This is a genomic window from Ramlibacter sp. Leaf400 (assembly GCF_001424545.1).
GTDB lineage: Bacteria > Pseudomonadota > Gammaproteobacteria > Burkholderiales > Burkholderiaceae_C > Ramlibacter.
In genome coordinates, this window is the sequence record NZ_LMQL01000009.1 from 56,218 (window position 1) to 111,291 (window position 55,074).

The 55,074-nt window shown below is 70.2% G+C and carries 55 protein-coding genes and 2 tRNA genes (1 of these 57 only partly in view); 27 read left to right on the plus strand and 30 right to left on the minus strand.

Going from position 1 to position 55,074, the window contains the following annotated elements:
- Positions 1-368 precede the first annotated feature (368 nt).
- The 7 genes from ASG30_RS08450 to ASG30_RS08480 all read left to right on the plus strand — a co-directional run bounded on the left by ASG30_RS08450 (position 369) and on the right by ASG30_RS08480 (position 6,161).
- Positions 369-2,039 carry a CTP synthase gene (locus ASG30_RS08450; RefSeq protein ID WP_055894924.1) on the plus strand — a complete coding sequence of 557 codons (1,671 nt, stop codon included), beginning with the start codon at positions 369-371 and terminating at the stop codon, positions 2,037-2,039.
- 1 nt (position 2,040) lies between these two features.
- Positions 2,041-2,898, plus strand: a complete 858-nt coding sequence (gene kdsA, locus ASG30_RS08455; protein WP_055894927.1) for a 3-deoxy-8-phosphooctulonate synthase — start codon at positions 2,041-2,043, stop codon at positions 2,896-2,898.
- Positions 2,899-2,912: 14 nt separating this feature from the next.
- The gene (locus ASG30_RS08460; RefSeq protein WP_055894929.1) at positions 2,913-3,203 is read left to right on the plus strand and encodes a DUF1330 domain-containing protein; all 291 of its coding nucleotides are present in this window, start codon (positions 2,913-2,915) and stop codon (positions 3,201-3,203) included.
- Positions 3,204-3,239: 36 nt separating this feature from the next.
- The gene (eno, locus tag ASG30_RS08465; protein WP_055894932.1) at positions 3,240-4,526 is read left to right on the plus strand and encodes a phosphopyruvate hydratase; all 1,287 of its coding nucleotides are present in this window, start codon (positions 3,240-3,242) and stop codon (positions 4,524-4,526) included.
- A gap of 96 nt (positions 4,527-4,622) precedes the next feature.
- Positions 4,623-4,904 (plus strand): cell division protein FtsB, encoded by a 282-nt coding sequence (ftsB, locus tag ASG30_RS08470; protein WP_055894934.1) that lies wholly within the window; start codon positions 4,623-4,625, stop codon positions 4,902-4,904.
- Between the two features lie 31 nt (positions 4,905-4,935).
- A complete protein-coding gene (gene pnuC, locus ASG30_RS08475) occupies positions 4,936-5,544 on the plus strand; it encodes a nicotinamide riboside transporter PnuC (protein ID WP_055894936.1) in 609 nt (202 codons plus the stop codon).
- Complete coding sequence (locus ASG30_RS08480; RefSeq protein ID WP_055894938.1) at positions 5,541-6,161, plus strand: AAA family ATPase; 621 nt, start codon at positions 5,541-5,543, stop codon at positions 6,159-6,161. Before pnuC ends, ASG30_RS08480 begins: the two co-directional genes overlap by 4 nt.
- 144 nt (positions 6,162-6,305) lie before the next feature.
- Here the strand turns inward: ASG30_RS08480 and hslO are convergent, their stop codons facing one another.
- Positions 6,306-7,283 carry an Hsp33 family molecular chaperone HslO gene (gene hslO / locus ASG30_RS08485; RefSeq protein WP_055895823.1) on the minus strand — a complete coding sequence of 326 codons (978 nt, stop codon included), beginning with the start codon at positions 7,281-7,283 and terminating at the stop codon, positions 6,306-6,308.
- 36 nt (positions 7,284-7,319) lie between these two features.
- Complete coding sequence (locus ASG30_RS08490) at positions 7,320-7,844, minus strand: gamma carbonic anhydrase family protein (protein ID WP_055894940.1); 525 nt, start codon at positions 7,842-7,844, stop codon at positions 7,320-7,322.
- Positions 7,845-7,882: 38 nt separating this feature from the next.
- Between ASG30_RS08490 and ASG30_RS08495 the strand changes: the two genes are divergently transcribed.
- The gene (locus tag ASG30_RS08495) at positions 7,883-8,683 is read left to right on the plus strand and encodes a ferritin-like domain-containing protein (protein WP_055894942.1); all 801 of its coding nucleotides are present in this window, start codon (positions 7,883-7,885) and stop codon (positions 8,681-8,683) included.
- Here ASG30_RS08495 and ASG30_RS08500 read toward each other — a convergent pair.
- Genes ASG30_RS08500 through ASG30_RS08520 form a run of 5 tightly spaced genes read right to left on the minus strand, consistent with a single transcriptional unit; the run spans position 8,664 to position 13,826 of the window.
- Positions 8,664-9,902: an MFS transporter gene (locus ASG30_RS08500; RefSeq protein WP_442965676.1), complete on the minus strand. Its 1,239-nt coding sequence runs from the start codon at positions 9,900-9,902 to the stop codon at positions 8,664-8,666. The genes ASG30_RS08495 and ASG30_RS08500 overlap by 20 nt on opposite strands.
- Positions 9,903-9,914: 12 nt before the next feature.
- Complete coding sequence (locus tag ASG30_RS08505; protein WP_055894946.1) at positions 9,915-10,883, minus strand: threo-3-hydroxy-L-aspartate ammonia-lyase; 969 nt, start codon at positions 10,881-10,883, stop codon at positions 9,915-9,917.
- Positions 10,883-11,860: a Bug family tripartite tricarboxylate transporter substrate binding protein gene (locus tag ASG30_RS08510; protein ID WP_055894948.1), complete on the minus strand. Its 978-nt coding sequence runs from the start codon at positions 11,858-11,860 to the stop codon at positions 10,883-10,885. Before ASG30_RS08510 ends, ASG30_RS08505 begins: the two co-directional genes overlap by 1 nt.
- 48 nt (positions 11,861-11,908) lie before the next feature.
- Positions 11,909-12,841, minus strand: a complete 933-nt coding sequence (xerD, locus tag ASG30_RS08515) for a site-specific tyrosine recombinase XerD (protein ID WP_055894950.1) — start codon at positions 12,839-12,841, stop codon at positions 11,909-11,911.
- 13 nt (positions 12,842-12,854) lie between these two features.
- Positions 12,855-13,826, minus strand: a complete 972-nt coding sequence (locus ASG30_RS08520; RefSeq protein WP_055894952.1) for a tripartite tricarboxylate transporter substrate binding protein BugE — start codon at positions 13,824-13,826, stop codon at positions 12,855-12,857.
- 115 nt (positions 13,827-13,941) lie between these two features.
- Between ASG30_RS08520 and ASG30_RS08525 the strand changes: the two genes are divergently transcribed.
- Complete coding sequence (locus tag ASG30_RS08525) at positions 13,942-14,847, plus strand: AEC family transporter (RefSeq protein WP_055894954.1); 906 nt, start codon at positions 13,942-13,944, stop codon at positions 14,845-14,847.
- A 9-nt stretch (positions 14,848-14,856) separates the two neighbouring features.
- Here ASG30_RS08525 and queG read toward each other — a convergent pair whose 3' ends face one another.
- A complete protein-coding gene (gene queG / locus ASG30_RS08530; protein ID WP_156385491.1) occupies positions 14,857-15,969 on the minus strand; it encodes a tRNA epoxyqueuosine(34) reductase QueG in 1,113 nt (370 codons plus the stop codon).
- Between the two features lie 27 nt (positions 15,970-15,996).
- Between queG and tsaE the strand changes: the two genes are divergently transcribed.
- The 3 genes from tsaE to ASG30_RS08545 all read left to right on the plus strand — a co-directional run bounded on the left by tsaE (position 15,997) and on the right by ASG30_RS08545 (position 18,167).
- Positions 15,997-16,500 (plus strand): tRNA (adenosine(37)-N6)-threonylcarbamoyltransferase complex ATPase subunit type 1 TsaE, encoded by a 504-nt coding sequence (tsaE, locus tag ASG30_RS22470; protein ID WP_442965685.1) that lies wholly within the window; start codon positions 15,997-15,999, stop codon positions 16,498-16,500.
- Positions 16,497-17,801 (plus strand): N-acetylmuramoyl-L-alanine amidase, encoded by a 1,305-nt coding sequence (locus ASG30_RS08540; protein WP_055894956.1) that lies wholly within the window; start codon positions 16,497-16,499, stop codon positions 17,799-17,801. Before tsaE ends, ASG30_RS08540 begins: the two co-directional genes overlap by 4 nt.
- A 153-nt stretch (positions 17,802-17,954) precedes the next feature.
- Positions 17,955-18,167 (plus strand): glycine zipper 2TM domain-containing protein, encoded by a 213-nt coding sequence (locus tag ASG30_RS08545; protein ID WP_055894958.1) that lies wholly within the window; start codon positions 17,955-17,957, stop codon positions 18,165-18,167.
- A 3-nt stretch (positions 18,168-18,170) separates the two neighbouring features.
- Here ASG30_RS08545 and ASG30_RS08550 read toward each other — a convergent pair whose 3' ends face one another.
- The 5 genes from ASG30_RS08550 to ASG30_RS08570 form a co-directional block, all read right to left on the minus strand.
- Positions 18,171-18,689 (minus strand): aromatic-ring-hydroxylating dioxygenase subunit beta, encoded by a 519-nt coding sequence (locus ASG30_RS08550; RefSeq protein ID WP_082521970.1) that lies wholly within the window; start codon positions 18,687-18,689, stop codon positions 18,171-18,173.
- Positions 18,686-20,011: an aromatic ring-hydroxylating dioxygenase subunit alpha gene (locus ASG30_RS08555; RefSeq protein WP_082522030.1), complete on the minus strand. Its 1,326-nt coding sequence runs from the start codon at positions 20,009-20,011 to the stop codon at positions 18,686-18,688. The genes ASG30_RS08550 and ASG30_RS08555 overlap by 4 nt, the downstream gene beginning before the upstream one ends.
- Positions 20,012-20,167: 156 nt before the next feature.
- Entirely contained in the window at positions 20,168-20,644 is a 477-nt protein-coding gene (locus ASG30_RS08560) for a tetratricopeptide repeat protein (protein WP_055894960.1), read from the minus strand.
- A 95-nt stretch (positions 20,645-20,739) separates the two neighbouring features.
- Entirely contained in the window at positions 20,740-23,184 is a 2,445-nt protein-coding gene (locus tag ASG30_RS08565; RefSeq protein WP_055894962.1) for a UvrD-helicase domain-containing protein, read from the minus strand.
- Positions 23,185-23,226: 42 nt separating this feature from the next.
- The gene (locus ASG30_RS08570; RefSeq protein WP_055894963.1) at positions 23,227-24,345 is read right to left on the minus strand and encodes a mandelate racemase/muconate lactonizing enzyme family protein; all 1,119 of its coding nucleotides are present in this window, start codon (positions 24,343-24,345) and stop codon (positions 23,227-23,229) included.
- A gap of 117 nt (positions 24,346-24,462) precedes the next feature.
- On the opposite strand from ASG30_RS08570, the gene ASG30_RS08575 reads away from it, so the two are divergent.
- On the plus strand, positions 24,463-25,179 hold the full coding sequence (locus ASG30_RS08575; RefSeq protein WP_235579759.1) for a hypothetical protein: 717 nt from the start codon (positions 24,463-24,465) through the stop codon (positions 25,177-25,179).
- A gap of 120 nt (positions 25,180-25,299) precedes the next feature.
- Positions 25,300-26,277: a GMP reductase gene (locus tag ASG30_RS08580; RefSeq protein ID WP_055894966.1), complete on the plus strand. Its 978-nt coding sequence runs from the start codon at positions 25,300-25,302 to the stop codon at positions 26,275-26,277.
- Positions 26,278-26,460: 183 nt separating this feature from the next.
- On the opposite strand, the gene ASG30_RS08585 is transcribed toward ASG30_RS08580, so the two are convergent.
- Complete coding sequence (locus tag ASG30_RS08585) at positions 26,461-27,309, minus strand: alpha/beta hydrolase (RefSeq protein WP_055894968.1); 849 nt, start codon at positions 27,307-27,309, stop codon at positions 26,461-26,463.
- Positions 27,310-27,373: 64 nt separating this feature from the next.
- Here ASG30_RS08585 and ASG30_RS08590 point away from each other — a divergent pair, with 64 nt between their 5' ends.
- The 6 genes from ASG30_RS08590 to ASG30_RS08615 all read left to right on the plus strand — a co-directional run bounded on the left by ASG30_RS08590 (position 27,374) and on the right by ASG30_RS08615 (position 31,491).
- Positions 27,374-28,057: a GntR family transcriptional regulator gene (locus ASG30_RS08590; protein ID WP_055894969.1), complete on the plus strand. Its 684-nt coding sequence runs from the start codon at positions 27,374-27,376 to the stop codon at positions 28,055-28,057.
- Between the two features lie 11 nt (positions 28,058-28,068).
- A complete protein-coding gene (locus tag ASG30_RS08595) occupies positions 28,069-28,968 on the plus strand; it encodes a phytanoyl-CoA dioxygenase family protein (RefSeq protein WP_055894971.1) in 900 nt (299 codons plus the stop codon).
- 23 nt (positions 28,969-28,991) lie between these two features.
- Complete coding sequence (locus tag ASG30_RS08600; protein ID WP_055894972.1) at positions 28,992-30,350, plus strand: NAD(P)H-dependent oxidoreductase; 1,359 nt, start codon at positions 28,992-28,994, stop codon at positions 30,348-30,350.
- Between the two features lie 52 nt (positions 30,351-30,402).
- A complete protein-coding gene (locus tag ASG30_RS08605; RefSeq protein WP_055894974.1) occupies positions 30,403-31,272 on the plus strand; it encodes an NAD(P)-dependent oxidoreductase in 870 nt (289 codons plus the stop codon).
- Between the two features lie 15 nt (positions 31,273-31,287).
- A tRNA-Ala gene (locus ASG30_RS08610) sits at positions 31,288-31,363 on the plus strand.
- Between the two features lie 52 nt (positions 31,364-31,415).
- A tRNA-Lys gene (locus tag ASG30_RS08615) sits at positions 31,416-31,491 on the plus strand.
- 77 nt (positions 31,492-31,568) lie between these two features.
- Here the strand turns inward: ASG30_RS08615 and ASG30_RS08620 are convergent.
- Entirely contained in the window at positions 31,569-32,339 is a 771-nt protein-coding gene (locus ASG30_RS08620; protein WP_055894976.1) for an IclR family transcriptional regulator, read from the minus strand.
- 102 nt (positions 32,340-32,441) lie between these two features.
- Here ASG30_RS08620 and ASG30_RS08625 point away from each other — a divergent pair, with 102 nt between their 5' ends.
- Together ASG30_RS08625 and ASG30_RS08630 are read left to right on the plus strand one after the other, a co-directional pair.
- Positions 32,442-33,410, plus strand: coding sequence for a tripartite tricarboxylate transporter substrate binding protein (locus ASG30_RS08625; RefSeq protein ID WP_235579760.1), 969 nt, complete (start codon positions 32,442-32,444; stop codon positions 33,408-33,410).
- Between the two features lie 12 nt (positions 33,411-33,422).
- On the plus strand, positions 33,423-34,412 hold the full coding sequence (locus tag ASG30_RS08630; RefSeq protein WP_156385462.1) for a TauD/TfdA dioxygenase family protein: 990 nt from the start codon (positions 33,423-33,425) through the stop codon (positions 34,410-34,412).
- On the opposite strand, the gene ASG30_RS08635 is transcribed toward ASG30_RS08630, so the two are convergent.
- On the minus strand, positions 34,326-35,042 hold the full coding sequence (locus ASG30_RS08635) for a hemerythrin domain-containing protein (RefSeq protein WP_327212918.1): 717 nt from the start codon (positions 35,040-35,042) through the stop codon (positions 34,326-34,328). The genes ASG30_RS08630 and ASG30_RS08635 overlap by 87 nt on opposite strands.
- Between ASG30_RS08635 and ASG30_RS08640 the strand changes: the two genes are divergently transcribed.
- Positions 34,924-36,465 (plus strand): acetolactate synthase large subunit, encoded by a 1,542-nt coding sequence (locus tag ASG30_RS08640; RefSeq protein WP_055894979.1) that lies wholly within the window; start codon positions 34,924-34,926, stop codon positions 36,463-36,465. The genes ASG30_RS08635 and ASG30_RS08640 overlap by 119 nt on opposite strands.
- 13 nt (positions 36,466-36,478) lie before the next feature.
- Here the strand turns inward: ASG30_RS08640 and ASG30_RS08645 are convergent, their stop codons facing one another.
- Complete coding sequence (locus tag ASG30_RS08645) at positions 36,479-38,263, minus strand: sensor histidine kinase (RefSeq protein ID WP_156385463.1); 1,785 nt, start codon at positions 38,261-38,263, stop codon at positions 36,479-36,481.
- Between the two features lie 77 nt (positions 38,264-38,340).
- On the minus strand, positions 38,341-39,327 hold the full coding sequence (locus ASG30_RS08650; RefSeq protein WP_082521972.1) for an extracellular catalytic domain type 1 short-chain-length polyhydroxyalkanoate depolymerase: 987 nt from the start codon (positions 39,325-39,327) through the stop codon (positions 38,341-38,343).
- A gap of 192 nt (positions 39,328-39,519) precedes the next feature.
- Here ASG30_RS08650 and ASG30_RS08655 point away from each other — a divergent pair, with 192 nt between their 5' ends.
- From ASG30_RS08655 to ASG30_RS08670, 4 genes are all read left to right on the plus strand, one after another.
- A complete protein-coding gene (locus tag ASG30_RS08655) occupies positions 39,520-40,053 on the plus strand; it encodes a YidB family protein (RefSeq protein ID WP_082521973.1) in 534 nt (177 codons plus the stop codon).
- A 23-nt stretch (positions 40,054-40,076) separates the two neighbouring features.
- Positions 40,077-40,532 (plus strand): DUF3597 domain-containing protein, encoded by a 456-nt coding sequence (locus ASG30_RS08660; RefSeq protein WP_055894984.1) that lies wholly within the window; start codon positions 40,077-40,079, stop codon positions 40,530-40,532.
- Positions 40,533-40,692: 160 nt separating this feature from the next.
- Entirely contained in the window at positions 40,693-43,125 is a 2,433-nt protein-coding gene (locus ASG30_RS08665) for a catalase (protein WP_055894985.1), read from the plus strand.
- Between the two features lie 24 nt (positions 43,126-43,149).
- Positions 43,150-43,623, plus strand: coding sequence for a hemerythrin domain-containing protein (locus ASG30_RS08670; RefSeq protein WP_055894988.1), 474 nt, complete (start codon positions 43,150-43,152; stop codon positions 43,621-43,623).
- A gap of 3 nt (positions 43,624-43,626) precedes the next feature.
- Here ASG30_RS08670 and ASG30_RS08675 read toward each other — a convergent pair whose 3' ends face one another.
- From ASG30_RS08675 to ASG30_RS08730, 12 genes are all read right to left on the minus strand, one after another.
- Positions 43,627-43,992, minus strand: coding sequence for a sensor histidine kinase (locus ASG30_RS08675; protein WP_055894990.1), 366 nt, complete (start codon positions 43,990-43,992; stop codon positions 43,627-43,629).
- A gap of 29 nt (positions 43,993-44,021) precedes the next feature.
- On the minus strand, positions 44,022-44,900 hold the full coding sequence (locus ASG30_RS08680) for an ATP-binding protein (RefSeq protein ID WP_055894992.1): 879 nt from the start codon (positions 44,898-44,900) through the stop codon (positions 44,022-44,024).
- A 125-nt stretch (positions 44,901-45,025) separates the two neighbouring features.
- A complete protein-coding gene (locus ASG30_RS08685) occupies positions 45,026-45,352 on the minus strand; it encodes a hypothetical protein (RefSeq protein ID WP_055894994.1) in 327 nt (108 codons plus the stop codon).
- A gap of 90 nt (positions 45,353-45,442) precedes the next feature.
- Positions 45,443-46,507: a glycosyl hydrolase family 18 protein gene (locus ASG30_RS08690; RefSeq protein WP_082521974.1), complete on the minus strand. Its 1,065-nt coding sequence runs from the start codon at positions 46,505-46,507 to the stop codon at positions 45,443-45,445.
- A 338-nt stretch (positions 46,508-46,845) separates the two neighbouring features.
- Positions 46,846-47,490: a 2,3-bisphosphoglycerate-dependent phosphoglycerate mutase gene (locus tag ASG30_RS08695; protein ID WP_055895837.1), complete on the minus strand. Its 645-nt coding sequence runs from the start codon at positions 47,488-47,490 to the stop codon at positions 46,846-46,848.
- 20 nt (positions 47,491-47,510) lie between these two features.
- Positions 47,511-48,410: a methylisocitrate lyase gene (gene prpB, locus ASG30_RS08700; protein ID WP_055895840.1), complete on the minus strand. Its 900-nt coding sequence runs from the start codon at positions 48,408-48,410 to the stop codon at positions 47,511-47,513.
- A gap of 22 nt (positions 48,411-48,432) precedes the next feature.
- Positions 48,433-49,776, minus strand: a complete 1,344-nt coding sequence (locus tag ASG30_RS08705; protein ID WP_055894997.1) for an MmgE/PrpD family protein — start codon at positions 49,774-49,776, stop codon at positions 48,433-48,435.
- 1 nt (position 49,777) lies between these two features.
- On the minus strand, positions 49,778-50,749 hold the full coding sequence (locus tag ASG30_RS08710; protein WP_055894999.1) for a tripartite tricarboxylate transporter substrate binding protein: 972 nt from the start codon (positions 50,747-50,749) through the stop codon (positions 49,778-49,780).
- Positions 50,746-52,191 carry an MmgE/PrpD family protein gene (locus ASG30_RS08715; RefSeq protein WP_055895002.1) on the minus strand — a complete coding sequence of 482 codons (1,446 nt, stop codon included), beginning with the start codon at positions 52,189-52,191 and terminating at the stop codon, positions 50,746-50,748. Before ASG30_RS08715 ends, ASG30_RS08710 begins: the two co-directional genes overlap by 4 nt.
- Positions 52,192-52,204: 13 nt before the next feature.
- Positions 52,205-53,194, minus strand: coding sequence for a Bug family tripartite tricarboxylate transporter substrate binding protein (locus ASG30_RS08720; protein ID WP_055895004.1), 990 nt, complete (start codon positions 53,192-53,194; stop codon positions 52,205-52,207).
- Entirely contained in the window at positions 53,191-54,015 is an 825-nt protein-coding gene (locus tag ASG30_RS08725; protein WP_055895006.1) for an N-acyl homoserine lactonase family protein, read from the minus strand. Before ASG30_RS08725 ends, ASG30_RS08720 begins: the two co-directional genes overlap by 4 nt.
- 1 nt (position 54,016) lies before the next feature.
- On the minus strand, positions 54,017-55,074 hold the 3' portion of the coding sequence (locus tag ASG30_RS08730; protein ID WP_055895008.1) for an MmgE/PrpD family protein. It continues 325 nt past the right edge of the window; the window shows 1,058 of its 1,383 coding nt (coding positions 326-1,383); its start codon lies beyond the right edge, outside the window; the stop codon is at positions 54,017-54,019.

Here is a 55,074-nt window from a genome sequence, read left to right on the forward strand (position 1 = left end):
CGCCTTTGAGGTCGACGGTTCGGGTGGCCGGGATCGGCTCCATTCGCGCCCCCTGTTCAGTCGATCCGTATGGGCGTGCTTCGAAGCCGCGTCGCTCGAACAGCGATGGCCTCTTCATCGCGAGGGCGGGCCGGAGCCCGGCCACCCGGACCGGCGGCCTCTCCCTGGACAGCCGATCACCCTGGACCAACCACACCGCCCTGCCGTGCACACCGAATCACTCCCCAAAGCACCGACGTCAAACACGGTGTGGCGCATCCGCCCCGACACCGTGCCCAACCCCCGATTCCACTGGCGGCCGCCACTACCTGAACGTATAGAATCTCGCTTTACCACCTCCTCCCGGAAGCCCGGCCTTCCGGAACGACATGACCAAATTCGTCTTCGTCACCGGCGGTGTGGTGTCCTCCCTGGGCAAGGGAATCGCCTCAGCCTCCCTCGCTGCGATCCTGGAATCGCGGGGCCTCAAAGTCACCCTCATCAAGCTCGACCCGTACATCAACGTCGACCCGGGCACGATGTCGCCGTTCCAGCACGGCGAGGTGTTCGTCACCGACGACGGCGCCGAGACCGACCTGGACCTGGGCCACTACGAACGCTTCGTGACCACCCGCATGGGCAAGGTCAACAACTTCACCACCGGCAAGATCTACCAGTCGGTGCTGGAGAAGGAACGCCGGGGCGACTACCTGGGCAAGACCGTGCAGGTCATCCCGCACGTCACCAACGAGATCCAGGAATTCATCAAGCGCGGCGCCCGCGTGGGCGAGCCGAACGCGGCCGACGTGGCCATCGTGGAGATCGGCGGCACCGTGGGCGACATCGAGTCCCTGCCCTTCCTGGAAGCGGCCCGCCAGATGAGCCTGCGCATGGGCGCCAACCAGGCGGCCTTCGTGCACCTGACCTACGTGCCCTGGATCGCGGCCGCCGGCGAGCTCAAGACCAAGCCCACCCAGCACACCGTGCAGAAGCTGCGCGAGATCGGCATCCAGGCCGACGCGCTGCTGTGCCGCGCCGACCGCAAGATCCCGGAAGAAGAACGCGCCAAGATCTCGCTGTTCACCAACGTCGCCGAATGGGGCGTGATCTCCATGTGGGACGTGAACACCATCTACAAGGTGCCGCGCATGCTGCACGAGCAGGGCCTGGACGGCCTGATCTGCGACAAGCTGCGCCTGAACACCCCGCCGGCCAACCTCAAGCGCTGGGACGAGCTGGTTTACGAGACCGAGCATCCGCAGGGCGAGGTCACCATCGCCATGGTGGGCAAGTACGTCGACCTGTCCGACAGCTACAAGTCGCTCAACGAGGCGCTGCGCCACGCCGGCATGAAGAACCACGTGCGGGTGAAGATCGAGTACGTGGACTCCGAGACGCTCAACCCCGAGAGCGTGCGCCAGCTGGCCAAGTTCGACGCGGTGCTGGTGCCCGGCGGTTTCGGCAAGCGCGGCATCGAGGGCAAGATCGAGGCCGCCCGCTTCGCCCGCGAGAACAAGCTGCCCTACCTGGGCATCTGCCTGGGCATGCAGGTTGCCACCATCGAGTACGCCCGCCACGTGGCGGGCCTCAAGGACGCCAACAGCACCGAGTTCGAGCCCGAGACGCCGAACCCGGTCATCGCGCTCATCACCGAATGGCAGAACGCGGACGGCAGCATCAGCAAGCGCGATGCGAACTCCGACCTGGGCGGCACCATGCGCCTGGGCGCGCAGAGCTCCGACGTCGCCAAGGGCACGCTGGCGCACCGCATCTACGGCGACGTGGTCAACGAGCGGCATCGCCACCGCTACGAGGCCAACGTCAACTACCTGGACCGGCTGCGCCAGTCCGGCCTGGTGATCTCCGCCCTCACCCAGCGCGAGCACCTCACCGAGATCGTGGAGCTGCCCCAGGACGCGCACCCCTGGTTCATGGGCGTGCAGTTCCACCCCGAGTTCAAGTCCACCCCCTGGGACGGACACCCCCTCTTCAACGCCTTCGTCAAGGCCGCCCTGGAACACCAGTCGTCGGCCGGCAAGAAACTCAAGGCGGTCGCCTGACATGAAACTCTGCGGCTTCGACGTGGGCCTGGACAGGCCCTTTTTCTTGATCGCGGGCCCGTGCGTGGTCGAGTCCGAGCAGCTCCAGATGGACGTGGCCGGCCAGCTCAAGGAGATCACCTCCTCGCTGGGCATCCCGTTCATCTTCAAGAGCAGCTACGACAAGGCCAACCGCTCCTCGGGCACCAGCTTCCGCGGCCCCGGCATGTCGCGCGGCCTGGAGATCCTGGCCCAGGTGAAGAAGCAGCTGGGCCTGCCCCTCATCACCGACGTGCACACCGAGGCCGAGGTGCCGCAGGTGGCCGGCGTGGTCGACGTCCTGCAGACGCCGGCCTTCCTGTGCCGCCAGACCGACTTCATCCGCGCCGTGGCGCAGTCGGGCAAGCCGGTCAACATCAAGAAAGGCCAGTTCCTCGCGCCGCACGACATGAAGAACGTCATCGACAAGGCCCGCGCCGCCGCGCGCGAGAAGGGCCTGCCCGAGGACAGCTTCATGGCCTGCGAACGCGGCGCGAGCTTCGGCTACAACAACCTGGTCTCCGACATGCGCTCGCTGGCCATCATGCGCGAGACGGGTGCGCCGGTGGTGTTCGACGCCACCCACTCGGTGCAGCTCCCCGGCGGCCAGGGCACCAGCTCCGGCGGCCAGCGCGAGATGGTGCCGGTGCTGGCCCGCGCCGCGGTGGCGGTGGGCGTTTCCGGCCTCTTCATGGAGACGCACCCGGACCCGGCCAAGGCCCTGTCCGACGGCCCCAACGCGGTGCCGCTCAAGCACATGAAGGCCCTGCTCGAGACGCTGGTGGCGCTCGACCGGGTGACCAAGAAGAACGCCTTCCTGGAAAACGAATTCAACGCCTGAGAACGGGAGACACCATGCCCAGCGCCTACATCATCGCCAACGTCACCGTCACCAACCCCGAGCAGTACGAGGCGTACAAGAAGCTCTCCACCGCGGCCTTCCAGGCCCACGGCGTGGAGGTCTGCGCACGCGGCGGCAAGGTCGAGGTGCTGGAGGGCGACTGGCAGCCCAACCGCGTGGTCATCCTCAAGTTTCCCAGCCTGGAGAAGGCCCGTGCCTTCTACGACTCCACCGAATACGAAGCCGCGAAGAAGGCGCGCGAGGGCGCAGCCGTGATGCGGATGGTCGTGGTGGAAGGTCTTTGAGACGAATCATCACCATCGAAGAAAAGAGAAATTCCAATGAGCGCCATCGTTGACATCGTCGGCCGCGAGATCCTGGACTCGCGCGGCAACCCCACCGTCGAATGCGACGTGCTGCTGGAGTCGGGCACCATGGGCCGCGCGGCCGTGCCCTCCGGCGCGTCCACCGGCTCGCGCGAGGCCATCGAGCTGCGCGACGGCGACAAGGGCCGCTACCTGGGCAAGGGCGTGCTCAAGGCGGTCGAGCACATCAACACCGAGATCTCCGAGTCCGTCCTGGGCCTGGACGCCTCCGAGCAGGCCTTCCTGGACAAGACGCTGATCGACCTGGACGGCACCGAGAACAAGAGCAAGCTGGGCGCCAACGCCATGCTGGCCGTGTCGATGGCCGTGGCCCGCGCCGCCGCCGAGGAATCCGGCCTGCCGCTGTACCGCTACTTCGGCGGCATGAACGGCTGCATGCTGCCGGTGCCGATGATGAACGTGGTCAACGGCGGCGCGCATGCCAACAACAACCTGGACCTGCAGGAGCTGATGATCATCCCCGTCGGGGCGCCCAGCTTCCGCGAGGCGATGCGCTACGGCGCCGAGGTGTTCCACGCGCTCAAGAAGATCCTGCACGACAAGGGCATGAGCGTGGCGGTGGGTGACGAGGGCGGCTTCGCGCCCAACGTGGAGAACCACGAAGCGGCCATCGGCATGATCCTGCAGGCCATCGAGGCGGCCGGCTACCAGCCCGGCGTGCAGATCGCGCTGGGCCTGGACTGCGCCGCCAGCGAGTTCCACAAGGAAGGCCTGTACGACCTGTCCGGTTCCGAAGGCAGGAAGCTCGCCGCCGGCGAGTGGATCGACACGCTGGAGTCGTGGGTGGGCAAGTACCCCATCATCAGCATCGAGGACGGCATGGGCGAAGGCGACTGGGACGGCTGGAAGCAGCTGACCGACCGCCTGGGCTCGCGCGTGCAGCTGGTGGGCGACGACCTGTTCGTCACCAACACCAGGATCCTGCAGGAAGGCATCGACAAGAAGATCGCCAACTCCATCCTGATCAAGATCAACCAGATCGGCACGCTGACCGAGACCTTCGCCGCCATCGAGATGGCCAAGCGCGCCAACTACACGGCGGTGATCAGCCACCGCTCGGGCGAGACCGAGGACAGCACCATCGCCGACATCGCGGTGGGCACCAACGCCGGGCAGATCAAGACCGGTTCGCTGTCGCGCTCGGACCGCATGGCCAAGTACAACCAGCTGCTGCGCATCGAGGAAGACCTGGGCGACGTCGCCCAGTACCCCGGCCGCCGCGCCTTCTACAACCTGCGCTGATCTAAAAATGTTGGCCCCCACGTTTGCGGCTTCGCCGCTGCTCTGCCCCCCGAGGGGGCCCAGGCCTCCTAGGGGCGGCCCGTCGGAGGCCTGATCATGGGCGCCCGCGTCGTCCCCATCCTGCTCGTCGCACTGCTCATGGTGGTCCATGGGCAGCTGTGGTTCGGGCGGGGCAGCGTGGGCAACGTGGGCGAGATGCAGCGCAAGCTCCAGCAGCAGCACGAGGCCAATGCGCAGGCCCAGCAGGCCAACGAGCGGCTGGCCGCCGAGGTGCGCGACCTCAAGGAAGGGCTGGAGATGGTCGAGGAGAAGGCGCGCGCCGAGCTGGGCATGGTCAAGCCCAACGAGATCTTCGTCAACGTCGTGACGCCCAAGTGAGGCGCGGCGCGGCGCCGCGGCCGGCGACGTGATGGCCGAATCCTTCTTCGCGCCCGCGTTCTCGCTCTGGGGCTCGCCCGTCACCTGGCTGGAGCTGGTGGCCGTGGTGCTGTCCCTGGCCATGGTGGGCTGCAACATCCGCGTCATCCACTGGGGCTGGCCGCTGGCCATCGCCTCCTCGCTGCTCTATTTCCTGCTGTTCTGGCGCAGCCGGCTGTACGGCGAGGCCTGGCTTCAGGTCTCCTTCGCCGTGGTGGCCTTCTGGGGCTGGTTCGAATGGCTGCGCGGCAAGGGCGCCGACGGCACGCCCTTGCGCGTGCACCGGCTCACGCGGCGCGGCTGGGCGCTGGTGCTGCTGGCGAGCGCCTTGTCCTGGCCGGCGCTGGGCTGGTTCCTGGACACCTACACCGACACCGACGTCCCCTGGTGGGACGCCTTCCCCACCGCGCTCAGCCTCGTGGGCCAGGCCCTGCTGGGGCGCAAGCTGATCGAGAACTGGGGCGTGTGGATCCTGGTGAACTCGGTCAGCATCGCCCTGTTCATGCACAAGGCGCTGTGGCTGACGGCGGGCCTCTATGCGGTGTTCATCGTGATGAGCGTGGTGGGCTGGCGCGCCTGGCGTGCCCGGATCGCGGCATGAAGATCGCCCTGCTCGGCGCCGAAAGCACCGGCAAGACCACCCTGTCGGAGGCGCTCGCGCAGCGCCTGCGCACGCGCGGCCACCGGGTCGAGACCGTCGGCGAGGTGCTGCGCGAATGGTGCGTGCGCGAAGGCCGCACGCCGCGCCCCGAGGAGCAGCTGCCGATCGCGCAGGAGCAGGAGCGCCGCGTCCACGCCGCTGCTGCCCGCGCCGACATCGTCATCGCCGACACCACCTCGCTGATGGTGGCGATCTACAGCGCCATGCTGTTCGACGACGGCACGCTGTACCACTTCGCGCTGGAGCGCCAGCGGGGCTACGACCTCACGCTGCTCACCGGCCTGGACCTCCCCTGGGTCGCCGATGGCCTGCAGCGGGATGGTCCGCACGTGCGAGAGCCGGTGGATGCGCTGGTGCGGGAAGCACTGGCGAAGGCGGGCGTGGCCTACCGCGTGGTGTACGGGACGGGCGAGGAGCGCGTGGGCAATGCGCTGGCGCCGGTGCTGGAGCTGCTGGGGGAACGCCCGGTTTCCGTCGGGGGCACGCGCTGGAAATGGGCCTGCGACAAGTGCAGCGACCCGGAATGCGAGCACCGGTTGTTCACGGGATTGAAGTAGCCTCGTTGCGGGGACAGAACACAGAGGCACAGAGGCACGGAGGAAAGAAGAGAGGTCGTAACGAAGGGATTCACTCCTCTGTGCCTCTGTGCCTCTGTGCCTCTGTGCTCTGTGCTCTGTGCTCTGTGCTCTGTTCTGCAATCCTCACTGCACCGCCGACGTCACCGGCGGCTGGTCTCCCGGCGAGGTGAACAGCTGCGCCGCATCGACCGCATCGAACCGGTACTGCGTTCCGCAGAAATCACAGCCCACCTCGATCTGCCCCTGCTCGGCGACGATGCCCTCGGCCTCCTCGCGCCCGAGCCCGCGGATCATCCCCGCCACGCGCTCGCGGCTGCAGGTGCAGGCAAAGCGCGGCGTCTGCGGCGGGAAGCGCAGCAGCTTCTCCTCCCAGAAGAGGCGCCGCAGCACCGTGTCCACGTCCAGCTCCAGCAACTCGTCGCGCGTGAGGCTGGCCGCCAGGATGGCGATGCGGTTGTAGTGCTCGTTCAGGCCGATCTCGTCCTCGTTGGCCTGGCTCACCATCGACCCTTCGAGGTTGCCCTCCCCCTGCACCGGCAGGCGCTGGATCAGCAGCCCCGCCGCGACCTTGGCGTCGGCCGCCAGCACCAGCGTGGTGTCCAGCTGCTCGGACTGCAGCATGTAGTGCTGCAGCACGTCGCTGAGCTTGGGCAGCTTCTCGCGCCGGTCGCCGTGCAGCGGCACCACGCCCTGGTAGGGCTGCTGGCCCGGGAACTTGTCGCGCGGGTCCAGCGTGATGGCGCAGCGGCCATGGTTGTGCGCATTGACCAGCTCGGGCAGCCGGTCGGTGATCTGCACGTCGCCCACCACCTTGGCCGTGGCGCGCACCGACAGGTCGTGCTGCACCTCGGCCACCGCCACCTTGACGGGGCCGTCGCCGAAGATCTGCAGCACCAGCGCGCCGTTGAACTTGATGTTGGACTGCATCAGCACGCCGGCGGCGGCCATCTCGCCCAGCAGCTCGGCCACGGGTGGCGGCCAGGCGCCGGTGGCGCTGTTGGCCTCGCGCCGGGCCAGGATCTCGGTCCAGGCGCCGGTCAGGCGCACCAGCGCGCCGCGCACCGGCAGGCCGTCGAAAAGGAACTTGTGGAGCTCGGACATCGGAAAAGGCTGGCCCAAAGCTTCGACAGATGGCGGTCAGTCGATCTTCTTCAAGCCCTTGCCGTAGCGGCGCGAGTTCTCCACGTAGTGCTCGGCGCTTTCCGTCAACTTCTTCGCGGCCGCCTCGTCCAGCGTCCGGATGACCTTGGCGGGCGCGCCGACGATGAGCGAGTTGTCGGGGAACTCCTTGCCCTCGGTGATCACGGCGCCCGCGCCCACGATGCAATTGCGCCCGATGCGCGCGCCGTTGAGGATCACCGCCTGGATGCCGACCAGCGTGTTGTCGCCGATGGTGCAGCCGTGCAGCATGACCTGGTGGCCCACCGTGACGTCGCGCCCGATGGTCAGCGGTTTGCCCGCGTCGGCGTGCAGCACGGACAGGTCCTGGATGTTGGTGTTGGCGCCTATGCGGATGGTCTCGGTGTCGCCGCGGATCACCGCGCCGAACCACACGCTGGCGTTGTCGGCCAGTTCCACCGCGCCGATCACCTGCGCGGTTTCGGCCACCCAGGCGCCCTGGCCGAGCTTGGGGGAAGTGCCGTCGAGTTCATAGAGGGCCATGGACAATACCGGTGAATGATGACCGTGGGATTTTAGGGATGACCCTGAGGGTCCGAGCCTTGCAGGCCTTGTGCGCCGTTTCGCCGCAGGACAAGGTGGCGCTGGCACAGGCGTTGTTCCGGGAGGCAGCGGGCCTTCCGGTCGAGTCCGAACGGCCCGCCGCGGCCGCGCCGGTGCCCGGCCGCCCGGACCGGCCGCTGCTGGTCCATCCGGCCCGGGTGCCGCGCCGCTCGCCCACCAGGCCCGAAGGCCTGGCGGCCCTGCTGCACGCCATCGCGCACATCGAGTTCAACGCGATCAACCTCGCGCTGGACGCCGCCTGGCGCTTCGACGGCATGCCGCGCGAGTTCCACCTCGACTGGCTGCGTGTCGCGGCCGAGGAGGCCTTCCATTTCACCCTGCTGGCCGAGCACCTCGCGTCGCTGGGCCACGCCTACGGCGACTTCGCGGCGCACGACAACCTCTGGCAGATGTGCGAGAAGACCGCCGACGACGTGGTGGCCCGCATGGCCCTGGTGCCGCGCACGCTGGAGGCGCGCGGGCTGGACGCGACGCCGCAGATCCAGTCCAAGCTGCGCCAGGCGCGCACGCCGGCGGCGCTGCGCTCGGTGGAGATCCTGGACGTGATCCTGCGCGACGAGGTCGGCCACGTGGCCGTCGGCAACCACTGGTACCGCTGGCTGTGCGCCCGCGAGGGCCTGGAGCCCGTCGCCCACTACGGCGCGCTGGTGGAGCGGTACGCCGCGCCGCGGCTGATGCCGCCCTTCAACGACGGCGCGCGCCGGAAGGCCGGCTTCTCGGAGGACGAGCTGGCCTGGCTCAGGGCGCAGGTGCCCTAGGCGGCGCGGGCAGCAGCCGGAAGGCCAGGGCCGCGCCCGCCAGCAGCACGCCGATGGCGCCGAGCACCGCTTCGTAGGTGTCCAGGCCGAGCCCGGGCGCGGCCTGCGCCACCAGGCCGGTGAGCCACTGCATCAGCGCCACGCCCAGGAACATCGCCATGGTGAAGATGGCCATGGCCCGGCCCGTCATGCGGGACGGATAGGCCGCGCGCACGTCGGCGTACTGCAGCACGATGTAGCCGGCCACCAGGCTCATCACCGTGCTCACCCCCACGTCGAAGGCCGCATGGCGGCTGAACGCCATGGCCAGGTACATGGCCGCGACCGCCAGCGTGCCGACGAGGATCCACAGGCGCCGGCTGCGGTCGCCGGGGTCGAGGCGGCCGAACAGCGGCGGCCCGAACATGCCGACGATGGAGACCAGCAGCACCACGTTGCCCGTCTGCACCAGGCTGAAACCGTGCCGCTCCACCAGCAGCGGCCCCAGCCAGAGGCCGCGCAGCGCCAGGAACGAGCCGTAGGTGAAGGTGGCCAGCGCCAGGATGCCCCAGGTGTGCCGCAGCGCGAACAGCTCGCCGTAGCCGCGCAGCGCGGCCAGCGGTCCCACCGGCGCCGCGCGGTCGTGCGGCGGCTGCGGCGCTTCCTTCACCAGCAGCAGGATGGCGAACCAGGCGGCCACGGCCAGCACCGCCAGCACCACGAAGGCGGCGCGCCAGGAGGCCTGCTCGACCACCCAGGCCAGCGGCGTGCCGGTGACCAGCAGGCCGACCGAGCCCAAGCCCAGCGCGGCGCCCGACACGGCCGCGAACTGCTCCCCCGGGAAGCGCCGCGCGATGAAGACGGTGCAGGCCAGGAAGGCCGGCGCGCAGCCGATGCCGATGACGAACTGGGCGAACAGCAGCGAGCCGAACCCGTCCGACGTCGCCGCGATCAGCGCACCGACGACGGTGAGCGGGAACACCGCCAGCACCGTGCGGCGCGGCCCCCAGACGTCCAGGCCCATGCCCATGAAAAGCTGCAGCCCGCCGAAGGCCAGGTGGAAGGCGCCCGCGAACAGGCCCAGCTGCTGCGGCGCCAGCCCCAGTTCGCGCTGCAGCGGCGGCGCCAGGATGGCGGCCACCGTGCGGAAGGCCTGGCTGAGCGCGAAGCCGCAGATCAGCGCCAGCAGCATGGCCCAGGCCGTGCGGACGGCCGGCGGCGAAGAAGAGGTCGATGCCAAGGTGAGGCCGCGTCAGTCCACGGCCTCGGCCCCGCCGAGCAGCGCCACGAAGCGGTCCGTGCCGATGTTGCCGCCGGACAGCGTCACGCCCACTCGCAGGCCGCGGAAGCGCTCGCCGTGGTGCATCAGCGCCGCCAGCGCGCAGGCGCCGGACGGCTCCAGCACCACCTTGAGCCGCTCGAAGGCGAAGCGCATCGCCTCCACCACCACCGGGTCGGGGACGGTGAGCACGTCTTCCACCAGGGCCTGGATCACCTCGAAAGTGTGGCGGCCGACCGCCTGCGTCTGCTGGCCGTCGCAGATGGTGCGCGGCACGTCGATGCTGACGATGCGCCCTGCGCGCAGCGATTGGCGCATGTCGTCGCCGCGCTCCGGCTCGGCGCCGAACAGTCGGATGCCCGGCAGCAGGTGGCGGGCCGCCACCGCGCAGCCCGAGAGGAAGCCGCCGCCGCCGGCGCAGACGATCAGCGCATCGAGCGCGCCCACGTCCTGCACCAGCTCCAGCGCCGCCGTGCCCTGCCCCGCCATCACGCGCAGGTCGTCGAAGGGCGGGATCAGGTTGGCGCCCTGCTCCTCGACCAGGCGCGCGGCGATCGCGGCGCGGTCCTCGCGGTAGCGGTCGTACACCACCACCTGCGCGCCGTAGCCGCGCGTGGCTTCCAGCTTGAGGGCCGGTGCGTCATGGGGCATGACGATGGTGGCGCGGCAGCCGTGCAGACGCGCCGCCAGCGCCACCGCCTGCGCGTGGTTGCCGGAGGAAAACGCCACCACGCCGCGCGCGCGCTCCTCGTCGGACAGCACGTTGACCGCGTTGTAGCCGCCGCGGAACTTGAAGGCGCCCATGCGCTGCAGGTTCTCGGCCTTGAGGAAGGCCTGCGCGCCCAGCAGGTCGTCCAGCGTGCGGGAGGTCAGCACCGGCGTGCGGTGGGCCACGCCCTGCAGGCGCCGGGCGGCGGCCTCGACGTCAGCGAACTGCAGCATCACTCGGCCCGGATGTTGGCCGCGCGGATGATGCGGGCGTTGTTGTCCGACTCGGTGGCGATCTGGCGTGCGAAATCCGCGGCGCTGCCGCCGGTGGGCACGTTGTCGCTGGCCACCAGTCGGGCGCGCAGGTCGGGATTCGCCAGTGCCCTGTTCACTTCGGCGTTGACCCGTTCGATCACCGCCGGCGGCGTGCCGGCTGGCGCGAACAGGCCGAACAGCGAGGTCAGGTTGGCCGCGGCGAAGCCCAGCTCCGCCAGCGTCGGCGCATTCGGGAAGGCCTCGAGCCGCGCGGGCGCGCCCACGGCCAGCACGCGCAGCTTTCCGGCCTTCACGTGCTGGGCCACGGCGGGGCCGGCATTGACCGACAGCACCTCGAACTGGCCGCTGAGCGCGTCGGTGATCTGCTGGCCGCCGCCCTTGTACGGGATGTGGGTGATGTCCACCCTGGCGCCGGCCTTGAGCTGCTCCAGCATCACGTGGCCGAGCGAGGCCGGGCCGGACGTCGCCCAGCGCACGCTGCCGGGTTTCGCGCGGGACGCGGCCAGCAGCTCCTGCAGGTCCCTGGCCGGCGTGGCGCTGGTGGCCAGAAGCAGCACCGGCGAGTACATCACGCTCACCACCGGCAGGAGGTCGCGGGCCGGATCGAAGGGCGACTTGCCCAGGTGCGGGTTGAGCGCCACCGGGCTGATCGCCGCGAAGCCGAAGCTGTGCCCGTCGCCGGACTTGGCCACGGCGTCCAGGCCGATGCTGCCGCTGGCGCCGGCCTTGTTCTCGATCACCACCGGCTGGCCCAGCGAGGCCGCCATGCGCTCGCCCAGCGCCCGCGCGACCACGTCGCTCACGCCGCCGGGCGGGTACGCGACCACGATGCGCACCGGGCGCGACGGCCAGGCGGCCTGCGCATGCGAGAGCGGGAGGGCGAAGGCGGACAGCGCGGCGACGGCGCTGCGGCGGGTGAGGCGGAAACCTGGCATGGGAAGACGGAAGGGCGAGAGAGAGAGGGGGAAGCGCCCGAGGTTATCTCAGGCGCGCGGATGGTGCTGCGAGTGCAGCAGGCGCAGCCGCTCGCGCGCGACGTGGGTGTAGATGGTGGTGGTGGAGATGTCCGCATGCCCCAGCAGCATCTGCACCGCCCGCAGGTCCGCGCCGTGGTTGAGCAGGTGGGTGGCGAAGGCATGGCGCAGCGTGTGCGGCGACAGCGGCGCGGTGATGCCCGCCAGGCCCGCGTACTTGCGCACCAGCACCCAGAACATCGCCCTCGTCATGCCGTGGCCGCGGGCGGTGACGAACAGGTCCTCGCTCTGCTGGCCGTCCAGGATGGCGGGGCGCGCCTGTCCCATGTAGCGCACGATCCAGTCGCGCGCCACCTGCCCGAAAGGCACCAGCCTCTCCTTGCCGCCCTTGCCCATCACCCGCACCACGTGGTCGGCCATGCTCAGGTGGATCACCTTGAGCGTGACCAGCTCGCTCACGCGCAGGCCGCTGGCGTAGATCAGCTCCAGCATGGTGCGGTCGCGCAGGCCCAGCGGCGCGTCCACGTCCGGCGCGGCGAGCAGGGCCTCGACCTGCGGCTCGGTGAGCGTCTTGGGCATGCGCGGCGTGCGCTTGGCCGGCTCCAGCTGCAGCGTGGGGTCGGCGGTGATGCGGCGCTCGCGCAGCGCCCAGCGGAAGTAGCGCTTGAACACGGTCAGGCGCCGGTTGGCGGTGCTGGTCTTGGTGGCCGAATGCCTGGCGGCGAAGTAGGCCTGCAGGTCCTCCTTGCCGGTCTGGTCGAGGTCCGCGCCGTTGCGCGCCTGCAGCCAGCGGGCATAGAGCGTCAGGTCGCGCCGGTACGCCGCCAGCGTGTTGCGCGACAGCCCTTCCTCGAGCCACAGGGCATCGATGAAGTCGTCGATGCAAGCGAACAAGCCGCCCGGGGGCGGCTTGTTCTTCCCGAGGGCAGGCGCGGGCGCCATGCGGGCCCGGTCGTCAGTCCAGCTTCAGCTTCGCGCTGTCGACCACCTTCTTGTACACGTCGAATTCGGCCTTGATCTGCTGGCCGAACTGCTCGGGCGTGTTGGCGACGATCAGCGAACCGGTTTCCTCGATGCGCTTGCGCACGGCCGGGTCCTGCAGCGCCTTGACGGCGGCGGCGTTGACCTTGTCGACCACCTCCTTGGGCAGCCCCTTGGGCCCGTAGATGCCGTAGTAGGCCATGCGGTTGACGGGCTCCAGGCCCACTTCCTTGAAGGTGGGCACGTTGGGCAGCTCCTTCAGGCGCTGCGGCGCGGCCACCACGATGGGCACCAGGCGGCCGTCCTTGATGAAGGGCAATGCCGAGGGCAGGTTGTCGAAGATCATCGGCACCTGGCCGGAGACGGTGTCGTTCAGGGCCGGGCCGGCGCCGCGGTACGGGATGTGGGTGACGAAGGTGCCCGAGAGGCCCTTGTACAGCTCCATCTGCAGGTGGCCGATGCCGCCGGTGCCCGAGGAGGCATAAGAGAACTTGCCCGGGCTCTTCTTGAGCACCTCGACGAACGACTTGTAGTCCTTGGCCGGGAAGCTGGGGTGCACCGCGATGATGTTGGGCGTCGCCGCGATGTTGATGATGGGCGAGAAGTCCGTCGTCGGGTTGTAGGCGATCTTGGGGTTGATCGCGGGGTTGGCCGCGGTGGTGGACACGGTGGCCACGCCCAGCGAGTAGCCGTCCGGGGTGGCACGCGCCGTCTCGGTGGCGCCGATCACGCCGCCGCCGCCGGCCTTGTTCTCCACGATCACGTTCTGGCCCAGGTTCTTGCCCAGGGGCTCGGAGATCACGCGGGCGATGATGTCGGTGGTGCCGCCCGGGGCGAACGGAACGGTCAGCTTGACGGGCTTGTTCGGATATCCCTGGGCCAGCGCGGGGCCGGCAGTGGCGGCCAGCACGGCGGTGGCAAGAGCGATCCAGTCACGTCGTTGCATTCGAACTCTCCTTGTAGATGCGTCAGCTTTGAACTGCGCATCGTACCCAACCCCGCAGCACGCATGCTTGTGGATTACACCCAAGGGTCAACCCGCAACGGGCTATGCTCGTCCGGTGGAGTTCGCCCGCCTTCTGTTTCCCGACTTCTCGCTGATCGCCATCGGCTACCTGATCTGCCGCTACACCGCCCTCGATCGCGCGGTCTGGGAACAGGTCGAGACCCTCGTCTACTACGTCCTCTTTCCGGTGCTGCTGTTCCAGTCCATCGTGCGCGCGCCGCTGGACCTGGACGCGGCGTCCGGCCTGATCGGCGCCGGCCTGCTGCTCGGGATTGCCGGCATCGGCATGGCCTACCTGCTGCCGCACGTCCCGGGCCTGGGCACGCGCCTGGACCGGCGCGAGCACGCGGCCGCCGCGCAGGTCGCCTTCCGCTTCAACTCCTTCATCGGCCTGGCGCTCGCCGAGCGGCTGGCCGGCCCGCAGGGCCTGCAGCTGATCGCGGTGCTGATCGGCGTGTGCGTGCCGCTGCTCAACATCGGGGCGGTGTGGCCGATGGCGCGCCATGCGGGCACCGGCTTCGTGGCGGCGCTGGTGCGCAACCCGCTGATCGTGGCCACCGCCGCGGCCCTGGCGTGCAACCTCGCCGGGCTGACGGTGCCGGTCTGGCTGGAGCCCACCGTCAACCGCATCGGCGGCAGTTCGCTGGCCCTGGGCCTGATGGCCGCGGGCGCGGGCATGCAGTTCGGCAGCCTGGCGCGGTCGCGCGTGCTCACGGTGTCGGTGCTCGCGATCCGGCATGCGCTGCTGCCGCTGGTGGCCGCGGCGCTGGTGTGGCTGTTCCGGCTGGACGCGGCGCAGGCCGTGGTGCTGCTGGCTTTCTCCGCCCTGCCCACCGCGTCCAGCTGCTACGTGCTGGCCTCGCGCATGGGCTACAACGGCTCGTACGTGGCGGGGCTCGTGACGCTGTCCACGCTGCTGGGCGTGCCCAGCCTGACGTTCGCGCTGGGCGTGCTGCGCTAACCTTGGCCGTCATTCCCGCGGAGGCGGGAATCCAGTGCGTCCGCCTTCGCGGACTGCCGCAAGCCCCGGGTCCCCGCCTTCGGGGGGATGACCGGCGAGGGCCCAGTCCACGTGCTCGCGCACGATGGCGCTCGGGTGTTCCGTCAAAGCCTGCAGCGCCGCACGCAGCTGCGCATCGTCCTCCACCCGCAACGCATTCCCCGCCGCCACCGCCACGTTGCGCAGCCAGCGCTCGTGGCCGATGCGGCGGATCGCGCTGCCTTCCGTGCGGCGCAGGAACTCCTGCTCGCTCCAGCCCAGCAGCCCGGCCAGGGCCGCGCCCGCCAGCCCGGGCCGCTCGTCGAAGTCCGGCAGCGGGCTGCGGCCCGCGTACTTGTTCCAGGGGCAGACCAGCTGGCAGTCGTCGCAGCCGTAGATGCGGTTGCCCATGAGCGGGCGCAGCTCCAGCGGGATCGGGCCCGCGTGCTCGATGGTCAGGTAGGAAATGCAGCGGCGTGCATCCAGCCGCTGCTCGCCCACGATGGCGCCCGTGGGGCAGATGTCGATGCACGCGCGGCAGGTGCCGCAATGCGCCGTCACCGGCTCGCTGGCCGGCAGCGCCAGGTCGACGTAGATCTCGCCCAGGAAGTACATGGAGCCGGCCTCGCGGCTGAGGATCAGCGTGTGCTTGCCGCGCCAGCCCTGGCCGCTGCGCGCCGCCAGTTCCGCCTCCAGCACCGGCGCCGAGTCGGTGAAGGCGCGGTGGCCGAAGGGGCCGATCTCCTGCGCGATGCGCTCGCCCAGCTTCTGCAGCCGGTTGCGCATCACCTTGTGGTAGTCGCGGCCGCGGGCGTAGAGCGACACGGCGCCTTCGCGCGGGCGGTGCAGGCGATCCCATTCGATGGCCTGCCAGCCCTCGGGCGTCGCTGTCGGCAGATAGTCCATCCGGGCCGTTATGACCGAGAGCGTTCCGGGAACCAATTCGGCCGGCCGGGCTCGCTTCAATCCGTGGGCCTGCATGTACGCCATCTCGCCGTGAAAGCCTTGCGCCAGCCACTGCAGCAGGCCCGGTTCGGCCGACGACAGGTCCACGCCGGCCACGCCGATTTGGGAGAATCCGAGCTCGCGGCCCCACTGGCCGATGGCTGCCACCAGCGAAGGACCGTCGATCTGACCGCACAACCGAGTCACCCGCCGATTGTAGGAACCGGCCCCCGGGCCGACGGCGCCGTCCTGCGCTGGGCCAGCGAGGACGACACCCGGGCCTTTGCCGACCACCTGGCGGGCCGCCCCGCCCTCGGCCGCGCCTTCATCGAACTGCATGGCGACCTGGGCGCCGGCAAGACCACCTTCGTGCGCCACCTGCTGCGCGCCCTGGGCGTCACCGGCCGCATCAAGAGCCCGACCTACACCCTGGTCGAGCCGCACGAAGCCCCGGCCTTCCCGGTCTGGCACTTCGACTTCTACCGCTTCGACGACCCGCGCGAGTGGGAGGACGCGGGCTTTCGCGACATCTTCGACCAGCCCGGCCTCAAGCTCGCCGAGTGGCCGGAAAAAGCCGCCGGCCTGCTGCCGCCGGCCGACCTGGCCCTGCACATCGAGGCGCTGCCGGACGGCTCGCGCCACGTTCGCGTCGACGCCGGCACCGCCGCGGGCCGGGAGCTGGCCGCATGAAGCGCCGCGGGCTCCTGAAGGGCGGCTCGCTGGTGCTGCTGCTGGGCGCGGCGCAGATCGCGCGGGGCGCCACCATCGTGGCGGTGCGCGTGTGGCCGGCGCCGGACTACTCGCGCGTCACCATCGAGTCGGACGCGCGGCTCACCTCCAGGCAGATCGTGGTCACCAGCCCGCCGCGGCTGGCCGTGGACATCGAGGGCATCGACCTGGACCCGGCCCTGCGCGAGCTGGTGGCCAAGGTGCAGGCCGACGACCCCTACATCGCCGGCATCCGCGTCGGCCAGAACGCGCCCGGCGTGGTGCGGCTGGTGATCGACCTCAAGCAGCAGGCGCTGCCCCAGGTGTTCACGCTGCCGCCGGTGGCGGCCTACCAGCACCGGCTGGTGCTGGACCTGCACCCCATGCAGCCGGCCGACCCGCTGGAGGAACTGATCTCGCAGCGGATGAAGGACAGCGGCGCGGCCACCGGGCCGGCCACGGCGCCCGACCCGCTCGACGACCTGATCGCGCGGCAGTACGGCGGCCGCCCGCGTGGCGACGCGAGGCCCGGCGGCCCGCCCGCGCCGGCCTCCAAGACCGACCGGCTGATCATCATCGCGCTGGATCCCGGCCACGGCGGCGAGGACCCCGGCGCCGTTGGCCCGGCCGGCACGCGCGAGAAGGACGTGGTGCTGCAGGTGGCCCACCGCCTGCGCGACCGCATCAACGCGACCAGCGTCAACGGCAACCCGATGCGCGCCTTCCTCACCCGCGACGGCGACTTCTTCGTGCCCCTGCACGTGCGCGTGCAGAAGGCGCGGCGCGTGCAGGCCGACCTCTTCGTCAGCATCCACGCCGACGCCTTCATCACGCCCACCGCGCGCGGCGCCAGCGTGTTCGCGCTGAGCCAGAACGGCGCTTCCAGCTCGGCGGCGCGCTGGATGGCCGACAAGGAGAATCGCGCCGACCTGGTGGGCGGCGTGAACGTGCGGGCACAGGACCAGCACGTGGCGCGCGCCCTGCTGGACATGAGCACCACGGCCCAGATCAACGACAGCCTGAAGCTCGGCGGCGCGCTGCTGGGCGAGATCGGCAACGTGGGCCGGCTGCACAAGCGCAACGTCGAGCAGGCCGGCTTCGCGGTGCTCAAGGCCCCCGACATCCCCAGCGTGCTGGTGGAAACCGCCTTCATCAGCAACCCCGAAGAGGAAACCAAGCTGCGCAGCGTGGCCTACCAGGAAGACCTGGCCGATGCGCTGATGCGGGGCATCACCCGCTACTTCGCCGCCAATCCACCGCTGGCCCGCAACCGTCCCGTCTGACGCACCGGGGCGTGCGCGCGCTGTCACCAGCCCACGGGGGGTGCCGACGCCCCCTGTCTGGGCCCTCCTACAGTCCGCTGACGGGCTGCTTCCCACAATTCAACGCACAGGCAGGCCGCGCCTTCCGCGGTCGTCAAGATGAAGGTGAACGGTATGAAGACCAAGTTCCTCGCGGCCATCGCCGCTGTGACTGTGATGACGCTGACCGGCTGCGGCTCCATGGACCGCCAGACCGCAGGCACGCTGGGCGGCGCCGCGGTGGGTGGCGTGGTCGGCAACTCCGTCTTCGGCGGCCCGCTGGGCACGCTGGGCGGCGCGGCCGCCGGCGGCTACATCGGCAACAAGGCCACGGAACCCAATCGGTAATCCCTAGATCGGGTAGATCAGCGAGTTGAGGACCATCTCGCTGTCGTAGATGCAGCGCCGGCTGCGAAGGCGCAGGCCGTCCGCGGTGCGGACGATCTCGTCGATGTAGCGGCCGACGTTGTAGACCTCGCTCGCATCCCCCGGCCGGGTGCGGAACACCGCGTAATGGGACTGGGCCCGAACCAGGCCCCCCTCATCGCCCACCTGCGCGGGCAGCACCCTGGCCGGGCCCACCACGTGGCGCGTGTAGTACGGCCGGTGGTAGATGGTCTGGGTGACGCCGTAGACCCGGTCCTTCATCATCCCGCGGCTCTCCAGCGCGATCAGCGACAGCGGCAGGCCGCGGTCGAAGTTCTCGCGTGACTGCACGACGTAGCGGCCGTCCTCGACGAAGAACTCCGGCCACTCGTCGAAGCGCTTGTCGTCCAGGGCCGCGGCGTAGGCGGCATTGAGCTGGTCGACCTGCCATTGCAGGTACAGGGTTTCGACGAACCCCGCCGGCGCGGTGGGCACTTCGTTCATACGCCCATCACCTTGCGCCAGTAGGCGTACATGCTGCGGATCAGCGTCTCGGTGACCATGTGCTCGCTGCCGCCGGTGCCGGTGCCGCCCAGCTCGCACAGCGTGTTGCCGTCCTCGCCCCACTGGCGAAAGCCGTCCTGGCTGAACTCGATCACCTCGCCGTCGTCGGCACTCACGAAGCCCGCGGGGCCGAACAGGTTGGCCTGGCGCAGGCGCCGCTGCGTCATCTCGGGCGTGTCGTCGGCGAAGCCGAAATGCGTCCACACGAAATCGAATTCGCCCTCGCCGCGCGGCACGATGTGTCGAGTGGAAAGCGAGTTGACCTGCTGCTGGATGATCAGGCTGGGGAACAGCGTGATCATGGTGACGGTGGGCATGATCTCGGTGCCGGGGTTGGACGGGTCGGGCACTTTCCACCAGGGCTCGGGCACCACGTCCAGCAGGCGCGCGTCGTTCAGCACCATGTTGGCCTTGAACGAGGTCACGCCCTCGGTCACGGTCTTGTTCTCGCCGCCGTCGTTGCGGCGCGAGACCATCACGGCGTGGCGGCCGTGTCCGTCCATCACCATGCGGCTCTTCTGGTCGGCGCGCCAGAGCCCGAAGGTGACGAACCAGGTGTGGAGCAGGCCCGGGTGGTACGGGTCCTTGATGTTCTCCATCATCAGCTTCCAGTTGCCCGGGATGCGCTGGCGGTTGTAGCCCAGCAGCGTGAGCGGGCGGCCCTTGAAGATGCGGTCCAGCCAGGGAAGGATGTTCGGGCCCAGGTAGTCGGCCAGCGGCTCGGCTTCGTCGCTGAAGGTGGCGAACACCAGGCCGTGCAGCACCGCCACCCGCAGCCGGGTCAGGCCGTTGGCCTTGAGGTCGAAGTCCGCGGGCATGCCGCCCTGCACGCAGGGTGAACCGTCGGCCTCGGCTGCCTTCACGCCGTCCTTGAAAGGCAGCCCGGCCAGCTCGCCGTTGAGCTTGTAGGTCCACTGGTGGTAGGGGCAGACGAAGCTGCGCGCGTTGCCGTGCGGCTGCTGGCAGAACCGCACGCCGCGGTGGGCGCAGCGGTTCTCGACCACGCGGATGCCGGGATCGGTGCCGCGGTCCTTGGGCGCGACGCGGTCGCGCACCATGATGACCTGCCGCTCGCCGATCGAGGTGAGGCGGTAGTCGCCGATGTTGGGGATCTCGACTTCCAGGCCGACGTAGCTCCAGTGCGGGCCGTAGAAGATCTTGTCCAGCTCCTGCCGGTACAGCTGGGCGTCGGTGTAGGCCCAGAAGGGCACGCGGCTGGACTCGGGGCGGGTCCAGCGCGAGAGGGTCTCGGGAGCGTTCATGGCGGCGGCCTCCTGCATCAGCCCCGTCATTCCCGCGGAGGCGGGAATCCAGTGCGTCCGCTTCAGCGGACTTCAGGAAGCCCTGGATCCCCGCCTCCGCGGGGATGACGGCATGGAATGATAAGCGTACTTATCGTTGAGCCGCGCGCACCCGGCCTAGTTCCTGGCCTTGAACTCCGCGATCGCCTTGGCCAGGTCGCGGTACTCCTCGCAGTCCTTGTTGCCGCAAATTTTTTCCAGCTCGGCCAGGTGCTTCTCGGCTTCCGCGGGCTTGCGCTCCATCAGGTAGGCCTCGCCGATGTACTCGTGCGCGCCCTTGTGCTGCGGGTCCAGCCGCAGTGCGGCCTGGTAGTGGCCGATGGCCTTCAGCACGTCGGGACTGGCGCGCTTGCGGTACGAGTAGCCCAGCAGGTTCTGCACGTCGGCATTGCGCGGCTCCTCGCGCGCGGCTGCGTTGAGTTCGCGCAGCGCGGTATTCCAGTCCTTCGCGTCGATGGACTTGCGGGCCTTGGCCAGCCGTTCGGCGGCGGTGGGCGCGGCCGCGCTGGGGTTGCTGCCGGGCGTGTCGGCAGCCTGCGCAGCGAGGGCCGCGGCGGCGATGGCCAGGGCGGCCAGGACGGGAACGAGCTTCATCGAAAGATCCTCCGGAACAAAGGGTGACGCAGATACGCCGCCTGCAGGGCTTCGGATGCAGGCCCGCCGAACCCGGGCCGGCCCGGCCGCGATCATCAGGTCACCGGCGTGAGCTTGGCCACCGCCAGCGCCAGCCACTTGACGCCGTGGCGCGAGAACTTCACCTGCGCCCGCGCGTCGTCGCCCTGCCCTTCGATGGACAGCACCGTGCCTTCGCCGAACTTGGTGTGGAACACCTGCAGCCCCGCCCGCAGCCCGTGCGAAGGCGCCGCCTTCTGCACCGGCACCGGCGCGCTGGCGAACTTGTCGGCGTTCCAGCCGCCGGCCCCGCTGCCACCGCCCCCGCCCGAAGGCCGCGTCGAGGCATAACCGGCACCGAAGCCGAAGGCGGAGCCGCCGAAGCTCTGGTTCTTGGGCGTCAGCCACTTGAGCGCGTGCTCGGGCAGCTCGTCAAAGAAGCGGCTGCGCACGTTGTAGCGGGTCTGGCCGTGCAGCAATCGGGTCTGCGAATGGCTCAGGTACAGGCGCTTGCGCGCCCGCGTGATCGCCACGTACATCAGCCGGCGCTCCTCCTCCAGGCCGTCGAGGTCGGCCATGGAGCGCTCGCTGGGGAACAGCCCCTCTTCCAGGCCGGTGACGAACACCACGTCGAACTCCAGGCCCTTGGCGGAGTGCACGGTCATCAGCTGCACCGCGTCCTGCCCGGCCTGCGCCTGGTTGTCGCCCGACTCCAGCGCCGCGTGGGTGAGGAAGGCCGCCAGCGGCGACAGCGTCTCGCCGGTCTCGGCGTCCGGCGGCACGTAGTCGGGGGCGGGCTCGTTGAGCAGCGGCTGGTCGGGGTCCAGCCCCTGGCTCACGGGCGACTGCGAGAGTTCGTCCACCGGCAGCGCCACCGCGTCGCGGCCGAAGCCCTCCTGCATCACGAAGCTCTCGGCGGCGCTGGCCAGTTCCTCCAGGTTCTCGATGCGCTCGGAGCCGTCGCGCTCGGCGCGGTAGTGCTCGACCAGGCCCGAGTGCTGCAGCACCAGCTCGATGATCTCGCGCAGCGACAGGTTCTGCGTCTGCTCGCGCAGCACGTCGATCTTCGCCACGAACGCGCCCAGGTTGGCGCCGGCCTTGCCGGTGGTGGCGCTCACCGCATCGTGCAAAGAGCAACCGGCCGACCGCGCCGCATCCTGCAGCTGCTCGATGCTGCGCGCGCCGATGCCGCGCGGCGGGAAGTTCACCACCCGCAGGAAGCTGGTGTCGTCGTTCGGGTTCTCCAGCAGCCGCAGGTAGGCCAGCGCGTGCTTGATCTCGGCGCGCTCGAAGAAGCGCAGCCCGCCATACACGCGGTAGGGCACGCCGGCGTTGAACAGCGCCGTCTCGATCACCCGGCTCTGCGCGTTGCTGCGGTAGAGCACGGCGATCTCGCGCCGCAAGGTGCCACCCTCGGGCCCGTCGCCGCGCACCAGGTGGCGCATCTCCTCCAGCAGCCACTGCGCCTCGGCCAGGTCGGTGGGCGCCTCGTACACGCGCACCGGCTCGCCCGGGCCCTGGTCGGTGCGCAGGTTCTTGCCCAGCCGGCCCTTGTTGTGGCTGATCAGCGCATTGGCCGAGTCCAGGATGTTGCTGTAGCTGCGGTAGTTGCGCTCCAGCTTGATCTGGTGGCGCACGTCGAACTCGCGCACGAAGTCGGCCATGTTGCCCACCCGCGCGCCGCGGAAGGCATAGATGCTCTGGTCGTCGTCGCCCACCGCGAAGATCGACGCGCCCGCGCCGGCCGAACCATCGGGGTTGACCGCGAAGATCTTGATCCAGGCGTACTGCAGCCGGTTGGTGTCCTGGAACTCGTCGATCAGGATGTGGCGGAAGCGCCGCTGGTAGTGGGCACGGATCGCGTCGTTGTCGCGCAGCAGCTCGTAGCTGCGCAGCATCAGCTCGCCGAAGTCGACCACGCCCTCGCGGTTGCACTGCTCCTCGTACAGCTGGTACAGCTCGACGCGGCGGCGGTCCTCCTCGTTGCGCACCGGCACGTCGCGCGGGCGCTGGCCGTCCTCCTTGCAGCCGGAGATGAACCACTGCGTCTCCTTGGCCGGGAAGCGCTCCTCGTCCACGTTGAACTGCTTCATCACCCGCTTGATGGCCGACAGCTGGTCCTGCGTGTCCAGGATCTGGAAGCCCTGCGGCAGGTTGGCCAGCTTGTAGTGCGCGCGCAGGAAGCGGTTGCACAGGCCGTGGAAGGTGCCTATCCACATGCCGCGCACGTTCACCGGCAGCATGGCGGACAGGCGGGTCATCATCTCCTTGGCCGCCTTGTTGGTGAAGGTGACGGCCATCACGCCGCCGGGCGAGATCTGGCCGGTGGACATCAGCCAGGCGATGCGGGTGGTCAGCACGCGGGTCTTGCCGGATCCGGCGCCCGCGAGGATGAGCGCGTGCTCGTTGGGCAGCGCGACGGCGGCGCGCTGCTCCGGGTTCAGGTGCTGCAGGAGGGGGGAAGGCGCGGGCTGGTCGGACCCATCGGTTCTTGCGCCCTGCGGGGCGGCTTGGGAATGCATGCCCGGATTGTAGGAAGGTGGGATGCGCCGGGGCGCAGGCGGCTAGCTCGACCCGCCGACCACCACCGCGTCGCCCAGCCGGTAGCGCCGGATCACGTCCATGTCCGGCTCCAGGCCCAGCCCGGGCCCCGCCGGCACGCCCAGCCGGCCCGAGCGGGCCCGCACGGCGTCGTGGTAGGGGCTGGCCTCCAGGTCGCCGAAGAACAGCTCGAACGGCAGGTCCGGCGCGAAAGCCGCCGCCAGGTGCAGCGAGGCGAGGTAGCCCGGCCCGAAATAGAAGCAGTGCGGCTCGTAGTCGACCGAATGCGCCTTGGCCAGCGCGACCACCTCCGCCACGGCGGCGATGCCGCCGAACTTGATGACGCTGGGCTGGCAGATGTCCAGGGCGCCCGCCTCGAAGAGGCCCTGGAAATCGTGCAGGCTCATCGCGTTCTCGCCGGCCGCGATCGGGATGCGGGTCGCGGCGCGCACCCGCGCCAGGCCCCGCCGGTCCTCCGGCGGCCACACGGGTTCTTCCAGCCAGGCCAGCCCGAGGGGCTCCAGCGCCCGGGCCTGCTCGATCGCCTGCGAGACGCTCCACGGGCAGTTGGTGTCCAGGGCCAGCCAGGTGGACGGGCCCGCCGCCTCGCGCGCAGCGGTCACGGCGTCCAGCCGCTCCTCGTGCAGCTTGAGGTGGCGAAAGCCCTGGTCCCGCGCGCGCTCCACGGCCGCCGCCACGAGCGGAGGCTCGCTGTAGCGCAGCAGGCTGGCATAGGCCTGCAGTTCCCGGGGCCGCCCGCCCAGGAGCGTGGCGATCGGCAGGCCCGCGGCCTTGCCCGCGATATCCCACAGTGCGATCTCGACGGCGCCCAGCGCATACGCCACCGGGCCCGTGCGGCCATGGAGGTGGAAGCGGCGCTGCATCTCCAGCATCAGCGCCGCGCGATCGCCCGCGTCGCGTCCGATGAAAGCGGGGGCGACGATGCCGGACAGCGCGGCCGAGGTGGCGGGGCAGGCGACGTGTCCCCAGCCCTCGCCCCAGCCGTCCAGGCCCTCGTCGGTCGAGACCCGGACGAACAGCGAATCGACGGACGTCCAGGCCATGCCCGCGAACGCCCGGGGCGCCGCGCCCATGTCGAAGGGAACCCGGATCAGGTGGATCTCGATGCTCGTGATCTTCATGGCTGGCTCCATGGCGATTCGTTCGAACGGCCGAAATGGTAGGCCGGGTCGTGCTCGGCAGCGCGACCCCCCTGCGGCCGCGCACGGCTGGCTGAGCAGCGGCCAGGGGCGCCCGTCATGGAAATCTGGGAATATCCGGCCGTGCACCCTCATCCCCGCCTCTTGTCAGGAGGATTTGCACTCGCCGCCTTGCTGGCGCTGGTGCAGGCCCCGGCCCACGCGCAATCGTCCTGCTCCAGCGATGAGCAGCCGCAGCCCAGCGGCCTGCTCGAGCGGTTCATCAGCGCCGACTGCGAAAGCTGCTGGAAGGCCGCCGCGCCGGCGCCGCGCAAGGGCGAACTGGCGCTGGACTGGATCGTGCCCGGCGCGCGCGGCGACGACGCGCCGCTGTCGGCCGCCGCCACCCGCGACGCGCAGGACCGCCTGCAGGCGCTGCGCCGCAAGCCGCCCTCGCCCACCGACGCCGTCCACACCCCGCGCCAGCCGGGCGCCGGCGAACTGCGCGTGGCGCAGGGCCCGGTGTTCAACGGCTACGTGGGCGCCTCGATCCAGTCGGTCGGCGCCGGCCCGGGTCCGTTCACCGGCTGGCTGGCGCTGGTGGAGACGCTGCCGGCCGGCACCGAAGGCTCGCCGGTCGAGCGCAACCTCGTGCGCAACCTGCTGCAGGTGCCCTGGCCCGCGGCGCCGGGGCGGCGCTTCGAGGCCCGGCCGATGAGCATTCCCGAGGGTGCGAACCCCGAGCGGCTGCGGGTGGTCGGCTGGCTGCAGGATTCACGGGGCGTGATCAGGGCCATATCGGAATCCAGATGCGAGCCTGAAGAGGGCAAACGGTAGAATTGCGCACCGGGCCCAAGCATTTGGGACCCGGTTTTTTTTGCCCTTCGCGGGCACGGCCGGGCCCAGTCCAAGCGTCCACTCGTTCTTCAACGATTCCTCCTCCAGGAGCTTGGGTTTATGGAAATCTTCGACTACGACAAAGTCCTGCTGCTGCCGCGCAAGTGCCGCGTGGAGAGCCGCTCCGAGTGCGACGCCAGCGTGGAGCTGGGCGGCCGCACCTTCCGCATCCCGGTGGTCCCCGCCAACATGAAGACGGTGGTGGACGAGAAGATCTGCCTGTGGCTGGCGCAGAACGGCTACTTCTACGTGATGCACCGCTTCGACCTGGACAACCTGGCCTTCGTCCGCTGGATCAAGGCGCAGGGCGCTTTCGCCTCCATCTCGCTGGGCGTCAAGAAGCCCGACTACGACACGGTGGACCAGCTGGCGGCCGAGGGCCTGGCGCCCGAGTACGTCACGATCGACATCGCGCACGGCCATGCCGACACGGTGAAGAACATGATCACGCACCTGAAGGCCAAATTGCCCTCGACCTTCATCATCGCGGGCAACGTCGGCACGCCCGAAGCCATCATCGACCTGGAGAACTGGGGCGCCGACGCCACCAAGGTCGGCATCGGCCCGGGCAAGGTGTGCATCACGCGCATGAAGACCGGCTTCGGCACCGGCGGCTGGCAGCTGTCGGCGCTCAAGTGGTGCGCGCGCGTGGCCACCAAGCCCATCATCGCCGACGGCGGCATCCGCGAGCACGGCGACATCGCCAAAAGCATCCGCTTCGGCGCCACCATGGTGATGATCGGCTCCATGCTCGCCGGCCACGAGGAGTCGCCCGGCCAGACGGTGGAAGTCGACGGCCGCCTGTACAAGGAGTACTACGGCAGCGCGTCGGACTTCAACAAGGGCGAGTACAAGCACGTCGAGGGCAAGCGCATCCTCGAGCCGGTCAAGGGCACGCTTTCGTCCACCCTGCGGGAGATGCAGGAGGACATCCAGAGCTCGATCAGCTACTCCGGCGGCAAGCGCCTGCTGGACATCCGGAAGGTGAACTACGTGATCCTGGGCGGGGACAACGCGGGGGAACACCTGCTGATGTAGCCCTGCGCACCCGCGCACTCGCGCACTCGCTCACCCGCGCAAGCCCCGCCCACCCGTCATTCCCGCGAAGGCGGGAATCCAGCGCAGCGCGCCCCCGTAGCCCGCTAAAGACGGAAGCCCTGGATTCCCGCCTCCGCGGGAATGACGGAGCTTCCCGCCTCCGCGGGAATGACGGGACTCAACTCACCGCCACATCAACTCCAACGCCAGCTGCTGCAGCTGCCCCGGCGTGGCCAGCGCCTCCAAGATGCTGAAGTGCTGCAGCCCCGGCAGCGCTTCGCACACCTCCACCACCTGCTCGCCCCAGGCCTCCCGGATCAGGCGGTTCTGCCGGATGAACTCCGGGCTCTCGTCCCCACCACAGATCGCATAGAGCGTCGCCCCCTGCGGCGCGGGCATCAGCGCGGGGCTGCAACGCAGCGCGTCCTGGGGCGTCAGGTGCAGGCTGTCCTGCAGGAAAGGCGTGCGCATGATCGGGTGCAGGTCGTGCAGGCCCGAGAGTGAAAGCGCCTTGGTCGCCACGTCCGAAGGCAGGTCGGGGTCCAGCGCCTGCCAGTCGCACTGCAGCAGCATCGCCGCCAGGTGCCCGCCGGCCGAATGGCCCATCAGGGTGACCTGCCGCGGGTCGCCGCCGTAGTCGGGCGCGTGCTTCCACGCCCAGGCCACCGCGCGCGCCGCCTGCACCGCGATCTGCGGGATGGTCACCGCCGGACACAGGTCGTAGTTGGGCACCATCACGCAGGCACCCGCCTCCTGGAAGGGCGCGGCCACGAACGAGTGGTCGCTCTTGTCCAGCGACCGCCAGTAGCCGCCGTGGAGGAAGACCACCGTCTGCGCGCGCGCCCGCGGCGCGGGGAACACGTCCACCTTGTCGCCCGCGCCCTCGCCGTAGGCCACGTCGAGGAGGCATTCGCTGTTCTCGCGGGCCGCCTGCGACGCCCGCTTCCATCTCTCGAAGTGCTGCGCGTGTTCCGGGACCAGGGCCCGGTTGTTGTACATGCGGTCGTGCCAGTCGCCGTCGTGCTCTTCCATGCCGTCCTTGACCTTTCGTGGGTTCGCTGTATTCTGTATACGGAGTTCAGACCTGCCCATCACCATGGCCCCCAAGCTCGTCCGCCTCCAAACCGCTCCCGACCTGGTCGACCAGGTCTACCGCAGCCTGCTCGACGCCATCAGCGAGGGCACCCTGGCGCCCGGGCAGCGCATCACCCAGGAAGATATCGCAGAGCAGCTGGCGGTGTCGCGCCAGCCCGTGCTTCAGGCCCTGCGGCTGCTCAAGAAGGACGGCTTCGTGCAGGACGCGCCCGGCCGCGGCCTGCTGGTGACGCCGCTGGACGCGGGCTGGACGCTCAACGTCTACCAGGTGCGCGGCGCGCTCGATGCGCTGGCCGCCCGGCTGGCCGCCGGACAGCGGTTCCGGCTCGATGCGAAGCTGATCGCCAACGGCCGCAAGGCGGCGCGCGGCCGCGACGTCAAGGCCATGATCGATGCCGACTGGGACTTCCACAACGCCATCTATTCGGCGTCCGGCAACCCGCTGATCGGCGAGAGCGCGCACCAGCACTGGCGCCACCTGCGCCGCGTGATGGGCGCCGTGCTGCAGCAATCGCGCCAGCGCGAGCCGGTGTGGGACGAGCACGAGGCGATCGCCAAGGCCATCGCCGCCGGCGACGCCGACGAGGCCGTGCGCCTGATGCAGGACCACAGCGGCCACGCCGCGCAGAACCTGGCCCAGCGGCTGCCCCAGGTTCTCAACACCCCGTCCGTCCAGACCCGATAGGAGACCAAATCATGCAACTGACGAAAGCGCAACTGGAGCAGTTCGACCGCGAGGGCTACCTGTTCTTTCCCAGTCACTTCACGCCCCAGGAGACGCAGACGCTGCTGGATGCGGTGCCCGAGCTGTACAGCCGGCGCGAGGCCTACAACGTGCGGGAGAAGGGCCGCGACGCGGTGCGCACCAACTTCGCGGGCCATCTGGTGAGCGAGCCCTTCGCCCGGCTGGCTCGGCATCCGCGCATGGTGAAGCCCGTGGAGGACCTGTTCGGCGAAGAGGTCTATATGCACCAGTTCAAGATCAACGGCAAGATGGCCTTCGAGGGCGACGTCTGGCAGTGGCACCAGGACTACGGCACCTGGCTCAACGACGACCTGATGCCCACCGAGCGCGCCATGAACGTGGCGATCTTCCTGGACGACGTCAACGAGTACAACGGCCCGCTGATGTTCATCCCGGGCAGCCACAAGAAAGGCGTCGTCGAGGCCAGGCACGACCTCACCACCACCAGCTACCCGCTGTGGACCGTGGACGACCAGCTGATCGCGCAGCTGGTCGAGCGCGCCGGCGGCAAGAACGGCGGCATCGTCAGCCCCAAGGGCCCGGCCGGCTCGATGATCCTGTTCCACAGCTGCCTGCTGCATGCGTCCAGCAGCAACCTGTCGCCCTGGAACCGCGTCAGCGTCTACCTGAGCCTGTGCGCCGTCTCCAACCACATCCGCCGCTTCAAGCGGCCGGAGTACATCGCGCACCGAGACTTCACGCCCATCGATTGCCTGCCGGACGACTGCCTGCTCAAGGACTACCCGGTGGACGTGCCCTGGAAGAACGGGCTGCCCGCGAGTGCGCTGCAGACCAGCAGCGTGCCGATCGAGGAGATGAAGGTGACGGCGGACGCCGGCATCCCCGCGTAGGCGGGGACCCAGCAGGAGGACCCATGAATCTCTACGCCAAGCTCCAGCAGCGCCAGGCCGAAGGCCGGCCCATCCGCATCGGCCTGATCGGCGCCGGCAAGTTCGGCTCCATGTACCTGGCCCAGGTGCCGCGCACGCCGGGCGTGCACCTGGCCGGCATCGCCGACCTGTCGCCCGCCGGCGCGCGCGCCAACCTGGCCCGCGTGGGCTGGGAGGCCGGGCGCGCCGAAGCCGATTCGCTCGACGCCGCGCTGAAGGCCGGCACCACGCACCTGGGCGAGGACTGGCAGGCGCTGGTGCGCCACCCCGCCATCGACGTCATCGTCGAATGCACCGGCCACCCCATCGCCGCGGTCGACCACTGCCTGGAGGCCTTCGCGCACGGCAAGCACGTGGTCAACGTGACGGTGGAGGCCGATGCGTTCTGCGGCCCCCTTCTCGCGCGAAAGGCCGCCGAGGCGGGCGTGGTGTATTCGCTGGCCTTCGGCGACCAGCCGGCGCTGATCTGCGACCTGGTGGACTGGGCACGCACCTGCGGCTTCCCGGTCGTGGCCGCGGGCCGCGGGCACAAGTGGCTGCCGCATTTCAGCGAGTCCACGCCCGAGACGGTGTGGGGCTACTACGGCCTCACGCCCGAGCAGGCCCGGCGCGGCGGCCTGAACCCGAAGATGTTCAACAGCTTCCTCGACGGCTCCAAGCCGTCGATCGAGAGCACCGCCGTGTCGAACGCGACCGGCCTGGCCGTGCCCAGCGACGGCCTGCTCTACCCGCCCGCGAGCGTCGAGGACATCCCCTTCGTCACGCGGCCCCGCAGCGAAGGCGGCGTGCTCGAGCGCAAGGGCATGGTGGAGGTGATCTCCTCGCTGGAGGCCGACGGCCGCCAGATCCCGTACGACATCCGCATGGGCGTGTGGGTCACGGTGGAAGCCGAGACCGAGTACATCAAGAACTGCTTCGAGGAATACAACGCCCACACCGACCCCAGCGGCCGCTACTTCACGCTCTACAAGCGCTGGCACCTGATCGGGCTGGAAGTGGGCGTGTCGGTCGCGTCGGTGGCGCTGCGCGGCGAGCCCACGGGCGTGGCCACGGGCTGGAACGCCGACGTGGTGGCCACCGCCAAGAGGGACCTGCAGCCCGGCGAGGTGCTGGACGGCGAAGGCGGCTACACCGTGTGGGGCAAGCTGCTGCCGGCGGAAACCTCGGCGCGCATGGGTGGCCTGCCGCTCGGGCTGGCGCACGACGTCAAGGTGGTGCGGCCCGTGCGCAAGGGCCAGAGCCTCGGCTGGTCCGACGTCGCCATGGACACCGGCACGCGCGCGTTCCAGCTGCGCCGGCAGATGGAGGATCTCTTCGCGCCGGCGCGGTTGAAAGCCGCGTGACAGCCAGGCCGCCACGGCCCGGCCCATCATCGGTGCCGATGGAGGTCCAACCATGAAGATCGCCCTGCTGGGCACCGGCCGCATGGGCCTGCCGATGGCGCGCCGGCTGTGCCAGGCCGGCCACGAGGTCAGCGTCTGGAACCGCACCCGCGACAAGGCCGAGCCGCTGGCCGCGGACGGCGCGCGCGTGTGCAACTCGGCGGCCGAAGCCGTCGGTCAGGCCGAGGTCGTCGTCGGCATGCTCGAGAGCGGGCCCGTCGTGCACGACGTGCTGTTCACCCAGGGCGCCGCACGCGCGATGCCGCCCGGCTGCCTCTTCGTCGACATGGCCTCGATCCAGCCGCGCGAGGCGCGCGACCATGCGGCGCGGCTCGGCGAACTGGGCATCGCCTGCCTGGACGCGCCGGTGTCCGGCGGCACCGTGGGCGCGGAGGCCGGCACGCTGGTCATCATGGTGGGCGGCAAGCCCATCGATTTCGAGCGCGCGGCACCGGTGTTCCAGGCGTTCGGCCGCGCCACGCACGTCGGCCCGCACGGCACCGGCCAGCTCACCAAGATCGCCAACCAGATGATCGTGGGCATCACCATCGGCGCCGTGGCCGAGTCGCTGCTGCTGTGCGCCAAGGGCGGCGCCGACATGGCCAAGGTGCGCGAGGCCATCACCGGCGGCTTCGCCGACAGCCGCATCCTGCAGCTGCACGGCCAGCGCATGGTCGAGCGCGACTTCGCGCCGCGCGCCCGCATGTCGGTGCAGGCCAAGGACATGCGCAACGCGTTGTCCACGGCCCACGAGATCGGCTTCGAGGCGCCGATCACGCGGCTGTTCGAGCAGCTTTACGCCCAGAGCCTGGAGCATGGCCTGGCCGACCTGGACCACTCCGGACTCTTCGTGGAGCTCGCGAGCCGCAACGGCATGCGCTAGAATAACGGTCGTTGTGGGGGGGTAGCTCAGCTGGGAGAGCGTCGCGTTCGCAATGCGAAGGTCGGGAGTTCGATCCTCCTCCTCTCCACCACAACACTGTTCAGCGAAGCGCCGCCACCGGGCGGCGTTTCATCGAAAAAAGTGGGTTCTTAGCTCAGTTGGTAGAGCAGCGGACTCTTAATCCGTAGGTCGACAGTTCGAATCTGTCAGGACCCACCACTCAAACAAGCCTCGGCAACAAAGCAAACGGTGCTATCGATTCGATAGCGCCGTTTTTCTTTTTTGCGACAAGCGCCCTACCCGAGCCCCGCCTCGCGCTCGATCGACCGCCGCACCTGCAGCAGCTTGGGGCCCACCCTCTGCAGCAGCATCTCCCTCGGCAGCTTGTAGGCCGGTCCGCCGACGCTGACCGCGAACAGTTCGCCGCGCGGCCCGTGGAGCGGGAAGCCCAGCGCGTGGATGTCGGGGTGCCATTCGCCGAACGAGCTGCAGTAGCCGACCTCGGCGTGCTCCGCCAGGGCGGCGTCGAGCCGCGCTTGCACCTGCGGCCAGTCGCTGCCGCTGGCCACGCGGATCTCGTCCAGCAGGAGCCGGCGCTCCGGCGGGGGCACCGCCGCCAGGTAGGCACGGCCCGCGGCCGACGTCGCGATCGCCATGCGGGAGCCCACGTCCATGCGCGAAAGGATGAGCGCCGACTGCGGGCGCAGCGTGTCGATCAGCAGGATGTCGAGCCCGTCGCGCACGCCCAGGTGGACGTTCGCGCCGGCCGCCTCGGCCAGCTCGGCCAGGTGCAGGCGCGCCTGCTGGCGGAAGTCGAACCCGCGCAGGTAGGCGTTGCCCAGGTGCAGGGCCGCGGGCCCCAGCGCGTAGCGGTCGCCGCCCACCACGCGCAGGAACCCGGTCGATTGCAGCGTGGCGGCCAGCCGCGTCAGGGTCGCCTTGGGGATGCCCGTGCGCTCGCTCAGGGCCCGGTGGGTCAGCGGTTCGACGGCGTCCGCCACCGTGCGCAGCAGCGCCAGCCCTCGTCCGAGGGCGCTGACCTCATCTTTCACCACGGGTTCGGCCACTGAAAAGTCTCCATTTTCCGGAACACGGTTTCATTTTAATAGCGATGTGCGCTAGGATTGCGGAACCGCGTTCCACTTTTGGCTGACTTCAGGAGACCTCCCTTGCGCTTCCTCCAGCTTTGCACGGGCCTGCTGGCCGGTGCCCTCGCCTTCGGCGCGGCCGCGCCCGCCGCGGCCCAGAACTTCCCCACCGGCCCGGTGAAGATCATCATCCCGTTCCCGCCCGGCGGCCCCACCGACACCGTCGGCCGCATCCTGGCCAAGAACCTGCAGGATCTGTGGGGCCAGCCGGTGCTGATCGACTACAAGCCCGGCGCCGGCACCGTGATCGGGGCCGACCATGTGGCCAAGTCCGCGCCGGACGGCCACACCATCGGGATGGTGAACTCCTCGCTGGCGGTCAATCCGACCCTGCGCAAGCAACTGCCCTACGACACGCTGAAGGACCTCACGGGCGTCACCCAGCTGTTCGACATGCAGCTGGCCATCGTGGCCCGGCCGGACGCGCCCTTCAACAACCTGCGGGAGCTGATCGCCTTCGCCAAGAAGAACCCGGGCAAGCTGAACTACGGCACGCCCGGCGCGGGCAGCACCACCCACCTGGGCGCCGAGCTGCTGCAGCGCGAGGCCGGCTTCGAGATGCAGCACGTGGGCATGAAGGGCAGCGCCCCGGCCCACACCGAGCTGATGGGCGGGCGCCTGGACCTGGTGGTCGACCCCTTCCTGTCCATCCTGCCCTACGTGCAGGGCGGCAAGATGAAGCTGATCGCCACCATGGGCGACCAGCGCGTGGCCGGCCACGACTTCCCCACGGTGGCCGAGACCGTCCCCGGCTTCAACGTCGGCGCCCTCCTGGGCTACGTGGTGCCGGCCGGCACGCCCAAGGCCGTGGTCCAGAAGATCCAGGCCGACACCGCCAAGGCGCTGGCCAGCCCCGAGATCCAGCAGCGCGCCCGCGAGTACGGGCTCAAGGTGGTCGGCTCGCGGCCGGAGCAGTTCAACACCCTGATCTCCACCGAGATGAAACGCTGGGGCAAGGTCGTCACCGACGCCAAGATCCAGATCGACTGAAAGCGTGCCGCCATGAGCCTGAGCCTGAAACCCCTGCATCCCGTCTTTGCCGCCGAAGCCAGCGGCCTGGACCTCACCCAGCCCCTGGCCGACCGCGACGTGCGCGCCATCAACGCGGCGATGAACGAATACGCCGTGCTCGTCTGGCGCGGCCAGCCGCTCACCGCACAGCAGCAGATCGATTTCGCCAAGCACTTCGGTCCGCTGGACATCGGCTTGAAGCGCGTGTTCAAGCGGCCCGAGCGGCTGCCCGACGAGCGCCTGATCGACATCTCCAACGTCGACGCCCAGGGCAACGTGGCGCGCCGCGATTCGCCCAAGAACCTGTCCAACTTCGCCAACCAGCTGTGGCACAGCGACAGCTCCTTCATGGACCCGCGGGCCGCCTATTCGATGCTGCACTGCGTGGTGAAGCCCAGCTGGGGCGGGGACACCGAGTTCGCCGACCTGCGCAATGCGTACGACACGCTGGACGAGCGCACCAGGGCCGAGATCCAGGACCTCAAGGCCGAGCACTTCGCGCTGCACACGCGCCTGCTGCTGGGCGACGACGCCTACACCGACGAGCAGAAGAAGGAAATCCCCCCGGCGGTCTGGCCGATCGTCGACACCCACCGCGGCTCCGGCCGCAAGGTGCTGTTCGTCGGCGTGCATGCGCGCCAGGTGCTCGGCTGGCCGACGGCCGAAAGCCGGATGTACCTGCAGGACCTGCTGGAGCACGCGACCCGGCGCGAGAACGTCTACACGCACAAGTGGGAGATCGGCGACCTGGTGATCTGGGACAACCGCGCCACCCTGCACCGCGGCCGGCGCTACGACATCGGCGAGCGGCGCGAACTGCGCCGCACGACGACACGCCGGAGGCGATGCTGCTGGCCGCGTGAGGGCCGCGGGGGCCGCGGGGGCCGCGGGGCCCTAGCGCCCCTTGCCCTTCACCTTCTGCACCTGGCGCGAGATCGACGACGCCACCGAGGACCACTCTTCGGAGGTGAGCAGTTTTGACGTGTACGAGCGCAGGGCCGTGTCTTCCTGGTCCAGGTGGCCCAGCATCAGCTTGCAGTGTTGCCGCAGGAGCGCTTCGACCTCGCCCCTGTCGGCGTCGCCGCCCTGCTCGATCGTCTCCAGCAGCCCGACCGCCTTGGCCAGGAGCTGCTCGCACTGCCGGCTGTCATGGTCGAGCACGTCGAGCAACTGGTCGGCTTGTGCCGACCGGCCGCGCACGGAGCCCAGGAGGACGGTGCCCTTGGGCCGGTGCGTCATGCTCTCGAAGTCCTGGTAGTCCTGGATCCGTCGCCGAAGCACCTTCAGCTGCGGGCCCGGGTGCTCCCACTCATCGTCATCGAGGACGCTCCCGATCGCGGCCAGCAATTGCCGCAACCGGCTGTGCTCTGCCTCGAGAATCCTCCACGCGGATCCGGACGCCAGCATTTTCAGTTCCCCCGATGAAAAGGCTGGCCCATTGTGCTCCCGCGCAGCTCCACCGGGGCCCTTGCCGGTGTGAGAATCCACGGCCATGAACGGCGCAAGAAGTCTCGTCGAGACCCTCAGGGCCTGCGGGGTGGACACCTGTTTCGCCAACCCGGGCACCAGCGAGATGCACTTTGTCGCCGCCCTGGACCAGGCCAGCGGCATGCACTGCGTGCTGGGGCTGCAGGAGAACGTCGTCACCGGCATGGCGGACGGCTACTGGCGCATCGCGGGGCGGCCCGCATGCACTTTGCTGCATTGCGGTCCCGGCCTGGCCAACGGGCTGGGCAACCTGCACAACGCGCGCCGCGCGCGCAGCGGCATCGTCAACATCGTCGGTGACCAGGCGACCTGGCACCGTCCTTTCGACCCGCCCCTGGCCGCCGACACGGAAGCGCTGGCGCGCAGCGTCTCGGCCTGGGTGCGGACGTGCACGTCGGCCGCCGACGTCGGGCGCGACGCCGCCGCGGCCGTGCAGGCGGCCCGCACCGTGCCCGGCCAGGTCGCGACCCTGGTCCTGCCCTCGGATGCCTCGTGGGACGAAGGCGGCCGGGTCGCCGCGCCGCTCGCGGTTCCGCCGCCGCCGGCGGTCGACGGCCTCGCCGTCGAGAACGCCGCCCGGGTGCTGCGCTCCGGGCGCAAGGTCTTGCTGCTGCTCGCGGGCGCGGCGGTGCTCGACGAAGGCCAGGCCCTGGCCTGGCGGATCGCACGGCGCACCGGCGCCGCGCTGATGGCCGACTACGTCATCGGTCGCGTCGCCCGCGGCCGGGGACGGCTGCCCCTGGAGCGGGTGCCCTACAACGTCGACCTGGCGCTCAAGGCGCTGGCGGGCTACGAGGACATCGTGCTCGTGAACGCGAAGACGCCGGTCAACTTCTTCGGCTACCCCGGCAAGCCGTCGGTCCAGCACGCGCCCGACGCGCGGCTGCATGTGCTGTCGCGTCCCGAGCACGATGCGGTGGCGGCGCTGCGGGCCCTGGCCGAGGCGCTGGCTGCACCGGCGGTGGAGATCCCGGACCCCGGACCGCGCCCCGATCGGGCGAGCGGCGCGCCGGCGCCGGAAAAGCTGGCGCAGACCATCGCCGCGCTGATGCCCGAGCACGCCATCGTCTCCGACGAAAGCATCTCCTATGGACGCGGCCTGTACCGGCTGACCCATGCCGCCGCGCCGCACGACTGGCTGCACCTGGCGGGCGGCGCCATCGGCGACGGCATGCCGGTCGCCACCGGAGCGGCGATCGCGGCCGGGGGCCAGCGGCGCGTGCTCAACCTCCAGGCCGACGGCTCGGCGATGTACTCGCTGCAATCGCTCTGGACCCAGGCGCGCGAGAACGCGCCGGTGACCACGCTCCTCCTGAGCAACCGCAAGTACGCCATCCTGCTCAACGAGTACGGCGCCGTGGGCGCGACGCCGGGACCGCAGGCGATGCGCATGCTGGACCTGGGCAATCCCGACCTGCGCTGGACCGACCTGGCCCGGGGCATGGGCGTGGAGGCGGCCCAGGCCACGACGATGGAGCAGTGCGCCGACCTGATGGCGGCGAGCTTCGGCCGCGAGGCGCCGTTCCTGATCGAACTGATCGTCTGAGAGGCGCGGCGGTTCAGCCCGCCGAACCGTCCCCCTCCACCCCGCCGCCCTCGTCCACGGGAAGCGCGATGAAGACGGAAGTCCCCTTTTCCGGACTGGACTGGATCCACGCGCGGCCGCCGTGCAGCCGCAGGATCCTCTCGACCATCGCAAGCCCGATCCCCGTGCCGGGAAAAGCACCCGCCGCATGCATGCGCCGGAAGGGCTTGAACACTTCGGTGGCCCCGGAGCTGTCGAAACCTTCACCGTTGTCGCCGATGACGATGGTCTTCCAACCGTCTTCCTCCCGGCCGGTCACCGTGATCACCGCAGGCGAGCGCGCCGCGCTGAATTTCCACGCGTTGCCGAGCAGGTTCTCCAGCACCTGGCGCAGCAGCACGCGATCGCCGCGCACGGTCAGGCCGTCCTGGATCCTGGTCTCGACCGGGCGGTCCGGCGCCTGTTCGCGCAGCCCGGCCAGGACCTCGTGCGCCATCGTGCTGACGTCCACCCGCGTGGTGGCGACGGGCGCGCGGGAGAGCTTGCCCAACGCCAGCAGCGACTCGGTGAGCTCGCTCATCTGCGTGGCGTTGGCGACGATGCGCCGCAGGTAGTGCGAGGCCTTCGCATCCCCCGTCGCGCCCACCGCCGGCTCGAGCGCCGTGGCGAAGCCCTGGATGGCGGCGATCGGCGCGCGCACGTCGTGGGCCACGCTGTACGAGAAAGCCTCCAGGTCCCGCAAGGCCGCTTCCAGCTCGCCGGTGCGCGCCCGCACCTTGCCCTCCAGGGCGTTGTTGAGGACCTGCAGGCGCTGGCGCGCGCGGCCCAGCGATTCGGTCGTCCGGCTGGCCTGGTTCTGCAGGCGCAGCAGCAACCAAGCGAAGGTGGCGATGACGAGCGTGGCCACGGTGCAGGCGACCGCGTAGTAGAACGAGCGTGCCCGGGGGCCGGCCAGCGTGTCCGGGACCGACGTGCCGACGAACACCGTCAGCGGGAAAGCCTGGACCCGGCGCGCCGACGCGAGGATGTGGCGTCCCTCCACGGTCACCGGCTGGCCCAGCGTGCCGGCCGCCAGCACTTGGGGAAGCACCGCGACCTCGGGCGCACGCTGCTCCTTCATCCTGTCGACGTTGTGCCACCGCGCGCGGGGCTGGCCGTCCGGCCCGGCGACCAGGACGACCGTCTCGTCCGGGATGCTGTAGTCCTGCATCAGCCCCAGCAGGTCCCGCACGTCCACGAGCAGCGCGATCACGCCCGCGGGCCGCTCGGCCGTGCCGGCCGCGCGCGTCAGCAGCGGAACGAGCGTCAGGTCGCCGGACTTCACCAGCCGCGCCGGGAAGGTCCTCGCACGGGCCGGCGCTTCCTGCAACCACTGGGGACACCATCGCGCGAACGCGGACGCCTCTCCTGCGCCTCGGCTCGACGACGAGGACCCGTCTTCCCCGCAGGCCAGCGCCTCGCTCAGCAGGGTGTTGACGCGGGCGCGTTCGCGCAGCTGCGCGGGGAAGTTCGAACCAGGGGTCGAATGGACCTCCGAGAGGTACTGCGCCACCGCATCGGCGTTGCCCAGGGCCCGGGTGAGGTAGTGGCCCACCGCCACCGACAGGTTGCCCTGCCGCCGCGCGGCCGAGGAGAGGGCCTGGCGGCTTTCATGCGTGGTGGTTTCGGCCCAGACGCCCCAGACCAGCGCGGTCATCACCAGCACGGTGAACGCCAGCAGCCAGCGCCAGCGGTCGGTCGAGCGCCGGACCGATTCGACGTCGGGCACATGCCGGCTTTCTTCGAACTGCAGGGGAACGGACAAGGCGGTCGGCTTCACGGTTGATCTCCCGTGACGCTTCGAAGACGGCACCCGACTGGGCGATTTCGCCCGGGTCCCACATCACCGGCGCCCGATTATCTGGCGAACTGGCGCGCGGCGAAGGCCCAGGTCAGCCGCGAAGCATCGGGTCCGCGTTCGTCGCTGTAAGGCTCTCCCTTGGCGCCGCCGCTCCAGGCATGGGCCAGGTCACCGATCTCCACCAGCGTCACCACCAGCTTGCGGCCGCGGGAGAAGCGGGTCACCGCCATGGGGTAGCGCTTGCCGCGCTGCTGGATGCTGGGGGTGCCGGCCTTGGCCCCCGCGGCGTCGGCCCAGATCTTCACGGCCGCCAGGCCGTTGCTCGCCGCGACCACGGAGTCCCGCCCGCCGTGGATCACCATCAGCGGCGGCCTCGACGGCGTGGTGCCCGTAGCCGCCGCCATGAGGGGTGTTCCGTGCCGGCCGCGCATGGCCTGGACCGCCGACGCCGCCGACGACGCGATGCCGGGCGGGATGCCGGAATGCATGATCACCGCCTTGAACCGCTCGGGCTCGTGCGTCGCCAGCAAGGCGGCCATGCTTCCCCCGGCCGACAGCCCGGCCACGGCGATCCGCTCCCGGTCGGCGCCATAGAGCAGGCAGACCTGTTCGATGGCTTTCACGATCAGCGCCACTTCGGCGCGGGCGCGGCCGTTCTGCGTGTCATACCAGTTCCAGCAGCCCTGCACGTTGCTCATGCGGTCCTGCTCGGGGTACAGCACCAGGAACCTCTGCTGCCGCGCGATGCGGTTCATGCGGGTGCTGTCGGCGAAGGCCTTGGCGTCCTGGCCGCAGCCGTGGAGCATCACCATCAGCGGCAGCTTCTCCCGCAGCCCGACGCCGGGCGGCCGGTAGAGGCGGTAGCGCCTGGCGCCCGCGGCCCCCATGGCCACGCCGGCGATCCAGTCGCCCTCGACGTCCTGCCGCCGGGCCCGCCGCGGGGCGGGCGCGACCCAGCTCGGGCGCTTCGCCCGCCGGGGCGGCGCCAGGCTTCGCGTAAGGAGCCGGGTCCATGCCGACAGAGGATTCTTTCGTCTTGGCATCGGGCATTCTGGCGGCCACCGGCCCGTCGGGGCCGGGTGCCAAGTACTGATACGTGTTCGCGAGGCAAGACCCGGGCCCGACCCACCGCCGGACTTGCAGTCCCGCGCCTTCGCCTGACTCGGCTCGCGGCCTACACAGGCCCGGTGCCGGACTCCGTACCGTCGCCTCAACGGATCGAAGCGGAGCAAGTCATGAAGAACCTCATCCTCGGACAGGTGCTCGGCAGCATCTTCAACAGCGCCTCGCGGCAACGCAGCGGCGGCCTGGGCGGCGTGGGCGCGGCCGGCCTGGGCGGCGTGCTGGCCAGCATGCTGGGTCGCGGCCGCCGCGGCAGCCGTGGCGCCCTGCTCGCCCTGCTGCTGCCCCTGGCCCTGCAGTGGGTGCAGCGCAATGGCGGCCTCGGGGCCGTGCTCAAGCGGATGCAGGACAAGGGTTACGGCCGCCAGGCCCAGTCGTGGGTGGCCGTGGGCGACAACGACGAACTCGACGCCCGGGCCGTCGACGACGTGGTGGGCCAGGACGAGCTTTCGCGGCTGTCCCAGCAGCTGGGCCTGCCGCAGGACGAAGTGCGGCAGGGCTTCGCGGAGCTCCTGCCCGAGATGGTGAACCAGCTCACGCCGGACGGCCGGGTCAGCCCCGACGCCGACGAAGTGCTGGGCAACAGCATCCCGCTGGTGGAGCAGGAAATCGAGAAAGCACGGCACGAGACGGGCCAGCAGGCCTGACACATTCTTCAAAGGAAAAAACCATGAGCATCCTCGGCAAAATTTTCGGTCGCATCTTCCCCAGCGCGCGGGCCGCCGAAAAGCCCCAGCAGCCCACCACGCAGACCACCCCCGCCGGTGGCGCACCCGGTGCACCCGGTGCACAAGGCACGCCGCAGCAGCCTGCGCCCGGGGCAGCGGGCGCGGCCACCGCCAACACCGCGCCCGTGGCCGCGGTGGAGCGCGTCGACATCGAGAAGGTGCTCGATGACATGGCGTCGAAGAACCAGCAGAAGCTGAACTGGCGCACGTCCATCGTCGACCTCATGAAGCTGGTCGGCATGGAGAGCAGCCTGCAGGAGCGCAAGGAACTGGCCGACGAACTCGGCTACACCGGCGACAAGTCCGACTCCGCCAAGATGAACATGTGGCTGCACAAGGAAGTGATGCGCCGCATGGAGGAGAACGGCGGCAAGGTGCCGGCCAACCTCAAGGACTGAAGGCCGCCAATCAGCGGGGGCTCCGGCCCCCTTTTCTTTCGCGCGGGCGCTCCCGGGGCGGGCATCTCATCCGGGGCTCGCGCCTGCGTCCTACAGCCGTCCAGCCGATGCGGCCGTTACCGTGGCGCTCCTCCAATTCCCGCCAGCCACTCCCGATCCAATGCCCAAATCCAGCAATCCCTCCAACGCCAAGCCTGCCAAGCGAGCAGCGGCCAAATCCGCCGCGCGCAACACCGACAGCGGCCCGGGCGACGTCAGCGCAGCAGGCTCCGACCTGCCCTCCACGAAGATGGCCCAGGTCCAGGACCTGGCCGCCAGCATGCCGGCCAACCCGACCAAGGCCGCCGAGCATGGTTTCGCCAACGGCATCGCGCCCCAGCCCGGCGCGACCTCGCAGCCGGCTTCGCGCCTGGTCACCGGCAGCACGCTGTCGGAGGAGAACGGCTCCGGCAAGACCGGCAGCGTGGCGCCCGAAGGCGTGAACTCGACGATCGAGCCGCTGGACCGGGTCCGTGTCGACTCCTCCGGCCAGGCGCTCACCACCAACCAGGGCGTGGCGATCGGCGACAACCAGAACTCGCTGAAGTACGGCGTGCGCGGACCGGCGCTGCTGGAAGACTTCATCCTGCGCGAGAAGATCACCCACTTCGACCATGAGCGCATCCCCGAGCGGATCGTGCACGCGCGCGGTTCGGGCGCGCATGGCTTCTTCGAGTGCTACGAGCCGCTGACGGACATCACGCGCGCGGCTCCGTTCCAGGAGAAGGGCAAGGTCACGCCGGTGTTCGTGCGCTTCTCCACCGTGCAGGGCGAGCGCGGCTCCAAGGACACGGCGCGCGACGTGCGCGGCTTCGCGGTGAAGTTCTACACCGACGAGGGCAACTGGGACCTGGTGGGCAACAACATGCCCGTTTTCTTCATCCAGGATGCGATGAAGTTCCCCGACCTCGTGCACGCGGTCAAGCCCGAGGCGCACCACCAGATGCCGCAGGCCGCCAGCGCCCACGACACCTTCTGGGACTTCGTCTCGCTCATGCCCGAGTCCACCCACATGCTGATGTGGGTGATGAGCGACCGCGCGATCCCGCGCAGCTTCGCGACCATGCAGGGCTTCGGCGTGCACACCTTCCGCATGGTCAACGCGCAAGGCGAGTCGGTCTTCGTCAAGTTCCACTGGTCGCCCACCGCCGGCACCCACTCGCTGGTGTGGGACGAGGCCGTGAAGATCTCCGGCGCCGACCCGGACTACCACCGCCGCGACCTCTGGGAACGCATCGAGGCGGGCGCGTACCCCGAGTACGAGCTGGCCCTGCAGGTCTTCACCGAGGAGCAGGCCGAGCAGTTCAGCTTCGACATCCTGGACGCCACCAAGATCATCCCGGAGGAACTGGTGCCGCTGCGGCCCGTGGGGCGCATGGTCCTCAACCGCAACCCGGACAACTTCTTCGCCGAGACCGAGCAGGTCGCCTTCTGCACCGCGCACGTGGTGCCGGGCATCGACTTCTCCAACGACCCGCTGCTGGCCGGCCGCATCCACTCGTACGTGGACACGCAGATCTCGCGGCTGGGCGGACCCAACTTCCACGAGCTCCCGATCAACTCGCCGATCTCGCCGGTGCACAACAACCAGCGCGACGGCATGCACCGCCAGGCGATCCACCGCGGCCGCGTCAATTACGAACCCAACTCGCTGGGCGGCGGCTGCCCGTTCCAGGCCGGTGCCGCGCAGGGCTTCGTCTCCGTCCCGGCCCGCATCCAGGCCCAGGACGACCAGGGGAAGGTGCGGGCCAAGCCCGAGAAATTCGCGGACCACTTCACGCAGGCCAAGCTGTTCTTCGAGAGCCAGACGCCGGTGGAGCAGGACCACATCGCCAACGCGTTCCGCTTCGAACTCTCCAAGGTCACCGTGCCGGCGATCCGCGAGCGCACCGTGTCCATGCTGCGCAATGCCTCCGAGGCGCTGGCCAAGAAGGTGGCCGCGGGGCTGGGGATGGACCCCATGCCCGAGCCGATGCCGCGCGCGCTGCCCAACCCGGCCAAGCCCGAGGTGGTCAAGTCGCCCGCGCTTTCGCTGCTGGCACGGCCGGGCAATGGCTCGCTCGCGGGCCGCAAGGTCGCCATCCTGGTGGCCCCCGGGGTGGAGGGCGCTTCGGTCTCGGCGGTGCAGGCTGCCCTGGTGGAGCAAGGCGCGGTGGCCCGTCTCGTCGGCACGCGCATCGGCCGGATGCCGACGCAAGAAGGCGACGCGCTCGACGCCGACGCCTCGCTGGAGAACGAGCCCGGCTTCCTGTTCGACGCCCTGGTCCTGCCCGACGGGGCGCAAGCCGTGGCCGCCCTGGCGCAGGACGGCCACACGATGGAGTTCATCAAGGACCAGTTCCGCCACTGCAAGGCGATCCTGGTGCTGGGCGCTTCGAAGGAGCTGCTGGTCAAGGCCGGCGTGCCCGCCAGCATGGACAAGAGCCATGCCCAGGGCGGCACCGGCCTGCTCTTCGCCGAGGCCAAGGGCGTCTCGGCGGCGGTCGAGGCCTTCATCGCCGCCGTCGCACGGCACCGCCATTTCGGCCGCGAGATGGATCCCCCGCTCATCTGAAATTCGCAAGGACGACCTCAACACATGACCGAACTGGCCAACAAGAACGCTTGCGAACTGCTGGACGCCGACCACCTGGCCGTCAAGCACCTCTTCGTCGAATACGCCCGGCTGGCGACCCCTCAAGACCCGGGGACCGCGGCCGACCGCAAGGCGCTCGCCGGCCGCATCTGCGCCGAGCTGACCGTCCATGCGCAGATCGAGGAAGAGATCTTCTATCCGGCCCTGGCGCCCGCACTGGGCAAGGACCGCGACCTGCTCGATGAAGCCAAGGCCGAGCACGACCAGGCCCGGCAGCTCATCGCGCGCATCGAGGGCCTGAAGGAAGCGAACGACGAGATGGATGCCCTGGTCGTGTCGCTCAACCAGGCGATCGACCACCACGTGAAGGAAGAGCGCGACGAGCTCTTTCCGAAGGCCCGCGCCTCGCTGGACCTGGCGGCGCTCGGCCAGCAATTGCGCAAGCGGCAGTCGGAACTCGAAGGCAGGAAGGCGTAGCGGTCAGGCCGCCGCGGGCTCGGCGATCAGGGGAAGGGACAGCGTGAACGTGGCGCCCATCCCCGGGCCCGGGCTGGCGACGGCCACCGTCCCGCCGTGCTGCTCCATCAGGTGCTGCACCAGCGTCAGGCCGATGCCCAGGCCGCCCTCGCTGCCCGCCGGCTTGGCGTCGCCCTGGACGAACAGCTCGAAGACGTGCGGCAGCAGGTCGGCCGAGATCCCGATGCCGTTGTCTTCCACCGTGACCAGCGCGCGCCCGTCGGCCGAGCCCACCCGCACATTGATCTCACCCTTCTCGGGCGTGTAGCGGGCCGAGTTCTGGATCAGGTTGGTCACGACCTGGACGTACCTCGAGGGGTCCGCATTCACCCACAGCGGCCTGTCGTGCCGATGGACCTTCAGGCGTGTGACTTGGCCGCCACCGCGCCGCTGGCCATCTCGGCGGCGTCGGCGGTCAGCAGGTTGAGTTCGGCCGGCTGCCTGTGCAACTCGACCTTTCCTTCGGACACGCGGGCCACGTCCATCAGCTCGCTCACCAGGCGCGAGAGCTGCGCGGTCTGCCGGCCCATCACGTCCAGGCGCTTGAACAGCTCCTCCTGCCCGATGTCCGGCTTGCGGCGCAGGAGCGTGAGCGTCAGCTCCAGCGTGGAGAGCGGATTGCGCAGCTCGTGCGCCAGCGTCTTGACGAACTGGTTCTTGCGCTCGTCCGCGCGTTCCAGTTCGAACTGCTGGTCCTTGAGCTCCTGGTGCACCCGCAGGAGTTCGCGGTTCTGGTGCTCCAGCTCCTTGTAGGGCGAGAACGGCTTCAGGGGCTGGATCGTGCGGGCCAGCCGCTGCGCGTCGTGGGCCGTGACGGGGCCCACGCCTGCGGGCAGGTTCATGGACAGGCGCACCAGGGTTCCGCCTTCGGGAGGCCGCTCGATCGACAGGTGGTCCACCAGGCGCTTGCTGCTGACGATGCCCATCGGCAGCTTGCCGGACGCGCTGCGATAGCCGGTGAGGGCGGCCTCCAGGTCGTCGATGCCGGGGCCGGAATCCCTCACTTCGACCGTGAGGCAGCGGGCATACGGCAGGTGCGGGGCCGACTCGATCAGGAATTCGACGGTCCCGCCCTTGCCGTGGTCGACCGCATTGCGCGAGATCTCCGACACTGCCGTGGCGAGGCGGGTCTGCTTGAGGCTGTCGAGGCCCACCAGCTCGGACACCTGGCGGGTGAGGCTGCGGACGGTGGTGAAGTCGGCTTCCGCCAGGACGGTACTGAGTATTGCGTTGCGCATTGAGGGCCCGAGCCGAGTTGTCGGGCTGGCGGATGACCTCACTATAGCCCTGACGACAAGCGGCTCGCCGCGCCAGCCGACACGGGTGTAACGATCGGGGCGCTCCGCGCCCCGCCGTCCGGTCCCTACAAGCCGTGGCTGCACTCGCGCCCGGCCGCCATCGCGACCTCGGGCGTGGCGGTGGGCACGCCATCGTCCGCGGGCAGGGAAAGGCGCTCGGCCGTGGGCGTGAGCGAGTCCTTCACGATCACCGGTGGCGCACCGGCGGACGCCTCATCGGCCGAAGCGGGCGGCACGGCCGGCGCCAGGAAGGCGGCGAGCGCCACGCCCCCCACGATCGTCGCGATCGCGGCGCCCACCCAGCGCGGGCGGACCTGGGGAACGGTGCTCGGAGGGGTCCGCTCGATGTCCTCGAGCGGGGCGCGGTGGTGTTGGCGGGCCAGGTAGCACATCGGGGCCTCCTTCGACGGGCGAAGCTGTGGCCAGTATGGTCTGCACGCGCGCGGATGCAAGGCAGGCGCGCGTGGGCCCGCGTCGCGGCCTTACAGCCGCGCGACCATCGTGCGGCCCCAGGTGTTGCCGCCGCTGAGGTTCAGCTGCGCGCTCCAGCAGAACATGCCCCGCACGCCGGGGTGGCGGGCCTTGACCACGTCCCACTCGCGGATGCAGTCCTGCAGCGAGGGGCCGTTGGCGTAGTTCGCGGCCAGGCCCAGCATCACCTTGTCGGCGCCCAGGTCGTAGACCCAGTCGTTGGTGCGGTTGCTGATGAAGCCGACGGCGTTGAAGCCCGACCAGTCGTAGTACTGCGGGGCGGCCCAGGTCAGCACGCCGGCGTCGGACATGGCCCTGAGCATGGCGCGGTCCTCCAGCGAGTTCGGCTGCGGCGGCGCGGTGATGGCGAAGTCGGGGCCGTAGATCGCCTTGAGCTGCTGGGAGATCCAGACCATCTCGGCCGGCGACGAGCCGATGTTGGCCTCGAAGTTGTTGAAGTCGCAGCCGTCCAGCCCGCCCAGGCGGTTGTACATGTCCTGGAAGGAGGCCACGAAGTTCTGGCTCTTCTGCCGGGTGTTGAAGTTGAAGCCGGCCTGCGCGCCGCCCACCGTGAGGATCACCCGCTGGCCGCGGTTGCGGCAGCGCTGCACCTGCGCGGAGGTGACCTCGGCGTAGTGCTCGAACTTGAACGAGCCGTCGCCCACGTTGTTCCAGCTGCCGTTGACGGGGTTGCCGTTCGGCTTGGCGTGGAACAGGTAGATCACGTTGAAGTCCACCGGGACCGCGTCGATCTTGTAGGTGCCGGTGTCCCAGGCCGTGTAGTAGCAGGCCAGCACCTTCTGCGGCAGGCCGGACGAAGGCGCGGGCGCGGGGGCCGGCGTGGGCGCGGGCGCAGGTGCAGGAGCAGGCGTCGGTGCGGGGGCAGGCGAAGCGCCCGGGGCCGGGGCCGGTGCGGGCGCCAGTGAGCCGGCGGAAACGCCGGTCAGGAGGCTGGTGTCCGCGGCAGCCGTGCTGCCCAGCGATTCGGCAGCGGCCCCACCGCCGCCGCCGCCTCCGCAGCCCGCGAGCGCGACCAGGGTGGCACCGGAGCCGGAGAGGAAGAGACGTCTTTTCATGTTCAGCGACCTGGATGACGGGCGCCGGCCGACTCGGCCGTGGCCCTGACAAGGAGGAGCTGGATCGCCGAACAGTCGGCCAACCTCAGCAGAAGGCGCGACTGTAGTAGGACGACTCCCACAAGCTCGTAGGAGACCGGCTACAGCGGTAACTGAAGATGAGCTAGAGAGGCGTGACCGAGTTCACGAAATGGAACTGGACGGGCGGCAGAAATGCCGGAAGGGCAGAGGTCGAATGGCAGAGCCAACCGTAGCGCGGCAGTGCGCGCCAGGCTGGCTCAGCTGTTGTGGGAAGTCGACGCGCAGCTCGATGCGCCGCGATCCCCGCGTTCAGAAAGTTACGTTGCGGGGCCGTCGGACCGCGTGCCGGCGGCCAGCGCGTGGGACGCGCGGACCTGCAGCCCGGCGTCCAGCTCGTAGACCACCGGCAGCGCGTTGGGCACCTCGGTGGCTTCGGCCTGGGCCGGGCCCATCTCCCCGAGGATCACGGCGAAGGCCCGCAGGGTGGTGCCGTGCGCCACGATGAGGACGCGCTGGCCTTGCGCGACCCGGGGGGCGATCTGCTCGTCCCACAGGGGCTGCACGCGCAGGACCGTGTCCTGCATCGACTCGCCCTGCGGCGGTCGCTCGGCCCAGCTGCGGCGCCACAGGCGGACCTGCTCGGCGCCGTAGGTGCGCACCGCTTCGGCCTTGTCGCGCCCCTGCAGCACGCCGTAGTGCCGCTCGTTCAATCGCCACGAGGGCTCCACCGGCAGCCCGCCGCCGCCCATTTCGTCCAGCGTGTGCGACGCGGACTCGATCGAGCGCTGGAGGGCGCTGGTGTAGCAGCGGTCGAACGCCAGGCCCGCCGCGCGCAGCGCGCGCCCGGCGGTGCGGGCCTGGGCGATGCCGGTCGCGGTGAGCGGCACGTCCAGCCAGCCCGCGAAGGTGCCGTCCAGGTTGGCGGTGGACTCGCCGTGCCGCATCAGCACCAGCCTGGGCATGGCGGGCGCGGGGCTGCCCGTCACTGCGGCGGCGAAGACTTGCCGCGGGCGAACAGGTCGTCGAGCTTGCGCTCGTAGCGGTGGTAGTCGATGCGGTCGTACAGCTCGGATCGCGTCTGCATCAGCTCCAGCACTTGCTTCTGCGTGCCGTCGCGGCGGATCGCCTGGAACACGGCCTCGGCGGCCTTGTTCATGGCGCGGAACGCCGACAGCGGGTACAGCACCAGCCCCACGCCGGCGCCGCGCAGTTCGTCCACGGTGAAGAGCGGCGTCTGGCCGAACTCCGTGATGTTGGCCAGCACCGGCACGCCCGTCGCCTCGGCGAACTTGCGGTACAGGTCCAGCTCGGTGACCGCTTCGGGGAAGACCATGTCCGCGCCCGCCTCGACACAGGCACGGGCGCGGTCCAGCGCGCTCTGCAGGCCCTCGACCGCCAGCGCATCGGTGCGCGCCATGACCACGAAGCTGTCGTCGGTGCGCGCGTCCACGGCCGCCTTGATGCGGTCCACCATCTCCTGCTGCCCCACGATCTCCTTGTTGGGCCGGTGGCCGCAGCGCTTGGCGCCGACCTGGTCCTCGATGTGGATCGCGGCCGCGCCAGCCTTCTGCATGGCCCGCACCGTGCGCGCCACGTTGAAGGCGGAGGCGCCGAAGCCGGTGTCCACGTCCACCAGCACCGGCAGGTCGCACACGTCGGTGATGCGGCGAACGTCGACCAGCACGTCTTCCATCTGGCTGATGCCCAGGTCGGGCAGGCCCAGCGAGCCCGCCGCCACGCCGCCGCCGGACACGTAGATCGCGCGGTAGCCCGCGCGCCGGGCCAACAGGGCGTGGTTGGCATTGATGGTGCCGACCACCTGCAGCGGCGATTCGTCCTCCACCGCGGTGCGGAAAGCCTGGCCAGGCGTGGTTTTTTGCATCATGGGTTCCTGTTGTCTGTCATCAAGGGGCGGGCGCCAGCAGCGCGCCCAGCTTCCCGCCGTCGCTGGCCTCGAGCGCCAGCACCGTCTCCTCGACGCGCTGCACGCCCCGGGCGCCCAGCCGCGGCTGGGCCAGCGTCCTGAACTTCTCGCGCACCTCCCGCTCGGTGAGCGGGTCCTCGGGCTCGCCGCGCGCATTGGGCACCGTCGCACGCAACTCGCGTCCGCTGCCCAGCGTCACCTCGACCCAGGCGCCGCGCCGCTGCGGATAGCCGGCGTCCAGCTGCGGATCGACCACCACCTCGATGCGGCGCAAAAGGTCCTGCACCGCCGGCTCGCGCAGCACCTCGTCGCGGTAGTCGTAGACGGAGGCGCGGCCCTTCAGCAGCGCCAGCGCCACCGAAAAGCCGATGCTGAACTGCGCCTGCTTGCCGTCGGCCGGCGGTTCGATGGCGGCCGCGCGGGTGACGGTGTCGACCGCGACCCGGACCGAGGCGACATCGCCGGCCGCCAGCCGCTCGGCCGCGGCCAGGTCCAGCGTCGCGTCGACCGGCGCGTGGTTGCCGCGGCAGCCCGCGTGGCGCTTGAAGTAGGTTTCCGGCAGCAGGCATTCGCCGCCCAGGCCGGCGACGATGGCGGCCCTGCCCTGCTCGCCCACGAGACCGCCGAACGCCGGCAGGAAGCCCTCCTCCAGCACGCGCGGCGCACCGGGGTGGCCGGCCTGCGCCAGCAGCGCGGCCACGATGCCGGCCTCGCAGCTGCGCCCGACCTGCAGGGGCTGGGTCTGTGCAGTCTTGAGCGCCTCCTTGAAGCCGCTGCCCAGGTTGGCCGCGATGGCGATCGCATGGCCGGCCGCTTCGCCCGGCAGGCGCAGCAGGCGGGCGGCCGCAGCCGCGGACGCCACCGCGCCCAGGATGGCGGTGCTCTGGTACCCCATGCGCACGCAGGCCGGGTAGATGGCGCGGCCCAGGCGCAGGAAGACTTCGTAGCCGGCGAAGGTCGCCGAGAGGATCTCCTCGCCGCCGGCGCCGCGCTCCTGCGCCAGCGCCAGCACGGCCGGGATCACCACCGAGCTGGGATGCCCGCCGGTGTAGCGCGAGCCGTCCTCCAGGTAGGTGGAATGGGTGGCGAAGCTGTTGACCAGCGCGGCGTCGCGCGCGCTGCGCCCTTCCCCTTCGCCCCAGACGCGCACCGGCCCGGCCGCCTGCAGCAGCGGTTGCAGCACCCGGTGGTTGCCCAGCTCGATGCCGGCCAGCCCTGCGCCCAGCGTGTCCAGGAGGCGCAGGCGCGCGGCCTGGCGCGCGGCGGACGGCTGCTCCGCGGCGGACACCGCGGCGGCGAAATCACCGAGCTGGCGGGCGAGCACGTCAGTCGACCTTCAGCTGCAGCTGCTCGACCACCTTGCGCCACTTGGCCACGTCCTCGCGCACCTTGCGCGTGAACTCGGCCTGGCTGTTGGCCACCACCTCGGCGCCCTGCGCGGCGAAGGTCTCGCGGATCTCCGGCAGGTTGAGCACCCGGGTCACGTCGGCGTGGATCTTCTCCAGCACGGCGGGCGGCGTGCTGGCCGGCGCGAACAGGCCATACCAGGTGTCGGCTTCGTAGTCCTTCAGCCCGGCTTCGGCCAGCGTGGGGATGTCCGCGGCGATGCCCGGGCGTTTCGCGCTCGTGGTGGCGAGCGCGCGCAGCTTGCCGGTCCTGATGTGGGGCAGCACCACCGGCGCGTTGGCGATCCAGACCTGGGTCTGCCCGCCCAGCATGTCGTTGAGCGCCGGGCCGCTGCCCTTGTACGGCACGTGCACCAGGTCCACCCCAGCCATGGTCTTGAACATCTCGGTGGCCAGGTGCGACGGCGTGCCGTTGCCCGGGGTCGCGTAGTTCAGGCCGCCGGGCTTCTGCCGGGCCAGCGCGATGAGCTGGCCGATCGAGGTGGCCGGCACCGAGGGGTGGACCACCACGATGTTGGGCGTGTTGGCCACCAGGGTGATCGCCGCGAAGTCGCGCGTGGCATCGAAGCCGGCGTTCGAGTACAGGCTCTGGTTCACCGCGTGCGTGCCCTGCACGCCCAGGATCAGCGTGTATCCGTCCGGTGGCGCATCGGCCGCGGCCTTGGTGCCCAGGTTGCCGCCCGCGCCCCCGCGGTTGTCGATCACCACCGGCTGGCCCCACAGCTGCGACAGCTTCTGCGCGATCGGCCGCGCCAGGATGTCGGTGCCGCCGCCCGGCGGGAAGGGCACGATCAGCTTCACGGGGCGATTGGGGTAGTCCTGGGCCCAGGTCCAGGGACTGGCCGCCGCGACCAGCAGCAGCCCCAGCGCTTGCAGCCAGCGCTTGCTCATCTCGATGCCTCCCCGGTCTCCGCCAGTCCTGGCACGCTGCAGCCCGCCAGCAGCCGGTTGAGCGGCGCCATCGATGGCGCCGCGAAGACGCGCACCGCCTCGTGCAGGATGCGCCCGGCCTGTCCGGCGCCCACGGCCGCGGAAGCCAGCGACATGAACTTGCGCTCCACCTCCTGCTCGTCCATCGGGTTCTCGGGCATGCCGCGCGAGTACTCCACGTGCCGGCTGACCGTGGTGCCGTCCTTGAGCACCAGGGTCACGCGCCCGCCGTAGACCTCGGGGTAGGCGCGGTCCACGTCCTCGTGCACCTCGATCTCGACCCGCCTGGCCAGCGCGACCACCTTGGGCTCGACGATGCGCTCCGGCGTGAACTGCTCCAGGTACGCTTGGCCGTCCAGCATCGCGACGGCGATGTTGTACTGCAGGCTCATCTGGGCGTTCAGCACCGAGTCGGCCTGGTACGGGAAGCCGGTCTGGGTCTGCACCACGCGCGGGATGCCGGCGACCACCCGCTCGACGTCGCCCACGGCCAGCCGGTGCGCGCGGATCATCTCCAGCACCGCATCGACGCACGCGTGGTTGCTGCCGCAGCACGCGTAGGGCTTGAAGCAGGTGAAGTCGCTGTGCCACACCGTGCCCAGCCCCGCGGTGATGCGATCCGGCCGCGGCGAATCGGACATCGCGAACAGGAAGCCGCCGTCCTCCGCCTCCAGGATGTGGCGCGGGCCGATGAAGCCGCGCTGCGCCAGGAGGGCCGCGTTCACGCCGTCCTGCGCCGCCTTGCCCGGGTGCATGCGCTTGCTCATGGAGCCGTCGCTGGTGAAGGCCCAGAGCCCGGCCGACTGCGTGCCGGCCAGGCCCAGCGCGCTGGCCGTGGTCTCGGCGTCCAGCCGCAGCAGCACGCTGGCGGTGGCCGCGGCGGCGAAGGTGCCGCAGGTGCCCGTGAGGTGCCAGCCGCGCATGCGGGCGCGGCCGGGGTTGGCCGCCTGGCTCACGCGGTTCATGGTTTCGTAGCCGGCCGCGATGGCGCGCAGCACCAGCTCGCCGTCGGCGCCCACTTTCTCGCCCAGCGCCAGCGCCAAGGGCACCACGATGGCGCCCGGATGGATCTTGGCCCGGCTGTGGTCGTCGAAGTCGAAGCTGTGGATGGCCGTGGCGGACGCCAGCACGCTGTGCGCCACGCTCACGCGCTGCCCCGATGCCCACAGGCCGGCCTCGGGCCGTCCGCCCTGCTCGGCGGCGAAGGCGTGCAGGATGCGGCCCCACTCGGTGGTCAGGCCGTACAGGCCGCAGCCGATGGCGTCGACCACCGCCTTGGCCAGGATGGTCCGCGTGCGATCGGGGATGGCGCGCTCGCGCAGCGAAGCGATGAAGCCGGCGAGCTGCAGCGTGATGCCGCGGTTCGCGCGTGACAGGTCCTTCCAGGTGGCCAGGTCGTCCATGGCTCGGCCCCGCTCAGTCCGCTTTCGCGCCGGCGTCGCGGGCGATCTTGCCCCAGCGCGCGGTTTCGTCGCGCATGAACGCGGCGAAGGCGTCGGGCGAGGCATGCGTCATCGGCTCCACGCCCACCTTGAGCATGGCCTCGCGCACGTCGGGCGACTGCGCCACCTTGACCAGCGCCGCATGCAGCTTGTCGACGACGGGTTTGGGCATCCTGGCCGGCCCCATCACGGCGAACCAGTTGAAGGCCAGCAGCGAAGGAACGCCCTGCTCCACCGACGTCTGCGTGTCCGGCAGCACCGGCGAGCGCTCCTTGTTGGTGATGGCCAGCGGCCGCAGCTTGCCGTCCTTCACCAGCGCCTGCAGCGCCGGCAGGTCCATGATCACGCCGTGGACGTGGCCGCCGGCGGTGTCGGTGACGGCCGGCCCGGCGCCCTTGTACGGCACGTGCAGGAAGCGGCCGCCCGTGGCGCTGCGCAGCAGCTCGATGGCCAGGTGCGGCAGGCCGCCGTTGCCCGACGAGGAGATCGTCACGTCGCGCGTCCTGGCCAGCACCACCAGTTCGGCCAGGTCCTTGGCCGGCACCGAGGGGTGGACGGCCACCAGCTCCGGCGTCGCCGCCACCGTGGTGATGCCCACCAGGTCCTTGACCGGATCGAAGGGCAGCTTGGCGTAGGTGGCCGGCGCGATCACCAGCGGGCTGGCGCTGGCCAGGGTGATCGTGTAGCCGTCGGGCGCGGCCTTGGCCACGAAGTCGGTGCCGATCAGCGCGTTGCTGCCCGGCTTGTTGACCACCACCACCGGCTGGCCCAGCGCCTCGCCCAGCCTGGGCGCGAGGATGCGGGCCACGATGTCGTTGGAGCCGCCGGGGGGAAAGCCCACGATCAGGTTGATCGGGCGGTTGGGATAGTCCTGCGCCTGGGCCAGGCCGGGGGCGAAGGCGGCCGCGGCCAGGCCGGCCGCGAGCAGCCACCTGCGCGGCAGGTCGATGTTGCTGATGTTCATGTCTTGTCTCCTTGGTTGTCTTGCAGCGGCGGCAGGTCCAGCCGCACCGCGATGCCCTCGAGCTCCTGCGACACTGCCGGATAGCGCCGCACCACCAGCGGGTCGTGCCCCGGGATCACATGCCGCGGCGACCCGGCCAGCGCTTCCAGCCGGTCGAAGCCTTCCATCATCTCGCCCACGTGCCAGACCAGCGGGAAGCAGCGCCGCTGCTCGAAGTGCTCGTAGTAGTGGCTGGCGTCGGACGCCAGCACCACCCAGCCGCGCGCGGTGTGCACGCGCACGCATTGCAGGCCGGCCGTGTGGCCGCCGATGCGGTGCACGCTGATGCCGGGCGCGATCTGGGCGTCGCCGCGGTGGAACGCCACCCGGTCCTGGTAGACCAGCCGCACCATGCCGGCCACGTGGTCCACCTCGTAGGGCCGGCTGAAGCGGTCGCAGCACATGTAGCGGCCGGTCGCGAAGGCCATCTCCTCGTCCTGCAGGTGGAAGCGCGCTTGCGGGTACTCCTCGAACGTGCCCACGTGGTCGTTGTGCAGGTGGGTGATGACGATCTCGCGCACCGACTCGGGCGTGATGCCCAGCAGCGCCAGCGCCTGCGCCGGTCGCCGCAGCAGCGTGCGGTTGCGCTTGGCCGCCATGTCCGCGTTGAAGCCCGTGTCCACCAGGAGCAGGCGCTCCTCGTTGCGCACCACCCAGACGTAGTAGTCCATGGGCATGGGCACGTCGTGGGCGTCGCCGCCCACGAAATGGTCGGGCCGCGCGCCGCCGCGCGTCGCGTACTTGAGCGCGATCACCTCGTAGCGCGGCAGCGTCCCGGCCATGTCAGCGGCCCGTGCGCTTTTGCGTCAGCTGCATCAGCTGGCCGACGTTGGCGCAGTCCTCGATGGACTGCACCATGGCCGCGATCTCGGCGGCGCGGTTGGCGCCCAGCACCGGCGTCACCAGGCTGTCGAACTTGGCGCGCAGCTCCTCGTCGTTCATCGGGTTCTGGATCGAGCCCTTGGGGTAGTCCACCTGCGAGACGTGGCGCTCGCCGCCCTCCATTTCCATCGTCATCCGGCAGGACACGCCGCGCGGCAGCGAGGGATCGACGGTGAAGCGCACCAGCTCCGACAGGCGCTTGAGCACGGGCTCGCCCAGGCGCTGGTCGTTGTACTGCGCGAACAGCGCCTGGCCGTCCGTGAGCGCCACCGCCACCGAGTACGGCAGGCTCACCTGCGCCTCGTGGTAGGTCTTGGGGCGCGCGTTCTGGTGGTAGTGCGCCCAGTCGGGGTGGCGCGCCATCTCGATGCCCGCGACGCGGGCCAGGTCGGGCTTGTGCTTGCGGCGGATCTCCAGCGCGCAATCGATCGCGTTGTGGATCGGGCGGGCGCAGGAGTAGGGCTTGAACTCGATGTCCAGCTGGTAGGGCTTGTCCAGGTCCTCGACCAGGCGCCCGGGCTGGTTCTGGTCGGTGAAGGCCTTCAGGAAGCCGCGCTCGCCTTCGAAGATGGTGTTGGTGCCGGTGAAGCCCAGGCCGGCCATGGTGGCCGCCGTGACGCCGTTGCGCGCGGCCGGGCCGGGGTTGAATCGCTTCTGCATCGAGGGGCCGTACATCTCCATCAGGCCGCCGGAGGAAGCGCCGGCCAGGCCGAGTGCGGAGACGATCTGCTCGGCCGACAGGCCCTGCAGCTTGGCGGCCGCGACGGTGGCGCCGAACACGCCGCAGGTCGGGGTGGTGTGGTAGCCGCGATTGCGCAGCGAGTTGTTGGCCGCGCGGCTGAGGCGTTCCATCATCTCGCAGCCGGCGGCCAGCGCCACCAGCAGGTCCTTGCCGCTGGCGCCGGCCTGCTCGGCGACGGCCAGCGCGGACGAATAGACCGGCGGGCTGAAGTGGAACA

Coding starts and splice junctions, on each gene's coding strand:
- ASG30_RS08695 (WP_055895837.1), bottom strand. CDS start 47,490: ATGCCCAGGCTGGTGCTGATGCGGCACGGCGAGTCCACCGCCAACCTG.
- ASG30_RS08585 (WP_055894968.1), bottom strand. CDS start 27,309: ATGGAAGAGCACGACGGCGACTGGCACGACCGCATGTACAACAACCGG.
- ASG30_RS08520 (WP_055894952.1), bottom strand. CDS start 13,826: ATGCAACGACGTGACTGGATCGCTCTTGCCACCGCCGTGCTGGCCGCC.
- ASG30_RS08710 (WP_055894999.1), bottom strand. CDS start 50,749: ATGAGCAAGCGCTGGCTGCAAGCGCTGGGGCTGCTGCTGGTCGCGGCG.
- ASG30_RS08510 (WP_055894948.1), bottom strand. CDS start 11,860: ATGCCAGGTTTCCGCCTCACCCGCCGCAGCGCCGTCGCCGCGCTGTCC.
- ftsB (WP_055894934.1), top strand. CDS start 4,623: ATGGGCGCCCGCGTCGTCCCCATCCTGCTCGTCGCACTGCTCATGGTG.
- ASG30_RS08685 (WP_055894994.1), bottom strand. CDS start 45,352: ATGTGCTACCTGGCCCGCCAACACCACCGCGCCCCGCTCGAGGACATC.
- ASG30_RS08655 (WP_082521973.1), top strand. CDS start 39,520: ATGAAGAACCTCATCCTCGGACAGGTGCTCGGCAGCATCTTCAACAGC.
- ASG30_RS08665 (WP_055894985.1), top strand. CDS start 40,693: ATGCCCAAATCCAGCAATCCCTCCAACGCCAAGCCTGCCAAGCGAGCA.
- ASG30_RS08565 (WP_055894962.1), bottom strand. CDS start 23,184: ATGCATTCCCAAGCCGCCCCGCAGGGCGCAAGAACCGATGGGTCCGAC.
- ASG30_RS08555 (WP_082522030.1), bottom strand. CDS start 20,011: ATGAACGCTCCCGAGACCCTCTCGCGCTGGACCCGCCCCGAGTCCAGC.
- ASG30_RS08595 (WP_055894971.1), top strand. CDS start 28,069: ATGCAACTGACGAAAGCGCAACTGGAGCAGTTCGACCGCGAGGGCTAC.
- ASG30_RS08480 (WP_055894938.1), top strand. CDS start 5,541: ATGAAGATCGCCCTGCTCGGCGCCGAAAGCACCGGCAAGACCACCCTG.
- ASG30_RS08720 (WP_055895004.1), bottom strand. CDS start 53,194: ATGAACATCAGCAACATCGACCTGCCGCGCAGGTGGCTGCTCGCGGCC.
- ASG30_RS08460 (WP_055894929.1), top strand. CDS start 2,913: ATGCCCAGCGCCTACATCATCGCCAACGTCACCGTCACCAACCCCGAG.
- ASG30_RS08715 (WP_055895002.1), bottom strand. CDS start 52,191: ATGGACGACCTGGCCACCTGGAAGGACCTGTCACGCGCGAACCGCGGC.
- ASG30_RS08550 (WP_082521970.1), bottom strand. CDS start 18,689: ATGAACGAAGTGCCCACCGCGCCGGCGGGGTTCGTCGAAACCCTGTAC.
- kdsA (WP_055894927.1), top strand. CDS start 2,041: ATGAAACTCTGCGGCTTCGACGTGGGCCTGGACAGGCCCTTTTTCTTG.
- ASG30_RS08690 (WP_082521974.1), bottom strand. CDS start 46,507: ATGAAAAGACGTCTCTTCCTCTCCGGCTCCGGTGCCACCCTGGTCGCG.
- pnuC (WP_055894936.1), top strand. CDS start 4,936: ATGGCCGAATCCTTCTTCGCGCCCGCGTTCTCGCTCTGGGGCTCGCCC.
- ASG30_RS08590 (WP_055894969.1), top strand. CDS start 27,374: ATGGCCCCCAAGCTCGTCCGCCTCCAAACCGCTCCCGACCTGGTCGAC.
- ASG30_RS08560 (WP_055894960.1), bottom strand. CDS start 20,644: ATGAAGCTCGTTCCCGTCCTGGCCGCCCTGGCCATCGCCGCCGCGGCC.
- ASG30_RS08490 (WP_055894940.1), bottom strand. CDS start 7,844: ATGGCCCTCTATGAACTCGACGGCACTTCCCCCAAGCTCGGCCAGGGC.
- ASG30_RS08660 (WP_055894984.1), top strand. CDS start 40,077: ATGAGCATCCTCGGCAAAATTTTCGGTCGCATCTTCCCCAGCGCGCGG.
- ASG30_RS08670 (WP_055894988.1), top strand. CDS start 43,150: ATGACCGAACTGGCCAACAAGAACGCTTGCGAACTGCTGGACGCCGAC.
- ASG30_RS08495 (WP_055894942.1), top strand. CDS start 7,883: ATGACCCTGAGGGTCCGAGCCTTGCAGGCCTTGTGCGCCGTTTCGCCG.
- ASG30_RS08630 (WP_156385462.1), top strand. CDS start 33,423: ATGAGCCTGAGCCTGAAACCCCTGCATCCCGTCTTTGCCGCCGAAGCC.
- ASG30_RS08605 (WP_055894974.1), top strand. CDS start 30,403: ATGAAGATCGCCCTGCTGGGCACCGGCCGCATGGGCCTGCCGATGGCG.
- ASG30_RS08540 (WP_055894956.1), top strand. CDS start 16,497: ATGAAGCGCCGCGGGCTCCTGAAGGGCGGCTCGCTGGTGCTGCTGCTG.
- ASG30_RS08600 (WP_055894972.1), top strand. CDS start 28,992: ATGAATCTCTACGCCAAGCTCCAGCAGCGCCAGGCCGAAGGCCGGCCC.
- eno (WP_055894932.1), top strand. CDS start 3,240: ATGAGCGCCATCGTTGACATCGTCGGCCGCGAGATCCTGGACTCGCGC.
- ASG30_RS08505 (WP_055894946.1), bottom strand. CDS start 10,883: ATGCTGCAGTTCGCTGACGTCGAGGCCGCCGCCCGGCGCCTGCAGGGC.
- ASG30_RS08680 (WP_055894992.1), bottom strand. CDS start 44,900: ATGCGCAACGCAATACTCAGTACCGTCCTGGCGGAAGCCGACTTCACC.
- ASG30_RS08640 (WP_055894979.1), top strand. CDS start 34,924: ATGAACGGCGCAAGAAGTCTCGTCGAGACCCTCAGGGCCTGCGGGGTG.
- ASG30_RS08635 (WP_327212918.1), bottom strand. CDS start 35,042: ATGCCGCTGGCCTGGTCCAGGGCGGCGACAAAGTGCATCTCGCTGGTG.
- ASG30_RS08575 (WP_235579759.1), top strand. CDS start 24,463: ATGGAAATCTGGGAATATCCGGCCGTGCACCCTCATCCCCGCCTCTTG.
- ASG30_RS08450 (WP_055894924.1), top strand. CDS start 369: ATGACCAAATTCGTCTTCGTCACCGGCGGTGTGGTGTCCTCCCTGGGC.
- ASG30_RS08650 (WP_082521972.1), bottom strand. CDS start 39,327: ATGCCAAGACGAAAGAATCCTCTGTCGGCATGGACCCGGCTCCTTACG.
- ASG30_RS08580 (WP_055894966.1), top strand. CDS start 25,300: ATGGAAATCTTCGACTACGACAAAGTCCTGCTGCTGCCGCGCAAGTGC.
- xerD (WP_055894950.1), bottom strand. CDS start 12,841: ATGGCGCCCGCGCCTGCCCTCGGGAAGAACAAGCCGCCCCCGGGCGGC.
- ASG30_RS08570 (WP_055894963.1), bottom strand. CDS start 24,345: ATGAAGATCACGAGCATCGAGATCCACCTGATCCGGGTTCCCTTCGAC.
- ASG30_RS08725 (WP_055895006.1), bottom strand. CDS start 54,015: ATGGCCGGGACGCTGCCGCGCTACGAGGTGATCGCGCTCAAGTACGCG.
- ASG30_RS08545 (WP_055894958.1), top strand. CDS start 17,955: ATGAAGACCAAGTTCCTCGCGGCCATCGCCGCTGTGACTGTGATGACG.
- prpB (WP_055895840.1), bottom strand. CDS start 48,410: ATGCAAAAAACCACGCCTGGCCAGGCTTTCCGCACCGCGGTGGAGGAC.
- hslO (WP_055895823.1), bottom strand. CDS start 7,283: ATGTCCGAGCTCCACAAGTTCCTTTTCGACGGCCTGCCGGTGCGCGGC.